The organism is Dechloromonas sp. A34 (genome assembly GCF_026261605.1).
Taxonomy (GTDB): domain Bacteria; phylum Pseudomonadota; class Gammaproteobacteria; order Burkholderiales; family Rhodocyclaceae; genus Azonexus.
On record NZ_CP102486.1, the window covers coordinates 3,441,430 to 3,494,903 of the forward strand.

The window sequence follows — 53,474 nt, forward strand, 5'->3', positions numbered from 1 at the left end:
CGTCTTGACCAACGACCATCCCTGCTCAGCCAAAGAGTCCAGCAAAATCTATTTTGTTCAATGCGTTGCATGAACAAAGCGACAAGTATTTTTCAGGAAACGACGGGCATTTTCCTGAAAAAAAAGCCGTCGAGCGCAGCATTTTTCCGGCCCCTGCCCGAAGCGGCGGCCCAGCTCCCGAGGGCATCCATGCCGCCGCGCAGGGCATCGCAGGACGCCCAGAGACGAGAATAAAGCTCGGATTTCTTGATGGTCATTGTTCTGGTGTCGCCGTAAACGGCTTGCTTACATGATTTTGTTGTGAGGGCTCGGCCGCGCTGTTGTCGTACTCCGCCGATGCCTGCGCTTTTCGGCCCCTGCCGAAATTGGGCGGCGCCCGCCCGCCCGCCAAGCCAAGCCAAGCCAAGCCAAGCCAAGCCAAGCCAAGCCAAGCCAAGCGTCGAATGCTAACGCAAAGTCAGGCTCATTCCTTGGCCGGCCTGCCGGATTCTCCTGACAAGCCGGCGGCCCCTCGGGCAAAATGCGGCCATGAAGATCCTCATCGTCGAAGACGAGCCGAAAACCGGCGACTACCTGAAACAGGGGCTGGGCGAAGCCGGCTTCACGGCCGACCTGGTGCGCAACGGCCTGGACGGCATGCACGAAGGACTGGCCGGCGACTACGATCTGCTGATCCTCGATGTCAATCTGCCCGGCCTCGACGGCTGGCAGGTGCTGAAAGCCTTGCGCGCCGCCGGGCGCGACCTGCCGGTGCTCTTCCTGACCGCGCGCGACCAGGTCGAGGACCGGGTCAAGGGCCTGGACCTGGGGGCCGACGATTATCTGGTCAAACCTTTTGCCTTCTCCGAACTGCTGGCCCGCGTCCGCACCTTGCTGCGCCGGGGGCGAAGCAAGGAGACGGAAAACCTCAGCCTCGCCGATCTCGAACTTGACGTTCTGAAACGCCGGGCCCATCGCGCCGGGCGCCGGATCGACCTGACCGCCAAGGAATTTTCCCTGCTCGAACTTTTCCTGCGCCGCCAGGGCGAGGTGCTGTCGCGCAGCTTCATCGCCTCGCAGGTCTGGGACATGAATTTCGACTCCGACACCAACGTCGTCGAGGTCGCCATCCGCCGCCTGCGCGCCAAGGTCGACGACGAGTTCACGCCAAAGCTGATCCACACCCTGCGCGGCATGGGTTATGTCATGGAAATCCGCTGATGCTCCCGCCCTGGCACAACTCGATCACGGTTCGCCTGTCGCTGGCCTTCGCGCTGCTGGCAACGCTGGTTTTCGCGGCGCTGGGCGTCTACCTGGGGGGCTCGGCCGATGCCCACATGACCGAACTGGATGCCCACGAACTGCATGGCAAGCTGACCCTGGTCCGCCATGTCGGCACGCAGGAAACGACCCCGCAGAGCATGGGCCAGCGCCTGGGCGATGCCCTGGTCGGCGAGCACGGGCTGATTGTCGCGGTCGATGGCGACAGCGGCAGCATTTTCCGCTGGCCGGCCGACGGCTTGGCCGGAGAACTTGCGGCGATACCCAATATCGGCGAAACACCGGTCCGCCTGAACATCAACGGCCGTGATTTCCGGATCGTAGCCGGGACGCTGACCACGGCCTGGGGCCAGACGGCGCGCATCGTGGTTGCCCGCGACATCCGCCATCACACGGCTTTTCTCGATCAGCTGCAACGCGATTTCTGGCTGGCCTTGCTGGCCGCCGCCCTGCTCACGGTGGCGGTCGGCATCCTGATCGCCCGCCGGGGCATGGCACCGGTCCGCGACATCGCCCATGCCGCCGGTCGCATCTCAGCCGGCCAACTGTCCGAGCGCATCCCGGAGAACGATGTGCCGCTGGAACTGGCCGAACTGGTCACCGCCTTCAACGCCATGCTCGGGCGCCTGGAGGAGTCGTTCAATCGCCTGTCGGACTTCTCGGGCAACCTGGCACATGAGCTGCGCACGCCGCTGCATACCCTGCGCATGCAGACCGAGGTGTCGCTGGGCAAACTGCGCAGCGTCGATGAATACCGCGACCTGCTGGCCTCCAACCTCGAGGAATACGAGCGGCTGTCGCGAATCATCGCCGACATGCTGTTCCTGGCCAAGGCCGACAACGGCCTGGTCATGCCACAGAAGGAGTCGGTCGAACTGCGCGAGCTGTGCCGGCACCTGCTTGAGTATTACGGCATCCTCGCCGAGCACCTGAGCCTGAAGCTGGACGGCGAAAACCTCAGCGTCCAGGGTGACCGCCTGATGCTGCAGCGCGCCATCGGCAACCTGCTGGTCAATGCCATCGGCCACACCCCGCCGAATGGACGCGTCACCCTGGTCATCGGCCAGCAGGACGGCATGGCCGTGGTCAGCATCAGCAACACCGGCGCACCGATTCCGGCCGACGCCCTGCTCCGGATCTTCGACCGTTTTGTCCGCCTCGACCCGGGGGGCGAGGGCAGCGGCCTGGGGCTGGCCATCACCCGATCGATCGTGCTGGCGCACGGCGGCAACATTGCCGCCAGCAGTTCGGAGCGGGCCACCGTGTTCACCATCCGCCTGCCGCTCAATCCGGCAACCGTCGCCGTTTAAGCGCGCCTTAAGTTTCAACTAATCTCGCCTTAAGACTCGCTCTCTACACTCCTTCTCCATGAACTACTCAAGGAGAACGATGATGAGAGCCCTTCCCGCCCTGTGTCTGTTGCTGGCCAGCACCGCCGGCTACGCCGAAACGCCGCAGCAGATTCGTCAGACCTATGTCGCCGAGGCCACCGCCCAGCAGGCTGGCTTCGCCCCTTCCGCCAAGCGCGGCGAGGCATTTTTCCGGCAGCGTTTCACGATCAGCGACAAGATGCCGGGCTGTACCAGCTGCCATACCGACAACCCGATGCAGGCCGGCCAGCACGCGGTGACAGGGAAATCCATCCGCCCCCTGGCCGTGGCCGCCAATACCGAACGGATCAGCGATCCGGCCAAGGTCGAAAAATGGTTCGGCCGCAACTGCAAGGAAGTCGTCGGTCGCGCCTGTACGCCGGGCGAAAAGGCCGACTTCGTCGCTTTCGTCAGCGAGGTGCGCTGAGATGAAACGCCCTGTTCTGACCACACTCCTGACCCTGCTCCTGGCTACCGCCCTGCCCGCCCTGGCCGACCGCATGCCGCTGCCGGCCAATACACCAACCAGTTTCAAGGACGAATGCGGCAGTTGCCATATGGCCTTCCAGCCGGCTCTGCTTTCGGCCACCGACTGGCAGCGCACGATGGCCTCCCTGAAGGATCACTTCGGCACCGATGCCACGCTCGACCCCAAGACCGAGCAGGAAATCGGCGCCTTTCTCCAGCGTAACGCCGGCAATGCCTGGAAGCTCGGCGCCGGCGGCGAGCCGCCGCGCATCACCCGGACCGAGCGCTTCATCCGCAAGCACCGCGAGGTCGCCCCCCGCTACTGGAGCGATCCGCGAATCAAGACTGCAGCCAACTGCGAGTCCTGCCACAAGGGCGCCGCCCAGGGCAATTTCAGCGAACACGACATCGCCATTCGCGAACTGCGGAGATAGACCATGAAAAAGATACTCGTCTGGGACTGGCCGGTACGCCTCGGCCACTGGCTAATGGTCGGCGGTTTCTGCATCGCCTGGCTGACCGGCGACAGCGAAACCTTCCGCCTGGTTCACGTTGCGGCCGGCGCCACCGTGCTCGGCGTCGCCACCTTCCGCCTGCCCTGGGGCTTCATCGGCACGCGCTATGCCCGCTTCGTCGATTTCGTCCGCGGTCCGACCGCCGTCAAGGACTACCTCGGCAGCCTGCTCAAGCTGGAGCCGACGCCTCACGTCGGCCACAACCCGGCCGGCGGCTGGGCCATCGTGCTGCTGCTCGGCCTCGGCATCCTGACCGGCTTCGCCGGCTGGGCCATCTATAACGACATTGGAGGCCATACGCTCGAAGAACTGCATGAAGGACTGGCAGCCGCGATGCTGACGGTGGTTTTTGTGCACCTCGCCGGCGTCTTGTCCGGCAGCCTGCTGCATGGCGAGAACCTGGTGCGCGCCATGCTCACCGGGCGTAAGCAAGGCAGTGTCGAAAGTGCCATCCCCTCGGCCCGGCCGCTGGCCGCCGTGCTTCTGCTGGCCTGGGTCGCCGCCGCCGGCTGGTTCATCGCAAGCTGATAGAATCAGACCATGCGCATTCTGCTTGTCGAAGACGATCCCGAACTGGGCGACGGCCTGACCGTCGGCCTTCGCCTGTCCGGCTTCGCGGTCGACTGGGTCCGTGACGGCAACGCGGCCGATCAGGCCCTGCAGTCGGAGACCTTCGATCTGCTGGTGCTCGATCTCGGTCTGCCCCGCCTGTCCGGCATGGAAGTCCTGAAGCGCGCCCGCGGCCGCGGCCAGACCGTGCCGATCCTCATCCTGACCGCGCGCGATGCGCTCGGCGACAAGGTTTCCGGGCTCGACGCCGGGGCCGACGACTATCTGGTCAAGCCGATCGATCTCGACGAGCTGACCGCCCGCATCCGCGCCCTGACCCGGCGCAGTGCCGGCCGCGCCGCGCCGCTGCTGACCCACGGCGAGGTCGTGCTCGACCCGGCCGCCCACAGCGTGACCCTGGCCGGCCAGCCGGTCGAGCTCTCCAGCCGCGAGTTCTCGCTGCTCCAGATGCTGCTCGAAAGTGCCGGCCGGGTACTGACCCGCAGCCAGCTCGAGCAGTCGATGTACGGCTGGCGCGACGAGCCGGACAGCAACGCCCTCGAAGTCCATATCCACCACCTGCGCAAGAAGCTGGGCAGCGACCTGATCCGCACGCTGCGCGGCGTTGGCTACACGATCGCCAAGTGACGACCGTCTGGTTCTCGCTGCGCCGCCGCCTGCTTGCTCTCTTGCTCGGCGGGGTAGCCGCAGCCTGGCTGGTGACCATGGTCTTCAGCTACATCGATGCCCACCATGAGGTCGATGAACTGTTCGACGCCCAGCTCGGCCAGGCGGCGCAAACCCTGCTCGCCCTGTCCAGCCACGAAGAAGGCGACGACATCGAGGATCTCGGCGACGTCACCCACAAGTACCAGCGCCGGCTGCGCTTCCAGATCTGGCACGCCGACGGCAAGCTGCTGCTACGCTCGAAGAATGCCCCCGAAACCCCGCTGACGACAACCGCCGGTTTCTCCGAAACGCGCGACCGCGAGGGTCGCTGGCGGCATTTCAGCCAGTGGAACGAGGACCGCAGCCTGCAGGTCCAGGTCAGCGAAAACCACCACATCCGCGACGATCTGATCGGCCACATCGCCTGGCGCCTGCTCTTGCCGGCCCTCTTCGGCCTGCCGCTGATCGGCCTCTGGGTCTGGCTGGCCACCCGCCAGGGTCAGGCCTCGCTCGATGGCATTGCGCGCCAGATCGCCAGCCGTGCCCCGCAACAGTTGCAGCCGCTGACCCCGGCTTCCGCCCCTGAGGAAATCCGGACCATGCTCGAAGCGCTGAATGGTCTATTTCAGCGGGTCGATACGGCTCTCGAAGCCGAACGCCGGTTTACCGCCGATGCCGCCCACGAACTGCGCACCCCGCTCGCCGCTCTCCAGGCTCAGTTGCAGGTCGCCCAGCGCGCCCGTGACAACGACGAGCGCGACCGTTCGCTGAACCAGCTGCAGAGCGGCCTGACCCGGGCCTCCCACCTGGTCGACCAGATGCTGCAACTGGCCCGCCTCGACCCCGAGTCCGGCCTGCCCGACCCGCAGCCGGTCGACCTGGCCGGCCAGGCGGAAGCGGTCTGCGCCGATCTCGGCCCGCAGATCCTCGGCAAAAACATCGATTTTGACCTTGAAGCCAACAGCGGCAGCACAGTGATTGGCCAGACCGAATGGCTGCGGGTCCTGATCCGCAATCTGGTCGACAATGCCGTCCGCTATACGCCGGAGGGCGGCCAGGTCCGCGTCCAGCTTACGCGCAGCGATGGCCGCTGCCAGCTGACGGTCAGCGACAGCGGCTCGGGCATCCCGGCCGCGGAGCGGGAGACGGTTCTGCGCCGCTTTCACCGGCTCGACCAGGGCGGGCAGCCGGGCAGCGGCCTTGGCCTGGCCATCGTCGCCCGGATCGCCGAACTCCATGGCGCCCAACTTGAACTCGGCCAGCCGGCAACCGGCTCCGGCCTACTGGTGACCGTGCGTTGGCCGGCGGGTCCGCGCAGCTGATCCGCCAGGTGCCCCATTCCCGGGCATCGCGCACCACGAAGGGTCGTCGCCGGCGATGCGCCCCCCGACAAGCGACCAAAACCGGCGAATAATCAACAAACTGGCAATCAGGCAAGCAAGCGCACGACTTTTGCTTCAGACTATCCTGTCGCCTACAAGCAAAGATGTTGTCCATGAATACTGTGTATCGCCTGGACCGGGCCGCCAGCAACGACGCAAGCCCGCCAGAGGGCACCCGCCGGCTGATCGATGGCCAGGAACGCGTGCTCTACGATGGTTACTGGATCAAGACCTACCCGGTTCCTGCCGATTCGCTGGACGCCAAGAAACGGCTGATCGAGGCCCTGACCCGCCGCCTGTTCAATCACACCGAACACGGCCTGAATATTCCCGGCACCCGGCTCGCCGAAGCCCGTCAGACCTACGAGGCGGAGAACGATCCCGGCCGCCGCCGCGTCAAGGCCGCGATGCTGGCCGGCACGCTGTTCAACCGGGCAACCGACATCTTCCGCAAACTGGTCGAACTGCAGGGCGACGGCATTGAGATCCGCAGCGACGACGCGCTGATGCGCGAATGCGGCCAATGCCTGCTCGAAGCCATGGAGCTCGGCCATTTTGTCCTGCATCGCAGCGGCGAGGAAGGAATCGACGAATTGTGGGGCGAACCCTTCCGCGCCTTCTCGATACCGGTCGAGGATTTCTACGAAAGCCGCTACATCAAGATCGGCCAGAGCATGCGCGACATCGACCGAATCGCCGATGCGATGGTTGCCACCTTCGCCCAGATTCCGCCGTTTGCGGATATCGAAAAGCCGATCCGCGAATTCGCCCTGGCCGCCAAGATCAAGACCGAAACCCTGCGCACCGATCCCGACATTTTCGAGGTCTGGCCGCAACTGGTCACCGCGGCCGAGCGTCTGGCCAACCACGCCCCGAATCCAACCCTGGTCGATGGTGGCGAGGGACCGGTGCACAACATTTCCGATGGCCTGCTACTGATCCGCAACGGTCGCGACCTGGTCTTCTACATAACTCGCGCCCGGACGCCGATGCCGAAAAGTACGCGCGAATACATCGAACGCTGCGCAACCTACCTGGGCACCGGCTTCGTGCCGCTGATGCCGTCACCGCTGCCGGCCTGAACCGACGCTGAAGCTCAGCGCCCTTCCCGCAGCCGGCGCAAGACGTCGGCTTCGAGAACCTGGGTATCGGTCCCGAAGCAGCCGAAGGCCTGAATTTCCTCGATCTCGGGCACCACCTCGCTGCCCTCCAACCCACCGGCGAGCGAATGCCCGTCAGCCAGCGCCTTCAACTGGGCCAGCTGAATTTCCGGCTCGGACAGCCCGCAATTGATGTCGGCGGGGAGTTCTGCACCCAACTCGATCAGAGCCCGCACCACTTCAGTCCGTCCGCCACGCATCGCCATGCTCAGCGGCGAGGTCGGTAGCCGGTTATCCGGCAGATTGACCGCCGCGCCGCGCCCAACCAGTTCGCGCACGATATCGACAAAGCCCATGAAGCAGGCAATGCCCATCGGCAGGCCCGGGTCACCCTGACCGTCCGCCAGTTCAACCTCCGCCCCGGCATCCAACGCCGCCCGGACCTCGGTCAGCTTGCCGGAACGAATCGCCTTGATCAAAACCGGCTGCGAACTCATCGCATGCTCCTGAAATTATCTGTATTCGTCTCTGTCATGACCCCATGTTAGCGAGTCGCGATCTCGATGTCAGGCCATCCCGATCAAATCCTGTGAACCACTGCACAGTCGCCCAATAATTTCGGGCTACCGGCACCGGCCTAAGTCAGGTTTTCTTGATCTGTCTCGACCTTTGCCAGCCGCTGCCTTCGTATAATCGAACGCTTATGGCGGACAATATCTCACTTGCTCATCACTTGCGCCAAGCGGCAAGCGCCCACCCGAACTCGCCCGCCCTGATCAGCGGTGGCAATCGTTGGTCCTTTGCAGAGCTGTTCGCCGATGGACTCGGCCTGGCCGAGCAACTCGGCGAGCCTGACGCTCCCCTGCTCAAAACTGGCGACAGCCTCGCCCTGGCCCGCCACGCCTACGCCTGCAGCGTGAACCGACAAGCCTTCTGGCCGCTCGCGCCGAACCAGCCGCGGCCGGAAACGACAAGGCTGCACTCCGCGGCGGCGCTGATCATCTCGACCAGCGGTAGCGAAGGCCAGCCACGCCCCGTCCTGCTCGGCAATGGCCAACTCGATGCCGCGGCGGCCGCCGCCAATGCGCTGCTCGCGCTCGGCCCAGGCGACCTGTGGCTCAATTGCCTGCCGCTTTACCATATCGGCGGCCAGTCCATCCTCTGGCGCTGCGCCCGGAGTGCGGCCGGCGTGCTGCTCCATGACGGCTTCGCCGCCGAAGCCGTCGCCGACGATCTGGCCCACCAGCCGGTAACGCACATTTCGCTGGTCCCGGCGATGCTCGCCCGCTTGCTTGAACTCGGCATCCAGCCGCCCCCTGGTCTGCGCGTCGCGCTGATCGGCGGCGCTGCCCTGGCGCTGCCGCTCCACGAAAAAGCCCGGGCTGCCGGCTGGCCGCTTTACCCGAGCTACGGCATGACCGAAAGCGCAGCCTTGGTCGCCGTCCACACGCCGAGCGATGGCGCCTGGCATCAGGGTCTGGTCGGCAAGCCGCTGCCCGGCCACGAAATCCGGCTCGACAGGGATGGTCGCATTGCCCTGCGCGGCCCGCAGATCATGCTCGGTTATCTCGACGGCAGCGGGGTCGATGCCAACGGCTGGCTGACCACCAGCGACCTCGGCGCGATCGATGCCGACGGCCGGCTCACTATCACCGGCCGGGCCGACGACATGCTGATCAGCGGCGGCCGCAACGTCCATCCGCTCGAAGTCGAATCCTGCCTCGCCGCCTGCCCGGGGTGCGCGATGTCGCCGTCACCGGCCAGCCCGATCCGGTCTGGGGCGATCTGGTGGTCGCCCTGGTGGTCGGCGAGGCGACCCCGCCGACCTGCTCGCCCACGCCCGGCAGCGCCTGCCGAGCGCCGCATTGCCGCGCAAGCTGCTCTTTCTCGAGCGCCTGCCGCGCAACGCCGCCGGCAAGCTGGAACGCGCCGCATTGCGCCGGATCGCCGCCGGAGGCGCGGCTTGATCTCGACCCTGCGCCGCCTGCTGGCCGCGCCCAGCCTGAGCGAAAGGCTCGACCGCCTGGCCGGCGACGCCCCGGCGTCCGCCCCACTCAGCCTGCGCCTCGATCTCGGCCGGCACGATTGCGACTGGCTGCACGCAGTGCCGGCTGATGCCCCGTTCTGGTATCGCGCCCGTCCGGCCCGACAGAAATACAGCCTCGGCATCGGTCATGCCCTGCAGCTCGCCAGCGCCGGCCCGCACCGCTTCGCCGCCCTCGACAACGCCTTTGCCGGCTTTTGCCGGAACTGGCGATACGAAGGGGCGCCGCTGGTCTTCGCCGGTTTCGCCTTCGCTCCAACCAGCCCTGGCCCCCTGCCCAATGCGCTGCTGGCCATCCCGGCCATCCTGCTTGAAAACCGGGGCGGTCATTGCTCGGCGACCTTGACCGTCACCGCCGGCCGCCGTCGGCAGGCCGCCGCGGAGTGGACGCAACTGCTTGCCCGTCCGCTCCGCCAGGACGGCGCACCGCTCTGCCCGGCCCATCCGGAAACGCTCGCCGAGCAGGCCTGGATCGCCCGCGTCAATGCCGCCCTGCGCCACATCGGTAACGGCCAGCTCGACAAGCTGGTGCTCAGCCGCAGCCGGAAATTCGAATCCCGGCGCTCCTTCTCGCCGGCACATGTCCTGGGCCAACTGGTCGTGCAACAGCCGGACAGCCTGATCTACGCCCATGGCAACGGATCGCAGAGCTTTCTCGGCGCCACGCCGGAACGTCTGGTCCGCCTGGACGGCGGCCAGATCGCAGCCGATGCGCTAGCCGGCACCGCCTGGCCGGGATCTACCGGGCTGCGCGACGAGAAGAACTGCCAGGAACAATCGCTGGTCGTCCGCGCCGTCTGCGCCGCCCTCGCACCGCTGTGCCTGGCACCGCCCGAAATCGGCCCAATCGGCGAACATCCGGCCGGCCGGCTGCGTCACCTGCGGAGCCGGATCTCGGCCAGCGCCCGACCCGGCACCACCTTGTTCGACCTGGTGCGCGCACTGCATCCGACCCCGGCGGTCGGCGGCTTCCCGGTCGGCCCGGCCGTAGGCTGGCTGGCCGAGCATGGCGAACAACGCGCCGGCTGGTACAGCGGCGGCTTCGGCATCTTGAGCCCGGACGGCGACGGCGAATTTTCGGTGGCCCTGCGCTCGGCGCTACTCGATGGCCGCAGCGCCGAACTGCAAGCCGGCGCCGGCATCGTCGCCGCTTCCGAGCCGCACCAGGAGCTGGCCGAAACCGAGGCCAAGCTGGGTACCCTGCTCGCCGCCCTGAGCGCGGTCGACGAGCCCGCCCGCAGCGGCACCCGCTAGCACCTTTCGCTACCCGACTCGACCGCCCGCCGGTTGGAGAGATAGACGTTGTCCGCCGCCAAGGGCTCGGCATTGGCCAGTGCCAGCAGCCACTTCTCGGTCGACACCACGGCCGCAAAGCCGGTATGCATCACGACGCTGAACACCCGGTGGATTTCGTCGGCGCTGGCCGCCCCGCGGCATTGGCGTAGGGCAGCGCGCCGGCGGCGTCGTGCAGAAATTCGACTTTCCAGCCTTCGTGGGCCGCTTGGCGCACCGTCGAGTCGTCGCAGTTGTGAGTCATGTAGCCGACCACCGTCAGCGTGTCGATTTCCTGCTGGCGCAACCACGCCCCCAGGTCGGTACCGACGAAGGCGCTGGCCATCGCCTTTTCGACCAGGTGATCGCGTTGCCGCCCGGCCACCGTCGGGTGCAGAGCCGCGCCCTCACTGCCCGGGCAAAGACCGGCGCCCCTCCGGCAGCAGATGCTGGACGACGACGACCGGGATGCCGGCAGCGCTGGCGGCATCCATCGCCCGGCAGATGTTGGCCAGCGAATCCCGGACATCCGGATACTCGATGCGCAGCTTGCCGGTGAAATACTCGTTCTGGACATCGATGACGATCAGGGCGCGTTTGAGTGAGGACATTTTCGGTTCCTTGGCTGATTGAAGATGAGCCGATTATTCGCCGGGAGCGGCCGGCCAGCGAGTGGCCCGATTGACAAATTGCGATAAGATCGGGCCAATCGATTATGCCGGGACGAAACCCAAAATGCCCAAGCAAGTGATCACCGTCGTCGCTTTTGACCGCATCTGTCCCTTCCACCTCTCGGCGCCCTGCGTCGTTTTCGCCGAGTCTTACCCAGGCGAGCCGGAGTTCCAGCTGCTGGTCTGCGCCGCCGAAGAAGGCCCGTTGTCCACGACGGCCGGCTTCAGCGTGAGCGTCCGCCACGGCCTGGAAGCCATCGCCGCGGCCGATACCGTCATCGTGCCAAGCTGGCGCGATGCTGAGGAGCGGCCGCCCGAGGCCCTGCTCGCGGCGCTGGTCGCCGCCCATCGCCGCGGCGCCCAGGTCGTCGGACTTTGTCTGGGAGCCTACGTGCTGGCTGCGGCCGGTCTGCTGGACGGACGGCGGGCAACGACGCACTGGGCCTTCGCCGCCGATTTTGCCCGGCGCTATCCGGCGGTCCGCGTCGATGCCGACGTGCTCTACATCGACGAGGGCAATGTCCTGACTTCGGCCGGTACGGCAGCCGCCATCGATTGTTGTCTCTACATGCTGCGCCAGCGCTACGGCGCCCGGGCGGCCAACCGCGTCGCCCGCCGGCTGGTCGTGCCGCCCACCGCCAGGGTGGTCAGGCGCAGTTCATCGAGCAACCGCTACCGGCCACCGCGCACGACTCCCGCCTCGCCGACCTGATCGACTGGGTGCGGGCCAACCTGCACCTGCCGCACAGTCTCGACAGCCTGGCCGCCAAATCGCTGATGAGCCGGCGCACCTTCACCCGCCACTTCCGCTTGCTGACCGGGTCTACCGTCGGCGACTGGCTGCTCGCCGAACGTCTGGCCCTGACCCAGCGCCTGCTGGAAAGCACCGAGCAGAGCATCGACAGCATCGCCACTCTCGCCGGCTTCGGCTCGCCGGTCTCGCTGCGTCATCATTTCCGCCAGAGCCTGGGCGTTTCGCCCAGTGCCTGGCGGAAAACCTTCAAGGGCGAATGATCAGCGGTTGACGTCGACCACGATGCGGCCGCGCACTTTGCCTTCGAGCAGTTCGGCGCCGACGGCCAGCGCCTCGCCGAGGCTGATTTCGCGGACAATCGCATCGAGCTTTGCGATCTCGAGGTCGCTCCCCAGACGCTGCCAAGCCTCCAGACGCACCGGCATCGGCGCCATCACGCTGTCGATGCCGTAGAGCGTCACGCCGCGCAGTATGAAGGGCGCGACACTGGACGGGAAATCCATGCCCTGGGCCAGGCCGCAGGCCGCCACCGCACCGCGGTATTTGGTCGTGGCGCAGGCGTTGGCCAGCGTATGGCTGCCGACGGCATCGACGACACCAGCCCAGCGTTCCTTGCCGAGCGGCTTGCCGGGCACCGACAGTTCGTTGCGATCGATGATCGCCGAAGCGCCGAGCGCCTTCAGGTGGCCTTCTTCCGCGGCGCGTCCGGTCGAGGCGACGACCGTGTAGCCGAGCCGGGATAGCAGTGCGATCGCCACGCCGCCCACCCCGCCGTTGGCCCCGGTGACCAGGATTTCACCGTCGGCCGGCTTGATGCCATGTTTTTCCAGGGCCAGCACGCAGAGCATCGCGGTGTAGCCGGCGGTGCCGATCGCCATCGCCTGGCGGGCGCTGAAGGCCTTGGGTTGTGGCACCAGCCAGTCGCCGCGTACACGGGCCACCTGCGCCAGCCCGCCCCAATGGGTTTCGCCGACGCCCCAGCCGTTGAGGACGACCCGGTCGCCAACCTGCCATTTCGGGTGCTGGCTGGCAGTTACCGTCCCGGCGAAGTCGATCCCCGGCACCATCGGAAAGCGGCGAACGACCGGCGACTTGCCGGTAATCGCCAGGCCGTCCTTGTAATTGAGGGTCGACCACCCGACCCTGACCGTGACATCGCCCTCCGGCAACTGGGCCTCGTCGATTTCCTGCACGGCGGCGCGATAGCCGGCCTCGTCCTTGTTGATCAGTATTCCCTTGAACATGTTCTCTCTCCTTTGATGATGCGGTAATGACGACTATAAAGCAGGGCGCCGAAATGTGGCCGGTTCGGCCGGCGAACCTGGACTTCATTCCGCTGCCAGTAACACTTAAAAGCACGCGACAGCTGTCACGCCGCTGCAACATTAATGCAACAAAATGATGGTCTTAAGGCCTATACTTGAGAGATCACATGGAGTGCGCGCGATGACCCATACCCCCCTGAAGCCTCGCTTCCCGACCGAAAATTATCTCAATCGCGAGCTCGGCCTGCTCGCCTTCAACCGCCGGGTGCTGGCCCAGGCCGAAGACGAGCGGATGCCGCTGCTCGAGCGCCTGCGCTTCCTGTGCATCGTCTCCAGCAACATGGACGAGTTCTTCGAAATCCGCATGGCCGGCCTCAAGGAGCAGGTGCGGGCCAATGCCCCGATCATCACCGCCGACGGCAAGACGCCGCAAGAGGCCTTCCGCCTGGTTTCGGCCGAAGCCCATGCCATCGTCACCGAACAGTATCAGCACCTCAACGACATCATCCTGCCGGCCCTGGCCAAAGAGGGTATCTGCTTCCTGCGTCGTTCGACCTGGAACGAGGCGCAGCGCGAGTGGATCCGCAACTATTTCCTCCGCGAAATGGTGCCGGTACTGACCCCGATCGGACTCGATCCCTCGCACCCCTTCCCCAAGGTGCTCAACAAGAGCCTGAACTTTGCCGTCGAACTCGAGGGCAAGGACGCCTTCGGCCGCAGCTCCAACGCCGCCATCGTCCAGGCGCCGCGCGTCCTGCCCCGCGTCATCCGCCTGCCGGAAGAACTGGCCGGCTGCGAATACGGCTTCGTCTTCCTCTCCTCTATCCTCCATGAATTCGTCGGCGAACTGTTCACCGGCATGACGGTGCTCGGCTGCTACCAGTTCCGCGCCACCCGCAATTCCGATCTCTTCGTCGACGAGGAAGAAGTCACCAACCTGCGCACCAAGCTCCAAGGCGAATTGCCGCACCGCCACTTCGGTGACGCCGTGCGCCTTGAGATCGCCGACAACTGCTCGCCGGCGATGACCGAATTTCTGCTCGCCCAGTTCGCGCTGCGCGAAGTCGATCTCTACCGCGTCCATGGCCCGGTCAACCTGGTGCGCCTGATGCAGGTCCCGGACTGGGTCGACCGCCCGGACATGAAATTCGCCCCCTTCGTCCCCGGCATCCCGAAGGCAGTCGGCAAGGGCATCAACATTTTCGACAGCATTCGCCGCAACGACATCCTGCTCCACCATCCCTACCAGTCCTTCGCACCGGTCATCGAACTGCTCAATCAGGCGGCCAACGATCCGCAGGTGGTCGCCATCAAGATGACCGTCTACCGGACCGGCACCGACTCGGTGCTGATGCAGTCGCTGATCCGCGCTGCCCAGAACGGCAAGGAAGTCACCGTTGTCGTCGAATTGATGGCGCGCTTCGACGAGGAAGCCAACATCAGCTGGGCAACCAAGCTCGAGGAAGTCGGCGCCCATGTCGTCTATGGCGTGGTCGGCTACAAGACCCACGCCAAGGCCTTGCTGATAGTGCGTCGTGAGGAAAGCGGCCTCAAGCGCTATGCCCACCTCGGTACCGGCAATTACCACCCACGTACCGCCCGTCTCTATTCCGACTTCGGCCTGATGACAGCCAACGAAGAAATCACCCATGACGTCAGCGAAGTCTTCAAGCAACTGACTGGCCTGGGCAAGGCGCGCACCCTGCAGCACCTGTGGCAGGCCCCGTTCACGCTGCAACCGAACGTCGTCGCCGGGATCCGTGCCGAAGCGGAAATCGCCCGCGCCGGCGGCAAGGCCCGCGTCGTCGCCAAGATGAATTCGCTGGTCGAACCGGAGGTCATCGATGCCCTGTACGATGCCTCGAAGGCCGGCGTCGAGATCGACCTCATCGTGCGCGGTGTGTGCACGCTGCGCCCTGGCGTTCCCGGGTTGTCCGACAACATCCGCGTCCGTTCGATCATCGGCCGCTTCCTCGAACACCACCGCGTCTTCTACTTTTACGCCAGCGGCGAGGAAAAGGTTTATCTGTCCAGTGCTGACTGGATGGAGCGCAACTTCTTCAAGCGCATTGAACTGGCCTTCCCGATCCTCGATCCCAAGCTGAAGAAACGGGTGATCACCGAAGGTCTGAAGTTCTACCTGGCCGACAATCAGCAGTGCTGGGACATGAATACCCAGGGTGTATTTCACCGCCGGCGTGCGGCGCGGGCCAAACCGCACAATGCCCAGGGCGAACTGATGGCGACGCTGGGTGGCAGCTGAGATCTTCGAGGCTAAGGTTGGCGCCCCGGGAAATCAAGCGCCGGCGGCAGCTAGTCGGGCGACTTCCGGTTGCCGTCGCTAGGCGTGAAGAACAGCGCGATTCCCAGCCCGATCAGGGCCAGCGGCCACCACTTGCGCAACAGCTGAACCAGGTCGATTTCCAGCAGATCAAGATTGACCGCCAGCGCCAGGGCACCGATCACCAGCAGTGCGACGGCAGCGAAGTTACCTTTCATCGTGCCCCCTTGCCGATCAGGCGCGGCGCACGCCGACCACGCCGTCGACGTCGTGGATCAACGTCAAGGTGCGCTGCATCTGCTGCAGATTGGTGACTTCAACGGTAAAGCTCATGTGTGCCTTGCCCTGCTTGGACTGGGTATTGACGCCGATGACATTGAGTTTCTCGCGGGTGAAGATTTCCGAGATGTCGCGCAGCAGGCCCTGACGGTCGTGGGCATCGACCACAATGTCGGTGGCGAAGACGCCGGTGGTCTGCACGCCCCAGTCGGTCTCGATGACCCGCTCCGGATGCAACGCCGCGAGGTGGGTGAAATTGGTGCAATCCATCCGGTGAATGGAAATCCCCTTGCCACGCGTGATGAAGCCCTGGATCTCGTCGGGCGGTGCCGGCTTGCAGCAGCGCGCCAACTGGGTCAGCAGCTTGTCCACACCGACGATCAGGATGCCCTGGTTGCCTTCGACCGGCTTGCTCGGCTTGGCGATGACCTCGTCCGGCAATTGCGTTTCGGCGAGCAAGTCGCCGCCGCGCGCCACCGACTGGAACTGACGCTGCTGAAGTTCGCCACGCGCCGCGGCAATATAGAGGTCGTCGGCCCGCGAGAAGCCCAGCTTGTGGGCCAGTTCCTCGATGTTGGCGCCGGTCTGGCCGGCCCGCTGCAATTCCTTGCCGATCAGCGTGCGGCCTTCGGACAAGGTTTCTTCCAGCGCCAGGTTCGAGAACCAGGCCCGGACCTTGACCCGGGCGCTCTTGGTGTGGATGTAGCCGAGCGTCGGATTCAGCCAATCGCGTGACGGTCCGCCGTGCTTGGCGGTGATGATCTCGACCTGCTGGCCGGTTTCGAGCGGCGTGTTGAGCGGCACCAGCTGACCGCCGACGCGGGCGCCGCGGCAACGATGGCCGAGGTCGGTATGGACCCGGTAGGCGAAATCGACCGGGGTCGAACCCTGCGGCAGATCGACCACCTTGCCCTGCGGCGTGATGACGTAGAGCGTCTCGTCGAGCGCGGCCTGCTTGTAGTGGGTAACCCAGTCCGAACTGTCGGCGACCTCGTCCTTCCAGGTCAGCAGCTGGCGCAGCCAGGCGATCTTCTCGTCGTAATCGTCCTCGTGCGAACGCTTGCTGCCTTCCTTGTAGCGCCAGTGGGCGGCGACGCCGAGTTCGGCGTGCTTGTGCATTTCCCAGGTACGGATCTGAATTTCCAGGCTGCGCCCGTCAGGGCACTGCACGGCGGTATGCAGCGAGCGGTAGTAATTGCCCTTGGGGTTCGAGATGTAGTCGTCGAACTCGCGGGAAATCGGCGACCAAAGGTTATGGACGATACCGAGCGCGGTGTAGCAGTCCTTGAGGTCGTCGACGATGATGCGCAGGGCGCGCACGTCGTAGACCTCGGAGAACTCGACACCCTTCTTCCGCATCTTGTTCCAGATGCTGTAGATGTGTTTCGGCCGCCCGTAGATCTCGGCTTTTTTGACGCCCGCGGCCTCGAGTTCCTCGCGCACCTTCGCCACGGCGTCGGTGATAAAGCGCTCGCGCTCGCTGCGCTTCTCGTCGAGCATCTTGGCGATTTTCTTGTAGATCTCGGGATGCAGGAAACGGAAGGACAAATCCTCCAGTTCCCACTTCAGTTCCCAGACCCCGAGCCGGTTGGCGAGCGGCGAATAGAGTTCCAGCGTTTCGCGCGCGACCTGGACGCGCAGTTCGTCCGGGTTGGCGGCGTAGTAGCGCAGCGTCTGTGTCCGGCTGGCCAGGCGCAGCAACACGACGCGGATGTCCTCGACCATGGCGAGCAGCATCTTGCGCAGGACTTCGATCTGCGCCTTGACCTCCGCCGGATTGGCCTCGCCGGCCTCGATATTGGCGGCGACGAAACCCTTGGTGATCGGCCGCAGCTTGTTGAGCCGCGAAATGCCATTGACCAGATGCGCCGCCGGTTTGCCGAAGCGCTCCTCGATGCGGGCGATGGCGTGCTCGTCCTGAGCCGGCATCGCGAACAGCACTGCCGCCATGCGCGATTCGGCATCGAGCTTGAGCCCGGCGATGATGACCGCCATGCCCAGCGCGTGCGACCAGATGCGCTCGCCGCTGCCCAGCGCCTTGTTGCCGTAGGCCTCCCAAGCGTACTCCACCGAACCTCTGAGACGCGCTGCCTCATCGGCGGCAAGCCCCTCGGAAAGGGTAACCATGAACTGATCGAAGTCGCTCTGCGCGGCGACCGAATGGACGACTGAAACCATTCGCCAATTATACCGTCCGAGTCCATTCCCGCTGCTCAGGCATAATTCACGGCATGACCGAAAAACAGCAAAATTTCTTCACCAACCCCTATCTCCTGCTCACCCTGACCGCCCTCTTCTGGTCGGGCAACATGGTCCTCGGGCGAGGCATTCGCGCCGACGTCCCACCGCTGGCGTTGGCCTTCTGGCGCTGGGCGATCGCCTTCGTGCTCGTCCTGCCGTTGGCGCTGCCCCACCTCAAAAGCCAATGGCCGTTGCTCAAGGCAGGCTGGAAGCCGGTGCTGACCCTCGGCCTGATCGGTGTCGGCGGCTACAACACCTTCGCCTACCTGGCGTTGCAGCACACCTCGGCGACCAACGCCGTGCTGCTCAACTCCTTCATTCCGATCGTCACCATCGCCATTTCCTGGGCCTTTCTCGGTAAGCACCTGCGCCCACCGCAAGCCCTTGGCGTCGTCATCTCGCTATGCGGAGCGATGACCATCGTCGCCCGCGGCGAGTTCGAGGTGCTGGCCCATCTCAACCTGAACATCGGCGATGCCTGGATGCTGCTCGCCGTGCTGGTCTGGGCGGTCTACACCGTCGGCCTGGCCTGGCGGCCGGCCGGCGTGCACCCAATGCTGATGCTTGGCGCGATGACCGCCGTCGGCCTCGCTGCGCTGTTCCCCGCCTATCTCTGGGAAATGGCGCAGGGCCGGCGGATCAACGTCCATCTCGGCTCGCTGGCTTCGCTCGCCTACGTCGGCATTTTCCCGAGCTTCATCGGCTACATCTTCTACAACCGGGGCGTTGCCGAGGTCGGCGCCAACAAGGCCAGCCTCTTCATCCACCTGATGCCGGTCTTCGGCACCCTTCTGTCCTTCGTCTTTCTCGGCGAAGTGCCGCTCTGGTATCACTACCTCGGCATCGGCCTGATCTTCAGCGGCATCTGGCTGACCATGAAGAAGTGATGTGCCTGTTCGACTGGTTCCGGCGCGGCAAGGTCAGCGCCATTCCTGACCCGCTGTGGGCGAGCACGATCGCCGCCCTGCCCTTCCTGGCCAAACTAACCGACGACGAGCAGCGACGCCTGAAAGCGCTGGCCGAGAGCTTCTTGGCCGAAAAGGAATTCACCACCGCCGGCGGCCTGCAACTGAGCGACGAAATCTGCGTCGCCATCGCCGCCCAGGGCTGCCTGCCCATCCTCAATCTCGGCCTGGCCGCCTACCGTGATTGGGTGGGCATCGTCGTCTATCCCAATGAATTCGTCGTTCCCCGCCAACTCGCGGACGACAGCGGCGTCGTCCACGAATACGACGACGTGCTCGCCGGCGAAGCCTGGCAAGGCGGCCCGCTGCTCGTTTCCTGGCACGACGTGCAGATGGCCGGCGCCGGCTACAACGTCGTAATCCACGAGTTCGCCCACAAACTGGACATGCTGAACGGCGAGGCCGACGGCATGCCGGCCCTGCACTCCGGGATCGGCGAGGCGGAATGGCAGGACGTCTTCACCGCTGCCTACGACGATTTCTGCCGGCGCGTCGATCGCGACGAGGAAACCATCATCGACCCCTACGCCAGCGAAGAGCCAGCCGAGTTTTTCGCAGTGCTCTCGGAAAGCTTTTTCGAGTTGCCCGACGTGATCCACGACGAATACCCGGCGCTCTACGATCTGCTCCGCCGCTACTACCGGCAAGACCCGCTAGCGCGACGCTAGTGCCAGCCTTTGCCTTTGTGGTACTAGCTGCCGCTGCCGGCGGTTTTCGGCGTCAGCAGATAGACTTTCTGTTCGACGCGCACCCGCTCGCTGACTGCCGGATCGGGGTCCGCCTCGAAGATGCTTTCGACGTGGCTGAGCCGGATGTCGAAGGCGGCGGTGTAGAGGCTGGCGATTTCATCGGCGACGGCGAACGGCTGGCCCTGCGTCTCACCATCGTCAGGTTCCTCGGTGGTGAGCAGCAGCATCTTGCAGGCGGCGGGCAGAATTTTGCTGAGGTGCTCGAGGTAAGCGCTGCGCAGGTCGTCGGGCAAGGCGGTCAGCGAGGCGCGGTCGAAGACCGCCGCGATGTCGCCGAGATCGGCCGCGCTCAGCGCGAAGAAATCGCCGCACAGAATGCCGATCCGGCCGTGCTCCCACAGGGTGAATGGGCCGACCGGCCGGCGCGTCGGCTGGATTTTGTTTTCGCGGAAGAAGGCGCGCACTGCCAGCGGGCTAAGCTCGACGCCGATCACGGTATGGCCCTGCCCGGCCAGCCAAATCATATCGAGGCTCTTGCCACAGAGCGGGACGAAGACCCGGTCGCCTGCAGCCAAGCCGAGGCTGGACCAGAATCTGACAAGATGCGGATTGACCGCCTTCTGGTGAAAGTCGATATTTTTGTCGCGCCAGGACTGTTGCCAAAGTTCGTTGTCGCGTCCGGTCATGGTGGAGTTTTCCCGGCAGGTGGAGCGTTGTGAATCAGGAAAATGTTCTGATCGAAAAACACAACGCTTCGCGGGAAGAGCCATGCCGGCCGAAAAGGCACTCGCGTGGAATGGGCAGTCAAGGACGGGCCATCGCGGTCGACGATATCACCGAATCGGCCGCGGCCAGCGGCATCGGCAAATTGTCGCAATCGCTACATTCAACCCACATCACATGCAGCACAAAAATTATTTCCCTTATATTTCATTGAATTAGCGTCTGGCACCACCCTTGCTAGAAAGACTGCGAGGAGAATTCCATGACCGACCTGCCTTTCGTCACCATCAACGACACCACCCTGCGCGACGGCGAACAGTCGGCCGGCGTGGCGTTCTCGCTGGACGAAAAACTGGGCATCGCCAGCCAGCTTGCCGCCATCGGCGTCCCCGAGCTGGAAGTCGGCATCCCGGCGATGGGCCCGGAGGAATGCGACTCCATCCGCGCCGTCGCCGCCCTGAATCTTCCCTCGCGGCTGATGGTGTGGAGCCGCATGCACCCGGCCGACATTGCCGCCTGCGCCGGCCTCGGCGCCCACCTGATCGACATCTCGGTGCCTGCCTCCGACCAGCACCTGGCCTACAAGCTGAAGCAGGACCGCGCCTGGCTGCTGCGCGAACTGCCCAAATTCATCGGTGCCGCCCTCAACCTCGGGCTGGAAGTCGGCCTCGGTTGCGAGGATGCCTCGCGCGCCGACATGAACTTCCTCTGCGCCCTGGCCGAAACCGCCGAACGCGCCGGCGCCCGCCGCCTGCGCTTCGCCGACACCCTGGGCATCCTCGAACCCTTCGGCACCTTCGACAAGATCAGCACCCTGCGTCGCAACACCGGCCTCGAAATCGAAATGCACGCCCACGACGACATGGGGCTGGCCACCGCCAACACGCTGGCCGCCTGCAAGGCCGGGGCGACGCATGTGAACACCACGGTCAACGGCCTCGGCGAACGGGCCGGCAATGCCCCGCTCGAAGAAGTCGTGCTTGGCCTGACCAAGCTTTATGGCATCGCCACTGGCGTCGGCCTCAAAGGCTTCCCCTCGCTATCGAGCCGCGTCGCCAGCGCCTCGGGTCGCGCCGTGCCCTGGCAGAAGAGTGTCGTCGGCGCCGGCGCCTTCACGCACGAAGCCGGCATCCACGTCGATGGCCTCTTGAAGCACCCGGACAACTACCAGGGTTTCGACCCGCAGGAAGTCGGCCAGTCGCACCGCATCGTGCTCGGCAAGCACTCCGGCTCGCGCGCCGTGCAGGTCGTTTATGGCGGCCTCGGCCTGACCGTCACCGACAGCGAGGTCAATGCCCTGCTCGCCTCCGTCCGCAATTTTGTCGCAGCCCACAAGCATCCGCCGGAAACGTCCGATCTGCGTGACCTTCTGGCCTCCGTCAGGAGCCACCTCCATGTCTGAAGCGATGACAATGACCGCCATTCTCCCCGCCGCACCGAGCCTCTGGGCCACCCTCAAGGAAGATCTGGACTGCGTTTTCGAGCGCGACCCGGCGGCCCGTTCGACCCTGGAGGTGCTCACCACCTACCCCGGTGTGCACGCCCTGCTCACCCACCGCCTGTCGCACCGCCTGTGGCAAGCCGGCTGGCGCTTTCCGGCGCGCTTCCTGTCCTTTATCGGGCGCACGCTGACCAATGTCGACATCCACCCCGGCGCCACCATCGGCCGCCGCTTCTTCATCGACCACGGCGCCTGCGTCGTGATCGGTGAAACCGCCGAAGTCGGCGACGACGTCACGCTCTATCACGGCGTCACCCTGGGCGGCACCTCGTGGAACAAGGGCAAGCGCCACCCCACCCTGGCCAACGGCGTCGTCATCGGCGCCGGCGCCAAAATTTTAGGACCGATCACCCTTGGCGAGCGCGTCCGCGTCGGCGCCAATTCGGTGGTTGTCAAAGACGTGCCGGCCGACCGCACGGTCGTCGGCGTACCCGGCCGGATCGTCGACACCCGGGTCGGCTCGGCACGCCCCAGCCATGGCATCGCCCTCGACCACAACGAGCTGCCCGACCCGGTGGCCAAGTCGATCGCCTGCCTGATCGAGCGTATCGAGACCATGGAAAAGGAACTCGCGGAGCTCCGCCACGAAGCGCCACCGGCCACGCACGAAGGCGAATGCCGAACCTGCAGCGCCGGCGACCTGTGCTGCGAACACGAGGCGATGCACTGACATGGACCTGCTCGACTTCTCCGACTGCAAACTGTATTTCGAGGATGCCCTCCCAGCCGAGGCCGAGCGCCTGATCGCCCAGGCCTCCAGCGAATACGGCGAGGATACTGCCGAGCTGGCGCTGCTCCGCGCCCACCTGATGGCCCCGGACAACCTCACGGTGCTGGTCGGCCTGTATCGCTACTATTTCTATCAACATCGCCTCGACGATGCGCTGATGGTCGCCGAGCGCGCCATGCAGCTTTCCGGCCGCCTGCTCGGCCTGCCTCCCGACTGGCGCACGCTTGACGAAACGCGCCTAGGCAGCGCCGCCGCCAACTCCTTCGGCATGCTGCGCTTCTACCTGCTGGCCTTGAAGGCGGCGAGCGTCGTGCTGCTCCGACTGGGCCAGATCGAAGCCTCGCGCGACCGTCTGATCAAGCTGGCCGGTCTCGACTGCCATGACCACCTGGGCGCCGCCAAATTGCTCGAAGTTGTCGATGCCTTTCATCACCCCGAAGAACCCGAAATTCAATTAGCAGCAGCCTGAGGAGTACTACCATGGACGACACACTCACCCTTGCCGAAGCCCTCGAAGACCTGGTATCTGCCGAGGACTTTCTCGATTATTTCGAGGTTCCCTACGAACCCAGCGTGGTCCATGTGAATCGTCTGCACATCCTGCAACGCTTCCACGACTACCTGGCCCGCCAGGCGCCCAACCTGCCGCCCGAAGAAGACCAGCAGCGCGGCATCTACCGCCTCTGGCTGGAACGCGCCTACCAGGACTTCGTGGCCTCCAACGCCCTCAACGAAAAGGTCTTCGCCGTCTTCCAGCACGTCGACAAGCCGGGTGGCGGTTCGAGCTCCTTCGTTTCGCTCGACAAGATTTTCCGCTCATGAACGGCTCGCGCTGGGAACAGGGCGAAGCCGTCCGCCTGATCCGCAACGTCCGCAACGACGGCACCTATCCGGGCATGGATCCGGGCATGCCCCTGGTCCGCCGGGGCAGCATCGGCTATGTCATGGATGTCGGGACCTTCCTCCAGGACCAGGTCATCTACTCGGTCAATTTCCTAGACGAAGACCGGGTGGTCGGTTGCCGCGAAGAAGAGCTGATCGGCGCCGACGATCCGTGGATCCCCTCGCGTTTCGAATTCCGCGAGAAGGTCCGTTCGGCCAAGGGCCTGTCGGTCGGCGGCGAAGTGCTGGTGCCACCGGGCGCGATCGGCGAAGTCATCAAGGTGGTGCGCAACGCCCCGGGCGGCGCCGCCTATCACATTCACTTCGACTGCCTGCTCGGCCGCGTCTTGCAGATCCCCGAAGACGCGCTGGAAGCGGTCGAAGCACAGGAGTAAGTCATGCAGCTGGGCTACCTCGAACTCAAACTGGCCTGGGAACTCTTCCAGAAAGCCCCGGACACCCTTTCCGAGCCGGAGCGCGACCGATTGTCCGAGATTGCCCGCAAGCAGGACAGCATCGAGCACCGCATTCTCGCCAGCGCCCAGGCCGCCACCGTCATCGTTCCGGAAACAACGCTGAAATCGCGGATCGCCGAGATCCGCAAGCGCTACCCGACGACAGAGGAATTCGCCCAGGACATGGAGCGCTCCGGCCTGACCGAGGCGACCCTGGGCGAAGCCGTCGAGCGCGATCTGCGGGTCGAAAGCATCCTCGAAAAAGTCGCCTCGGCCACGCCGGCGGTCAGCGCCGTCGATGCGGAAATCTACTATCGCCTGCACCCGGAAGCCTTCGACCGCCCCGAAGCCCGCCATCTGCGCCACATCCTGATCACCTTCGACAACGAGAAGGAAAAGGGCAAGGCGACCAGCCTGCTCGAATCCCTGCGCTCGACACTGAAAACCGCCCAGAAATTCGGCGAAGCGGCGCTGCGCCATTCGCAATGCCCGACCGCCATGGAAGGCGGCAAGCTCGGCATCGTCAAACGTCAGCAACTCTATGCCGAACTGGAACCGGCCGCCTTCGCGCTCGGCGCAGGGGAAATCAGCGCCGTGCTCGAATCGCCGATGGGCCTGCACATCGTGCGCTGCGACGAAATCCTGCCAAGCGGCATGCTGTCCTTCGAAGAAGCCCGCACCCACATCATCGAGCGCCTGACCGACAAGCGCCGGCGTGAGGCGCAGCGCGACTGGATCAAGGGCCTGACGCCCGGCCGTTGATGCCGCGAAGGCCAGCCGCCGGCTGGCCTGGGCCATTTCCGACCATCCCCCGAGCGGGGCCGGGAGGCTTCAGAAAGCCTTAAGCTTTGCTGTTTACCGTAATCGCCTTATTCTTTGAGAAATTGGCAGACGGCTAAGCGATGAGCACACTACCGATCCGAGATGACCGCACCGGAAAAGACCGGCGCAAGGAAGATGTCGGGCCACCGTTTGGCCTTGACGAGCGGCGCCTGATCCCCGAGCGCCGCCTGCCCGAAGTCGAACATGTCGAGTTCGACGCCCACATCGAACTCTCGCCAGCAGCACCTGAACCGCGGGCCTTATAAAACCAAGGCGGGCATCGGTTTTTTCGATTCTCGGGTTCTGATTTATGCGGGATCGTATTTCTTCTGCATTCGACAAGAGTGGTTCTGGCAGTGCTAGTCTCAACCTGCACTGATTATTGAATTCCAAGCACACAAACCATGGCCGATATCCAGGCGACACTTTCTCGAACATTCAGTAATTTTTTTGACTCGGAAAAATCGAGCGGGATTTTTCTGATCCTGTGCACAGTTCTATCGCTGCTCATAGCCAATTCGGGCCTTGGTGCCAGCTACCTGGACTTCTGGCATACAGAAATAGCCGGCATGAGCATCGAGCACTGGGTGAACGATGCGTTAATGGCCATATTTTTCTTGTTTGTCGGCCTGGAGCTCGAGCGCGAACTCTACAACGGCGAACTTTCCAACATCAAAAATGCGCTGTTGCCGATCATGGCCGCCATTGGCGGCATCGCCGTGCCAGCGTTGATCCACTACACATTAAATGCCGGCACCCCAACCCAGCCGGGAAGCGGCATCCCGATGGCAACCGATATCGCCTTCGCGCTCGGCGTACTGGCATTGCTCGGCACGCGGATTCCATCCTCGCTCAAGGTATTCCTGACCGCGCTGGCCGTGATGGACGACCTCGGGGCAATTATCGTGATTGCCTTGTTTTATACGGCCCACCTAGCGCTGGGCTATTTGCTCGCTGCACTCGGCGTTTTTGCATTACTGATCGTCCTCAATCGCGGGTTCCGGGTAATGTCGCTGGCGCCCTATTTGTTGGGCGGTGCCGTGATGTGGTTTCTCATGTTCAAGTCCGGCGTTCACGCCACCATTGCCGGCGTGCTGCTGGCCTTCGCAATCCCCTTCTCCGCCAAGGCTGACGATGACGAATCGCCATCTCATCGGCTGGAGCACTTCCTGCACAAGCCTGTTGCATTTCTCATCTTGCCGATATTCGCCTTGGCGAACACCGGAATCGTAATCGGATCGGGATGGCAGGACGACCTGATAAGTGCCAACAGCGCAGGCATCATTGGCGGCTTGGTCATTGGAAAACCACTGGGGATTACGTTGGTGACCTTTCTTGCCGTGGCTATCGGCCTCTGCCGGCTTCCGGGTGATCTTCGATGGGGTCATGTTTTCGGAGCGGGACTATTGGGCGGGATCGGTTTTACGATGTCCATCTTCATCACAAACCTCGCGTTTGCCGGCAGCGCCGAGATAATCAATGCCTCAAAAATGGCAATTTTGATCGCCTCACTGTCAGCCGGCGTGTCCGGATTTCTCTGGTTGCGTTATTTCAGTCCACTGGAGAAATGAGCAGTCAGGGCATTGATGCAATTGCCAGGGTAGGCCAAGACGCGAATAGCGGGGACAAAAAAAGCCCCGGAATTTCTTCCGGGGCCGAACCGAGGTACTACAGAGAGAGCTCGTTGGCCGTCAGGCGTAAGTCGGGGCGAAGGCGGCTTCGGGATTGGCCGCCGGGCCCTTGTCACTCCAGTACGGGGAAAGTTTGCGCAGCTGGGCGATGATCGGCGGTACGGCCTCGATCACCCGATCCACTTCCGCTTCGGTGTTGTAACGCGACAGCGAGAAACGGATCGTGCCGTGGGCGGCGGTGTAGGGAATGCCCATCGCCCGCATCACGTGCGAGGGTTCGAGCGAGCCCGAGGTGCAGGCCGAGCCCGAGCTGCCGGCGATGCCCATCTTGTTCAACAAGAGCAGGATGGCCTCGCCCTCGATGTATTCGAAGGCGATGTTGCAGGTATTGGGCAGCCGGTTGCTGACGTCGCCGGTCGGGAAGCAATGGGTGATCTGGCTGAGCAATCCGGCTTCCAGCTTGTCGCGCAGACGCTTGACCGTGGTGTTTTCCTCGGCCATGTGCTGCATGGCCAGTTCGCAGGCAACGCCGAGGCCGACGATGGACGCCGAGTTCTCGGTGCCGGCCCGCCGCCCGCGCTCCTGGTGACCGCCACGCAGCAGCGGACGGAAGCGGCAGCCGCGACGCAGGTAGAGGACGCCGATGCCCTTCGGGGCATGCAGCTTGTGGCCGGACAGCGAGAGCATGTCGATCTTGGTGTTCTTCAAGTCGATGGGAATCTTGCCGACGGCCTGCACGGCATCGGTATGGAACATGATGCCCTTGGCGCTGGCCAGTTCGGCCATTTCCTCGACCGGGAAAATCGTGCCGGTCTCGTTGTTGGCCCACATCACCGAAACGATGGCGACATTGTCCTGGAGCATCGACTTGTATTCGTCCATGTCGATGCGGCCCTTCTTGTCCACTTTCAGCTTGTGGACGATGTAGCCTTCCTTCTCCAGCCACTCGCACAGCGTCAGGATGGCCGGGTGCTCGACATTGGTGGTGATCACCGTGTTGCGTTCCGGCTGCGCCTTGAGCGCCGAGAGGATGGCGGTCGAATCGGATTCGGTGCCGCAGGAGGTGAAGATGATTTCCGAGTCGTGCTCGGCGCCGAGCAGCGCCTGCACCTGACCGCGGGCCTTCTTCAGCGCCTTGCCCACTTCACTGCCGAAGGCGTGAATGGACGACGCATTGCCGAAATGCTCGGTGAAGAAGGGAAGCATGGCCTGGACCACGGCCGGGTCGCAGCGCGTGGTGGCATTGTTGTCCAGATAGATCGGTTCCATGGCGCAGTCCTTTGGGGTCTCTGTCGGGATTGGGGGATTCTTACGCTTCGGCCGGCATATAGGACGACGGCAGCACCTGGACCAGTTCGCCCAGCGCTTCGATCATCTTCTGCTGGATGCCGCCCAGGGTGGCCGCTTCCATCATGCAGCCGGAGCAGGCGCCCTTCAGATGCACGTAGATCTTCTTGCCCTGGACGTCGGCCAGTTCGACGTCGCCGTGGTCGCGCTGCAGCATCGGACGGACCGACTCCAGCACTTCCTCGATCTTCTTGATCTTCTGCACCAACGACAGCTTGGCGGCCGGCGGCTTGGGGGCTTCCGGGGTCGCCGGGCAAGCGGGCGGCGGCGAGGTTTCGCCGGGGCCGGCGCGCGAGGCCTTGACCTTGGCGAGGATTTCCTCAATGCCTTCGTGGCAGGAGGCGCAACCGCCGCCGGCCTTGGTGTAGAAAGTGACTTCCTCGACCGTGTTGAGGTTGTTGGCGGAGACCACGTCCTCGATCATCACGGCATCGATGGCGAAGCACTTGCAGATCAGGGCACCTTCTTCATGGTCGTCGGACCATTCCTCGCCGCGGTAGTTGGCGATGGCGGCCTGCAGGGCTTCGCGACCCATGACCGAGCAGTGCATCTTTTCCGGCGGCAGGCCGTCGAGGAAGTCGGCGATGTCCTGGTTCGAGATCTTCAGCGCTTCATCGAGCGTCTTGCCCTTGGCCATCTCGGTCAGCGCCGAAGAAGAAGCGATCGCCGAGCCACAGCCGAAGGTCTGGAAATGGGCGTCGAGGATGATTTCGGTTTCCGGCTCGACCTTGAGCATCAGGCGCAGCGCATCGCCGCACTGGATGGAACCGACGTCGCCGATGCCGTTCGCTTCCTCGAGCGGGCCGGAGTTGCGCGGGTTGAAGAAGTGTTCGCGGACCTTGTCTGAGTATTCCCACATGGCGTGCGCTCCTTAGACCGAGAAAGAAGAGCCGCAGGAACACTGCGAGCTGGCGTTGGGATTGTCGAACTTGAAGCCGGTGTGGGTCAGCGTATCGATGAAGTCGACGGTAACGTTGTCGATCATTGGCATGGTCATCGCATCGACCAGCACTTTGACGCCTTCGACTTCGAGTTCCCAGTCGTCCTCGGCCTTCTCGGTTTCGAGCTTCATGCCGTATTGCAGACCGGAGCAACCGCCCCCCGAAATGGTCAGGCGCAACCCGAGCACGGGCGTTTCGGCACCACGGATGAAGCGTTGGACAGCTTTGACTGCGGCGGGGGTCAGATTGATCATGGCGTTTCTCCCAGAGTAGATGGGCTATTCATTGCAAGCCCTGTGCCATGCCGGGAGAACGCTTTAAGCCGTTGAAACTATTGACTTGTATCAAGTCCTGGCGTTTGTCGGCTTTGCGACAATCAACCCAAAAGGTGTTCGTAAGCGCGCCGCAGGATGTCGCGTTCGATCGTCGGCAGGCGCCGCGCCTCGGTGATCGCGATGAACTTTCCACCGCGTTTTTCGGCCGCGGCAAACGGCGGATCGATGGTGGTACAGGCCGCGAGCAGCACGGCCTGGTCACCGGCCGGAGTATCCAGCCAGATGCAGAATTCCGGCACCGGCTCGAGCGCCCCCTCGGCCAGGTCGAGTTCCTTCTCGGCCGCGCGCAAGGCCGCCGTCGGATGAAACTGGACGGTGGGCGAATAGTCTTCGTCATGCAGGGCCGAGGTTTCCGGCACCGGCGAGAAGGCCAGCACGCTGTCGCCCAGGGACATGAAGCGGACCCGGGCGCTGGTGCTTTGTTTATGCAGGATGATCAGGCGTGGCGATTCGGTCATTGCAGACATCGGGCAGCTCCAGTTGTCTAAAAATCAGGCAGCGAAAGCGGCGATCACCGGATCACCTTTCAGCGCCCCGGCGCGCCCCATACCTGGACGGCCTCGACGTAGTACCCGGGCTGAGCCGGATGCGGCAGCAGCACCTGGTACTCGGCATAGACCCGGCCGTCCGCGAACAGCGTCACCGTGCCGTAGCGGGCCTTGCCGCGCCAGGTGCCGACCAGGCTGCGCTCTCCCGAATAGGGATCGACCTCGTCGGCAAAGCGGGCCTCGGCCCAGACCGGCTCGGCGCCGATCGTCAGGCCGAGTTTTTCCACCTGCCGGCGGATAGCCGCGCAGACTTCGAGACCGAGGACCGGGTCCGGAGCAGCCGGACCGCTGGCGTTCGGCATCGGCCCGGACTCAGGTGGCGAGCGGCGCGTAGCTGTAGCAGGTCTTCGGGCAGACGCGACCACAGGCACCGCAGCCAATGCAGTCGTTGATGTCCTTGATGGTCATCTTGGCAGCGGCGCTTTCGTCCTCGTCGTCATCGGCATCGGAATCGATCAGGTCGAGCACGTCGCGCGGACAGACCTTGAAGCAGCGGCCGCAGCCGATGCATTTTTCCTGATTGATCGCGGTGACGAACTCGGGAACCCAGGTGGCGCCGCCACGGGTAAGTGCAGTGTAGGAACTCATGATTCAACCTTTCTGAATGGCTGCCAGCTTGGCATTGGCTTCCGCCCAGGCCTTGCAGGCGTCGTACGTGGATTGGGCAAGGCCCGGGATTTCGAGATAGCCGGCGGGCAAACGATCCTCGACCAGATCGTGCATTTGCGATGCCCACTCGGACGAGATGCGTTTGAGCTTTTTCACTTCCTTGTCCAAGTTTTTGATTTCTTCCTCGGTCAAGTTAACCTCCTGTTGCGACAAAGTTCGACGATGAAAACCTGGTTCAGAGTCCGGCGACTTCGGGGTATTGCCCGATGCGCTCGAGGGCGATGCCAAGCAGCTTGTCGGCCTCGTCCTTCATCTTGGAGAGGCTGGCAAAACCGAAGCGATGCACGTCGCGCAGCGTCTTCTCGACGGCGACCAGCTTGCCGACGGTGATGATCGAGCGGCCGAAACCTTCGTGGGTCAGATGGACCAGCGGCACGGCGAGCAGCTTGCATTCCTTCTCGATCAGCACGGCGATGGCGTTGTAGAAGGCCTTGACGCGGGAAATCGTTTCGTCGTCCGGATCGCCGATCAGCGGGATGGTCGCCTTGCGCTCCTTGGTCATGATGTAGGGATCGAGGATCTTTTCGACCGTCCAGCCGGTGTAGGTGCCGTAGGTGTCCAGGGCGCGCATCTGGCGAGCCATTTCCTTGACGAAGTCGGTTTCGAAGATGGGATCAGCGCTCATGGTGAAACTCCTGTTGTGAAACATGTGATTGGTTTGATACGGGAATCAGTTGCGGGGCCGGCATTAGGCCGGGAATGAGGCCGATGGCGACGCGGACGATGGCCAGGGCGCTAAGGAAGCCGGCGATGGCACCGAGCGCCGTGGCGCCGTCGCTGCCATCTAGCAGCGAGCCGAGCCAGGCGCCGAAGATCATGGCGAAAGCCGGGAAGAGGTAGCCGAGCACGGCAGATAAACTCAGACGGTTGGCCGGTAGAGCGATCATCACCGTGTCGCCGGCCATGATGTCGCCGCTGACCGGCAGCGTGAGCAGGGTCGCCGGGCGGCCATTCGCCATCTTGCCGATGCCGCAACTGCCGCCCTGCCCGCAGGACGAGCAGCCGGCGGTTTCCATGGCGACAATGGCCTGGCCACCCTCCACCCGCTGGACGATGCCGCGGTGTTCGATCATTGATGTACTCATCCCTGCCACCCTTCCTCTTCCATGTTGGCGAAACGGTCCTCGGCCTTGGCCTTGGTCTGCGCCGCGATCGCCCGGTCGATCCAGGCGACGCCGCCGTCGGTCATGGCTTTCGAGATTTCGGCGAGCAGATCGTCGACGGCATCGACCTCGTTGATGCGGATCGGCTGGATGCCCTTGGCCATCAGCTTCTTGATCGCCGAGGCGCCGATCGCCATGACATAGACGGCGGCACAGCCTTCGAGGAAATCGACCTTGGCGATCAGCTTGTCCTCGTTGCCATCCATGGCCTCTTCGGCGAACTCTCCAACACCGACCAGGGTCGCCTTGTCCGGCGTCACTTCGTAGATGGCGAAGCCCTCGGCGGCGCCGAAGTGCTGATTGACGCGCAGGCGGTCGGTGGAAGCGAAGGCAACCTTGATCACGGCAGCGGGCTCCTGCTTAATGGACCAGACCAACTGCAGACGACGAGATGACATGTTGTTCACCGGGGCGAGTGTCTGCCCAGTAGCTTGATCGATAGGGTTCGGGTTCATGGTGTTGCCCCAGCATCAGGTTGGCGAGATCGAAAAGGGCTTGCCGCGTGCCGCGGTAGCCCACCCAGGTGCGGGCATAACCGCCCACGTGGTCGTACTGCGGAAAGCCGGCGCGCAGCAGCGGCAGGCCGAGACGGTGCGCCGTGTCGACGGCGTGGGAATTGGCGATGACCAGTTGGGCACCGGCCGCCCGCGCCTCTTTTTCCATGTCCTCGAGATCGCCGACGATGACCTTCTCGATCGGCAGCGTCGCCAGGCTTTCGTGCTTGGCTGGACTGACCGCGCTGACGATCTCGGCGCCCATGCTGGTCAGGAAACGGACTTGCATGCCGAGCAGGTCGGGATCAGCGGCCAGCGCGATGCGGGCGAAGCCGATCATGAAATGGCTGTCGACCATGGCGTCCTGCAACTGGGCGCGGTGACGTTCGATCTTTTCCGGTACCGGCTTGGCGGAAATCTCGGCCAGGGCCTGGGTGAAGGCGTCGCAGTCGTCGAGGCCCATGAGGCCGTCGAAACGGTAGTCGGGCACGCCGGTGCGCGCTTTCAGAATATTGGCCGCCTTGGCCAGCGAGGGGCCGACGACCAGCGTCGCAACCGACTCGCCCATGCTTTCGATTTCGACGCGCGGCGTGCCGCCGATGGTCAGCGAAGATGTCTCGGCCTCGACCAGGTGGCCGTCCAGCGAATCGCCGATGTCGGGCACGACGACCGGGCGCAGGCCGAAAGCCTCGATCCAGTCCTTGATCGCCTCGATGTCGCCCGGCGTCAGCATCGCCGAGGCCAGCACATTGACCTGCTTCGGCCGCTTGCCGACGCAGGCGCTTTCCGGCACCAGCGTCTGGATCAGCGACTCGATGGCCAGGGCGTAGCCGCTTTCCAGACAGCCGACGTAATCCGGCGTATTGACCGGGACCACGGCGACATGCTCGAACTCGGGATGGGCGGCGCGGAATTCCTTGACCGCGCGCAGGATGTCGGTGCCCTGCGTTTCCGAGAGCCCGGTGGTGACCAGGCCGATGATCTCCGGCTTGCTCTTGTCGGACAGCGTGCGCAGCGCCTCGATGATGTTCTCGTCGGCGCCCATGATGGTCGATACCTGATCCATGGCCGTCGTCTGCAGCGGGATCGGCTCGCGGAAATGGCGCACGAAGAAGACCTTGCCGAAGGCCGTGCAGCCCTGCGAGCCGTGCATCAGCGGCAGGCTGCGGTTGAGGCCGAGAAAGGCCAGCGAGGCGCCAATCGGCTGGCTGACCTTCAGCGGATTGACCGCCAGCGCCTTCTTGGATTGGATGATTTCAGCCATTTGGACATCGCCCCGTTGAGATTGGGTATCTCTTAGCAAGGAGCGCGCCAATAAACTACTTATTTAAAAACAATGGCTTGTAATAATTATCCGATGTAGGAAACGCAACAAATACGTTTCAAAGACGCCGCAGCCGGCGATCAGGATATTTCTGAACCCGGGTGCTTACGCCCGGCGGTCGACATCGAGCCGCGTCTTCTGTCGCCGGTCATGGTGCGAAGGATCGCGCAGTTTGTGCCCACCGATGATCAGTACGGGCACCATCAACAACAGCAGAAAGATGACGGCGCCGAGTAACAGACGGTTATCGAGGATGGCATCGAGCACGGGTTTCTCCTGTCGTCCGAGGACTGTTGCCAACGGCCGTTGGACAGGAGGCGGAGGCATTCGGTTCTGCCCCCATCAGCGTTGGCCGCGTAGACCTTCTCAATGGCCCTTGGGCTCGGCGAGGCGATGAAAGGCTTCGTGTACGTCGAAAAATGCAGCATCAATGTCCGTCGGGCTCGCCTGGCATTGCTTCTTCAGGGCAGCCATGGCCTGCAGCAGCGACTTCGGATCGCCGCTGCGGATGTCGCCAGCCAGACGTTCCAGTTCGTTCGTTTTAGCGCAGACGTTCTGCGAGCGCTCCTTGCCTGGCCGGGCGTGCCACAGCGGGGCGAGCACAGCATGCAAGGCATCGACATCCTTGGCAAAAGCGTGGTGGTGCCGATGATTGTCGTGCTGTTCGGCGGCGAGCGCACCGCCTGCCAACAGTGCGGCAACGATCAGGGAGATCGAGTTCGTGATTTTCCGGGGCATTTGAGTTCCTTGTCGTTAGCGTGTCTCCTGATCGGTCGGAGACTTCAGGCCGCCATTCTAGTGGCTATTTTTTTGCCGATGCCAGGTAGGCCGAACGGATGCTTTCCATCCGCTGCCGGTTAACCCCGAAATCCTCACGCCCGAGGCGGCTGGCACTACGCACCTCGATCACCCCGGCCGCCGGATTGACCCAGAATTCGAGGTCATCGACAAAGCGCAGCCATGGCGTCCGGGCCTCGGCGTAGAGGTAATCGGGCTGCTGCCTGACCAGACTGATCCCGGGCATCGTCGACAGAACCTTGACCAAGGCCTGCATCGAGGCCGTTGCGTTGCCATCGAGGAATTCCAGTGGAGCGATCTGCGCGTAGTCAAGCTGCGGGTGCGCGGGGTAAAGCATGGCCTGACTGCTGACGCTGTTGCGCGAGTTCGCCGGCGCCTTCAGGCGGCCTCCGCTCACGCCGAGATCGTTCGGCGACCGCCCGGCGAATAAGCCGACCTGGGCGCCGACCAGGGCGATCGCGATCAGGCCGAGAACGGCATAGATGATGATCTTGATGAGACCAGCAATATTTATATTACTCACTCAGTGGGTGCTCGCGGTGAATGCCTGGTCATGCACCTGCCCGGGAGGTAGCGGCAACAGCCCGGCGACTAATGACGATGCCGCCAATGCCGATGCCCGCCCCGGTGATGACCACGGTCATAACCGTAATAATAGCCTGCTGAGCGGTACGGACGGACGAAGGGCGGCGGTGCGTAAACCACCGGCGGCGGTGCGTAGTAGGCCGGCGGCCCGTAGCGGACGGGTGGCGCGTAGTAGACGGGTGGCGGCGCAACGTAGGCCGGGTAGCCGAACTGGACGTTCACGCCGACGCGCGGCTCGTGGGCATGGGCACCGGAAACCAGGCCGGCGGAGAGCACCAGGCCAAGCAGAGCGATGCGAAGAGTTTTCATGACTGCCTCCTTGACGATAAACCCAACCCAGGCGGATTGCGTATACCGATAAGAACGCATGAAGCGGCAGCAGGTTTCGCCCTGAAACATATCGAAACAAAACGCCGGCGCCAGCGCGCCTCTACCCTGCCCCTTGCATCAAGACTAAAACGTGCCCGCCAAGATCACGCCGTCAGCACGGCCCCCGAAATCGCCGCGGTCGCCCACGGCGCCGGCTTCCTGACTGCCGCCCAGACCGGGCTTTCCATCGACAGGGCGAGCTGGCGTGCCAGTTCGACCATGCCGCTGTAACCTGCATAGCCGAATTCGCGTTCCTGGTTGATGTCGAGGAAGGGAATCCGTGCCTTGAGCGCCGTGTAGAGATTGCGCCCGCCGGCGATCAGGATGTCGGCCTTGTACTCGTGATAGGTCGACAACAGTGCCTTCGGGCTGCCGTCGTCGATCATCTTGGTGTCCTCGCCCATCAGTTCGCGGATACGCGCCTTGTCTTCCTCGGTCGACTTCTTGGTGCCGGTGGCAACCACCTTCATGCCCAGATCCTGCAGCGCCGAGACAATGGACCACGACTTGACGCCACCGGTGTAGAGCAGCACGCGCTTGTCCTTGAGGCGAAGGCGCCAGGCATCAAGCTCTGCATTCGACTTGGCCTCCTCGCGGGCGATCACCACCTCGGTGCGCGCCATCAGGTCCGGATCGCCGATCAGTTTGGCGAAATCGCGCAGCGCATTGGAAACGTCGGCGACGCCGTAGAAGCTGCCTTCGAAGAACGGGATACCGAAATCATCCTGCATCTTGCGCGCCACGTTGAGCAGCGCCTTGGCGCAAACCACCATGTTCACCTTGGCGCGGTGCATGGTCTGCACTTCGTGGAAACGCGAGTCGCCGGACAGCGTGCACAGGATGCGCAGGCCGAGTTCATCGAACAGCGGCGCAACATTCCAGAATTCGCCGGCGATGTTGTATTCGCCGATCAGATTGACATCGTAGGTCGGCAGACCGTCGGCGCGCGGTGTCGCGGGTGCCGGTTCGGCGGTGCCGATGACGTGCTTGAACATCGCCTCGCCGGCCAGCCGGTTGCCGAGATTCTTGGTGCCGTAGAAGCCGGCGGCATCGACCGGCACTACCGGCACACCCCAGCGTTGGGCAGCGTCCCGGCAGACCGCTTCGATGTCGTCGCCGATCAGCGCGGTGACGCAGGTGTTGTAAATGAAGACTGCCTTCGGCGCATAGCTGTCGATGGCCTGCTTGATCGCATGGAACAGTCGCTTTTCGCTGCGCCCCATGACGACATCGGTTTCCGAGAGGTCGGTGGTCATGCCGATCTTGTACAGCGTGACGCCGGACGAGCGCGTGCCGCGATTGTCCCAGGAGGAACCGGCACAGGCGATCGGGCCGTGCACGATGTGTGCGACATCGGCAATCGGCAGCAAGGCGATCTGCGCGCCGTCAAAAGAGCAGCCGCCGGCGGTCGCCCCCGGCTTGGGCTTGGCGCACCCGGATTTTTCCTTGGTATTGTGGCTACAGGCCGGCTCGTCGAGCAGAGCCTGGATTTCGCTGGCTTTCATGCTGTTCTCCAGAGGTCTGGGTAACAGATAGCAAGACGGGTGCCATATCTAACAATATGTTTTATAAGCACTAATTTTTTATAACCTTGTCGCCAATGCGACAAGGCGATGGCTCTGCGACAAATCTCGAGGTGTGGTGCCGCCGTTTCGATCGGCCTACCGCAAGCCCCGGCCAGGCACTACAGTGAAAGAGGGGATTGCTCCCCGCTTGCCCATCATCGCAAGGAGGCTGAAATGTGCAACATACTGCTACCGGTCGATGGTTCCCGCCATGCCTTTGCCGCGGCGCTCTACGTGATCGAATTCGCCAAACGGCACGGCGCGCTGGAAGTGCATGTCATCAACATCGAGCCGGAGTCGGCGCAATGGCCGCACCGCAGTCAGGAGCCCACGGCCGACCTGGACCAGCTGACGGCGCGGGCACACATTGCGATGAAGGCGGTGCTGCATGCCTTCAACGAGGCCGGCATCCGCCACCAGGCACACGTCAGACAGGGCGATGTGGCGGAGACCATTGTCGCCCTGGCCGGGGAATTGGGCTGCGATACGATCGTGATGGGTACCCGCGGCCTGGGCGGCCTGGCCGCCGTGACCCTGGGTTCGGTAACGCGCAAAGTCCTGCTCCTGGCCACACTACCGGTGATCTGCGTCAAGGCCAATTAGCCCCCCGGCTCACCGCGCCAGCCCTAAAGCACCAGCTGATCGCGCAGCTTGGCCAGCGACTTCGGCCCCATACCCTTGGCGCGGCACAGGTCATCGAGCGAAGCGTAGGGACGACCGGCGATGATCGCTTTCGCCACGGCGGCACTGAGACCTTTGACGGCAAGCAGTTCGGCCTCGCTGGCCGAATTCACTGCCGTTCCCTTGGCGGCTGGCACCTTGCCGGCCTTGCTCGGTGCTTTGACAGCCTTGGCTGCCGGCTTGACGGCTGCCTTGGTCGCCGGCTGTTTGGCCGTTGGTGCGGGCTGGGCGACGACCGGCGCGTCCAGCACCAGATTACAGAAATCGCGCGTCACGTAACCGCCCGCGCCCCACTCGCGCAACATCACGGTCAGCACGCCGGGGCCTTCGGGGACAGCGGCCGGCACCACGAAATGGCAGGCAGACCAGGCGTTGCCGCCGCCCAGCACACCGAGGATCACGCTGGCCACCGGGATGCCCTGCCAGCTGCCGCCGGCATACGGCGCGGTCAGCGCCCAGACTTCGAGAGCCAGGGTACCGCTCAGGTTATCGTCGGCCCGCGGATTGTCGATGCTATCGACGCTCAGCGTCGCCATGCCATCGGCCAGGGCGCAGGTCACGTTACCGGACAGGCGCGGCTGGACGAAGCTCTCGGCCACCGGGTAAATCGCCAGATCGGCCACCACCGGCAAGCCGTCGGCACCCCAGCCGACGAGCGCCAGCGCCATGTTCTGTTCGGCCGATCCTGCCGGCGGCATCGCCGCCACGGTCGCCACGACATGCTGCCCGCCGGCCGCTGGATAGACCGCCACTTCGGCAACCTTGACGCCAGTCAGCTGCTTTCCGTGGAAAGCCTCGGCGCTACTCCACAATTGCAGTGCCCAGTGCGTTGCCGCCCCCAGTGCCGCGTCGGAAAAGTTCAGTTCGGCGTTGATCTGGACGGAGTCGCCGTCAAAGCGGTAACCATGCGTCGCGCCGATGCGCGCCAGGACATTTCCGGAAATTTCTGCTGTCATCATCAGGCCTGTTTTCAGTGTCGAACGGCCGCGCATTATAGGATCTGATTTCCGTTCCTTATCATCGGCTTAGGAAATATTTTCAGGGCACCGTCATGGTGCATTTCCAGCCAGGAACTTTGTCGCAAAGACCACAAAAAAGGGGCTCCGTGGAGCCCCTTGCTTTACCGGTAAGCGAAAGCTCAGTGGGCGGCAGCCTGGCTGGCGACAGCCGGGGTCGGCACCGTCTTCTTGTGGCCGGTATCCGGATGCCAACCCATGACCGCAAGCATCACGGCAAAACCGACGACGTAGGCGAGCATGACGTGCCAGCCGTGTTTGACCCACTGGACGGCCGACTTGGCTTCCGGATACATGTTGGACAGCGCGACACCGGCCGACGAACCGAACCACAGCATCGAGCCGCCAAAGCCGACGGCGTAGGCCAGGAAGCCCCAGTCGTAGCCGCCCTGGCGCAGCGCCAATGCGGTCAGCGGAATGTTATCGAAGATGGCGGACACGAAGCCCAGGGCCAGGGCCGACTGCCAGGAGGCCTTCGGCAGTTCTTCCACCGGCATCATCGAGGCGCAGAGCACCAGGGAGAGCAGGAAGATCGAGCCCTTGACGGTTTCCGGCAGCAGTTCCCAGTCGTGACGACGGACCGGGATGGTCAGGATGATTGCCACCCAGACGGCGACGCCGATGAAGGGGAAGTGTTCGGCCAGTTCCGGGAACTTGACGTTGATCGTGATGTTGGTCGCCACGGCGAAGACCAGCATGGTGGCGACGATGAAGATCCGCCCCCAATCGACATGGGTGTGGCCGTGGGCATGCTTGATGATCGGCGAGTAGGCGTGCTGCTGCTTGGCACCGAAGTAGCCGATGATCAGCAGCGCGATACCGGCCGCGACGTAGGCATCGAAAACCTGCACCGGGCTGATGCCGTCGATCCACATCATGGTCGTCGTCGTGTCGCCGACCACCGAACCGGAACCGCCGGCGTTCGAGGCGGCGACGATGGCAGCCAGGAAGCCGATATGCACCTTGCCCTTGAACAACTGGTGGGCCATGGCGCCGCCAATCAAGGCGGCGGCGATGTTGTCGAGGAAGCTGGAGATCACGAAAACCATGACCAGCATCACGAAGCCGCCCTTCCAGTCGTCCGGCAGGAACTTGGGCAGGATGACCGGCACATGGCTCTTCTCGAAATGCCGGGCGAGCAGCGCGAAGCCGGTCAGCAGGCAGAACAGGTTGCCGATGGTCACCCACTCATGGCCGAGGTGACCGACGAAGCCGGCGACGCCGACCCCGGTCTTGAAACCGGTGAAGATGATCTTGTAGAGGCTGATCGTGAACAGGCCGGTCAGCGCGACATAGAGCGTGTAGTGATGGAATAGCGCGACGCCGAGCAGGGTCAGCGCGAAGAGGATGAAATCGACGGGGATTCCCCCCACCGTCGGCAAGTCACCGGCGGCGAAAGCGGAAACCGGCAATAGGCATAGCAGTGCTAACAATCGATACATGGCTGTTCTCTTGATGATTAATATAATTGGCGAGACTTCCCGTTTCCGCCGGAAAGTGCGGATTGACGGGCATTGTCGGTGCTGCGGGCAAGCTTTTCAATCCCGGATATTCCCGAATCCCTACGGGTCTCCGGCACGCAATCAGTCTTCGTCCATGTCCCGGCGCGGCACTGTTTCCGGGTCGGCAATGATGCCGCGATAAATCTCGACCCGATCCCCCGGCTTCAACATGGCATCGAGCTTGACCAATCGACCGAAGACGCCGACTTTCTGGGCGCCCAAGTCGATATGCGGGAACTGCTTGAGAATGCCCGAACGTTCGATACCTTGAGCCACCGTCGACTCGTCCGGAACCTCGATATTCAGCCAGATTTGTTGTCCTGGCTCGGAATAAGCGACGCCGATTTGCATGTTTTTCTCCCTATGCCACGACCGGTGCTGCACCACCGGTCTTTCCCCTGGATTTTTCTTCCTGACGCATTTCCATCACCCGCTTGCCGGCGAGCAGGAAACCGAGCACCGCGAAGGCGCCTGGCGGCAGGATCATCAGCAAGGCCCCGCCGTAGCCAGGCAACTTCATTTCCAGGAAGGCGAAGGATGGCCCGAGCAGGTTGGAGGCCTGCGCAAACAGCGTACCGGACCCGAGAAACTCGCGAATCAGGCCGATCACGGTCAATGCCCCGGTAAAACCGAGGCCCATGGCGACGCCATCGACTGCCGAGGCAAAGACCCCGTTCTTCACGGCGAAGGCTTCGGCCCGACCGAGAATGGCGCAATTGACCACGATCAGCGCGATGAAGAGTCCGAGCACCTTGTAGAGATCATGCAGCCAGGCGTTCATCGCCATATCGACGACGGTGACCAGCGTGGCAATGAGCACCACGAAGACCGGAATACGCACCTGCGAACTGACGGTGTGGCGAATCATCGACACCAGGATATTGGAGACGACCAGCACCGCCGTGGTCGCCAGGCCCATGCCCAGGCCGTTGGTGCCGCTCGTCGTCACCGCCATGGTCGGGCACAGCGCCAGCATCTGGGAAAAGACGACGTTCTGTTCCCACATCCCGTCCTTGAACAACTTGCCGTAAGCATTGCTCATCGCAGCCCCCTAGCCCGTGATTTCAGATTTGTGGGCGGCGAAGAACTCCAGCCCGCCCTTGACCGCCTTGACCACGGCGCGCGGCGTGATGGTCGCGCCGGCGAACTGGTCGAAGATCCCGTTATCCTTCTTGACGCCCCACTTGTCCGGCGTCGGCTCGCCCAGGGACTTGCCGTCGAAACTCTTGATCCAGGCATCCTTCTTGACCTCGATCTTGTCACCCAGGCCGGGGGTCTCGACATGCTTGAGAACGCGCACCCCCAAGGTCCGGCCCTCGAGATCGACGGCCATCAGTACCTGGATATCGCCGGCGTACCCCCGTTCGGCCACTTTGAAGAGGGCCGCCTTGACCGTTTCACCCTGGCGAGCCCGGTAAATGGTCACGGTTTTGCCGTCTTTTTGCAGCTCGACCGTATCTTTGAGGAAATCGTTATCGGCCATGCCCTGCGGCAAGACCTCCGACAAGGAATCGCGCAAGTCCTTGGCCTCGGCCGCGGCGATGGCCTCGCTGGTAGCACTGGAAGCCAGGGCCAGCGCGCCACTGGCGAGCAAGGCAATGGTCCCTAGCAACACCGGCTGGTAGCCGATCTTTTCGCGGAAAGATTCAAAATTCATCTCAGGCTCCCTTGTTTTCCGGAATATCGAGTGGCTTGCCCTTGCGATCGCGGCCGAGGATGCGCGGCTTGACCAGGCGGTCGATGACCGGGGTCAGCGCATTCATCAGCAGTACGGCGAAGGCCATCCCCTCGGGATAAGCGCCGTAAGTCCGGATCACCCAGGTCAGGAAGCCGATGCCCAGCCCGAAGACGATCTGGCCGCTAGCGGTATTGGGCGAGGTGACGTAATCGGTGGCGATGAAGAAGGCGCCGAGCATGAGCGCGCCGGACAGCAGATGGGCCGAGACGCTCAAGTAGTGAGCCGGATCGACGGCATGGCCGATCGCCGCCGGAATCGCCACGCCGGCCAGCACCGCAACCGGGGTATGCCAGGTGATCACGCGGGTGATCAGCAGATACAGGCCACCGGCAAAGATCAGCATCGACGCCGATTCGCCGAAGCTGCCGGAACGGGCGCCGATCCAGGAAAGCGCCGGGGCATGCTCGCCGGCCAGCGAATGCAGCAGATCGATACCGCGCGACATCTCGGTCTTGGCATAGCCGAGCAGCGAGGCACTGGCCATGGCATCGGGCTGCGGCAGGCTGGTCAGAAAAATGCGCAGGCCATCGATGAAATCGGGGGCGGCCAATGTGGTCAGCGGCAGCGGATAGACCCATTGGGTCAGTGGCACCGGGAACGAGATCAGCAAGGCGACACGGGCCACCATGGCGGGATTGAAGACGTTCTGCCCGACGCCGCCGAACACCTGCTTGCCGATCACGATGGCGAGGAAGCCGCCGACCACGGCAACCCACCAGGGCGCCCAGGGCGGCAGGGTAAGCGCCAGCAGCCAGCCGGTGAGCAGGGCCGAACCGTCGAACAGCGTCCGCTTGATGCGGGTGACCCCCATCAGTTTCAGCGACAGCGCTTCGAAGCCGAGGCAGGACAGGATGGTCAACAACCAGAGGAAGAAGGATGGCCAGCCGAACAGCCAGAAGCCGTAGAGCGTGGCGGGGACGAGCGCCATCTGGACACGGAACATGGTGCGCGTCACCGAATTGCCACCATGAGCATGCGGCGAGGCAATAGGCTGGGCGGATAGGACAGTCGAAGTCATACGGTTTCTCCTTGTTTTGCTGCGTCGAGCGCAGCGGCCGCCTGCGCGGCGGCGCGTTCGGCTTTACGTCGGGCGGCCGCCTCGACCTTTTCCCGCGCCTCGCGCTCCAGACGCTCCTGGCGAGCCAGGGCAAGCTTCTTGGTCGATTCGGTACGCAACTGCGTACGCTGACGCGCCGAAAGATCACCCTTTGCGTGATAGAAGTACTGGACCAGCGGAATGTGCGACGGACAGACATAGGCACAGCAGCCGCAGGCGATGCAGTCGGTCAATCCGAGATCTGCGGCGCCGTCGAGGTCGTCGTTGCGGATGCGCGCACTCATCTCCAGCGGCAGCAGCCCCATCGGGCAAGCCTTGACGCAACTGCCGCAACGGATGCATGCCTCGGGCTCATAGCGGGCAGACTCCTCGGCATCGAGGAGCAGAATGCCACTCGTCCCCTTGATCACCGGCACCCTGGCATGGGGCAGAACGGAACCCATCATGGGCCCTCCCATGACCATCTTCGCCGCCGCGCCCTTGACGCCACCGGTGAAGGCAATCAGGTCGCTGACCAAGGTGCCGATCGGCACCTCGTAGTTGCCGGGCATTCCTGCAGCCTTGCCATTCAAGGTCATCAGACGGCTGACCAAGGGACGGTTCAGGCACACGGCGTCATGGACGGCATAGGCCGTGCCGACGTTATGGACGATCACGCCAACGTCGGCCGCACGCGCGTCGGAAGGCACTTCACGGCCGGCGAGCTCGACGATCAACTGACGATCCGAACCCATCGGATAACGCGCCGGAACCGGCACGATACGCACTTCGGCAAACCCCGACGATGCCTCGCGCATCGCGGCAATCGCCTCCGGTTTGTTGTCCTCGATACCGACCTTTGCCTGGCGCGCGCCGGTGGCAATCAACATCAGCCGGATGCCGGAAACGATCGCCGCGGCACGGTCGCGCATCAGGCGGTCATCGCAGGAAAGATAGGGTTCGCATTCGCTGCCGTTGATGATCAGCGTGTCGATGCTTGAACGCCGCCCAAGACTCAGTTTGACTGACGATGGGAAGGTCGCCCCGCCCAACCCGACCACCCCGGCGGCGGCGACAAGATCGGCGATCTCCGTCGGCGCCAGCGCAAAGGGGTTGGCCGGCCGCTCGTTGTCGAGCCAGCGGTCGTCGCCGTCGGCATCCAGGGAGATTGCTACGCCCGGCAGACCAGAGGCGTGCGGCGCGGTAATCTCGCCGATCGCGCTGACGATGCCGGAGGTCGGCGCGTGCAGCGGCGCCGAGATATTGCCTTGGGCGGCAGCAATCAACTCGCCTTTGAGAACCTTCTGACCAACCATGACCACCGGCCGGGCCGGCGAGCCGACATGCTGCGACAGCATCAGGTGCAGGCGCGGCGGGATCGGCAGGCGCCGGACGGGCTGATCGGCAGCCGGCCGCTTATGGTCGGCCGGATGCACCCCCAGCCGTTGCCGAGGAAGGATTGGAAAAGGTTCATGAAGCCCATGACACGCCCCTAGCTGACCGTACTCTGGTCCGCCTGCGCGGCGGCAGCGGCCGCAGCCGCAGCTCGCTCAGCCTTGCGTTTTGCAGCCGCCTCGACCTTCTCGCGATTTTCGCGGTCCAGGCGTTCCTGGCGCTGCAAGGCCATTTTTTTGGTCGCATCGTTGCGCAGCTTGGCGCGATCCTGCGACGCCATCTCGCCCTTGGCGTGGACAAAAAACTGGACCAGCGGAATCTTCGACGGGCAGACGTAGGCGCAGCAGCCGCAGGCGATACAGTCCTTGAGACCGAGGTCGATTGCTTCACCATAGACTTCGTTGCGGATGCGCGAGCTCATTTCGAGCGGCAGCAGGCCCATCGGACAAGCCTTGACGCAGCTGCCGCAGCGGATGCACGGATTCGGCTCCTGCTCGGCGACCTCGGCCGTATCGAAAGCCAGGATGCCGCTCGTGCCCTTGACCACCGGCACCCGCCAGTGCGGAATCTGCATGCCCATCATCGGCCCGCCCATGATCCGCCGCGCCAGGCCGAGACCATCGCCCTTCAGACCGCCGGCGAAGGCGATGACTTCTTCGGCCAGAGTGCCGATGCGGACTTCGATGTTGCCGGGCTGGCTGGCGCATTGACCGTTCAGGGTCACCAGCCGCGAAATCAGCGGCTTGCCTTCGCGCACGGCGGCGCGCACGGCGAGCGCCGTGCCGACGTTATGGACGATCACGCCGATGTCGGCCGGCCGGCCGTCAGCCGGCACTTCGATGCCGGTCAGTTCCTGGATCAGCTGTTTTTCCGAGCCCATCGGGTAGCGTGCCGGTATCGGCCGGATCTGCACATTGGCGAAGGGGCTGGCCGATGCCTGCATGGCGGCAATGGCTTCCGGCTTGTTGTCCTCGACGCCGACCAGCGCGACGCCGGCACCGGTGGCATGGAGCATGATGCGGATGCCATCGACGATGCCGGCCGCCTGGTCGCGCATCAGGCGGTCGTCACAGGAGAGATAGGGCTCGCACTCGCCGCCATTCATGACCAGCGTCGTCACCTTGGCGCGCGAGGCGCCGATCAGCTTGACCGCCGACGGGAATGCCGCGCCGCCGAGGCCGACGACACCGGCCGCCGCGACGCGCGGGCCGATTTCGGCTGCACTCAGTGCAAACGGGTCGGCGCAGCCGTGCAGTTCGACCCACTCGTCGGCACCGTCGGCTTCGAGAATGATCGCCGGCAGGCTCAAGCCGGAAGGATGCGGCGCCGTGATCTCGGTTACCGCCACCACCGTCCCGGAAGTCGGGGCATGAATCGGCGCCGAGACCATGCCTTGGGCATCGGCCAGCAGTTCGCCCTTTTTGACGTGCTGGCCAACCAGCACCACCGGCCGGGCCGGGCCGCCGAGGTGCTGCTGCAGCGGCAGATAGAGCTTGGCCGGAACCGGCATGACGCGCACCGGCTGGTCGGCTGCCGGACGCTTGCGGTCGTCCGGATGAACGCCCCAGTCGTCGCCGAGGAAATGCTGGAAGAGGTTCATCAATCCCATGGTGTTCTCACGCAGCCAAAGGCTTGGGCATGACCCAGTGTTGCAGGGTCACCGGCACCGGCTTCATGGCGAGCGCCTCGGTCGGGCATTTTTCGATGCAGCTGCTGCAGCCGGTGCAGGCTTCGCGCAGCACGTTGTGGATCTGCTTGGCGGCGCCGAGAATGGCGTCGGTCGGGCAAACCTTGATGCAGCGACAGCAGCCGATGCACAGCTCTTCGGCGACGACGGCGATCTTCGGACCGTCGTCGGACATCGCCGAGAGATCGACAGTCAAGCCCAGCTTGGCGGCGATCGAGGTCGCCAGAGCCTTGCCGCCCGGCGGGCAGCAGGTCGGGGCGGCGGTGCCGTCGACAATCGCCGTCGCGGCCCCGGAGCAACCGGGGAACCCGCACTGCCCGCAATTCGAACCGGGCATCATGGCGATCAGTTCATCGACCACCGGGTTGCCCTCGACCTGCAGGAACTTGTTGGCGATGCCGAGGATGATGCCGAGTGCGGCACCGAGGATGGTCAGGCTGAGAATGGCGGCGATCATGTCAAGCCTCCCGATGGGCCGCCCCGAGGGAGGCGGCGCCCCCTTGGGGGGGCAGCGAACAAGGTGAGCGTGGGGGTCATTTTCTATCTCCCTTAGACGTTCAGGCCCGAGAAGCCCATGAAAGCAAGGGCGAGCAGGCTGATGGTGACGAACGCAATCGGCGCGCCGGCAAAGGCGCCCGGGACACGGGCCAGGGCGACGCGCTCGCGCAGGCCGGCAAAGATGAGCAAAACGATGGTGAAGCCAAGCGCCGAACCGAAGCCGTAGAGCAGGCTCTTGAACAGGCTGAACTTCTGCTCGACGTTGAGCAGCGCGACGCCGAGCACGGCGCAGTTGGTGGTGATCAGCGGCAGGTAGATGCCGAGAGACTGGTAGAGGCCGGGGCTGGCCTTCTTGATGAACATCTCGGTAAATTGCACGACCGCCGCAATAACCAGGATGAAGGTCAGGATGCGCAGGTAGCCCAGGCCGAAGGGCTGCAGCATCCAGTTATCGAGCATCCAGGAGGCACCGGCGGCCAGCGTGATGACGAAGGTGGTCGCCAGCCCCATGCCGAGAGCGCTGTCCACACTCTTGGAAACGCCCATCACCGGGCAGAGGCCAAGGAACTTGATCAGCACCACGTTATTGACCAGGGCGGTGGATAGCAGCAGTAAGAGAAATTCGCTCATGGTTGTGAGATTCCAGGTTTTTCCCCTGCCCTCACTGCATAAGGCATGCCAAGCAGCGCCCGGACAACAAAACCCCACAGCGATGCGGCCTTCTGAAGCATGCGCACCAAAACAGGGCGTTTTTGCGGGAAACAAATGTCACAAAGCCGACAGACATTTCGTCGCATTTCCCCCGAAAGCCTGACGACAGGCCGCCATCGGCCTTGCCCAGGCAAAGCGGCACGGATTCTGCTAATCAGTAAAAAACGATCTATCGAGGAGCCCGTTCATGTCGGTCACACCGCTTGCCCAAGCCTGTACAGATACCAAGCAGGAATTGACACTGCCTTCCGAAGCCTATCGCCAGGCGGTGGATCAGGCCGACCTGGCGATTTCGATCACCGACCAGAAAGCCAAGATCCTTTTCGCCAACGAAGCCTTCTCCCGGGTCACCGGCTATGGCCGCGACGAAATCGTCGGCCAGAACGAATCGGTGCTCTCCAACCACACGACCTCAGGCGAAATCTACCAGGCGATGTGGGGTGAGCTATCGGCCCAGAAGCCCTGGTCCGGCAAGCTGCTCAACCGCAGAAAGAACGGCGACCTCTACCTGGCCGAACTGACCATCTCGCCGGTCGTCGATAGCACGGGAATCACCACGCACTACCTCGGCATGCACCGCGACATCACGGAACTGCACCAACTAGAGCGGGCGGTGCAAAACCAGAAGCACCTGATCGAATCGGTGGTCGATGCGGCGCCGATCGCGATCGCCCTGCTCGACCCGAGCGCCCGCGTGCTGCTCGACAACCTGGAATACAAGAAGCTGGTCACCGATCTCGGGGTCAAGGAGCCGGCGCACATGCTGCTCGACAGCCTGGCCCCGATGTGGCGCGAATCGCTGGCCGGCAACCCCAAAGGTTGCAGCTTCTTCAACCGCGAAGTGCGCATCGACCGTCCGGCCGGGCGCGCCCGCTGGCTGTCGGTGACCACCTCGGTGATCGACATGCAAAGCAACTGCGCCGACAGCTACTTCTGCGCCACCGGCCAGCCCGGACTGCTGCTCGCCATTGCCGACGTCACCAACCTGCGCGACGAACAGGAACGCACCCGCGCCGCCGTCCTGCAGGCCGTGCTGGCCGAGGAAGAACGCACCGCGGCGATCCGCGAGGGCCTGTCGGCGGCGATCTTCCGGCTCGAGGAACCGATGAACGTCATGGCCTCGGCCATTTCGGTGCTCCAGCGCCGCGACCCGGCCGCCGCCGAGATGTTGCAACAGGCGCTGAGCAGCAGCCGCGAGCACCTCGAGTCGCTGCGCAAGGTCATCCCGCAGAGCCCGCAGGAGATCGTGGTTCGCGTCAATGTCAATGAAATCCTGCGCGACGTGCTCGAAGTCAGCACGCCGCGCCTGCTCGGTGCCGGTGTCACCGTCGACTGGCAGCCGGCGGCGACGCTGCCGCCGATCCTCGGCCGCCCGCTGCAACTGCGCATGTTGTTCAAAGCCCTGGTCGACAACGCCATCGAGGCGATGAACGTCAAGGGCTGGAAACACCGCGAGCTGAGCCTGACCAGCGCCGTCGACCACGAGTGCATCATCGTCTCGGTTCTCGACAGCGGCCCCGGCATCCCGGAAGACTGGCGGCACAAGGCCTTCGAGCCCTTCTTCACGGCCAAGGGCGGCAGTGGCCGCCACATCGGCACCGGGCTGTCGCGCGTCCAGCAGGTGGTGGCCGATCACGGCGGCATCATCGATCTCGACGAAAGCCCGAGCGGCGGTTGTGCCGCCATCGTCGAGTTCCGCATCGATGGCGACCCGATCTAATAACAATAAATAACGAGAACAGCATATGCACGAACACATCATTCACAGCGCCAACGCCGATGCCGAGTGCCCGCCGCCCGGTGGCTTCTGCCGAACGCACGAGCTGAACATCCTGTTGCTTTCGGCGCTCTACGCCGTTAGCCAGGTGCTCAGCCGTTCGCTGGCCTTCAAGGATTCATTGCGCGACGTGCTGCGCGTCCTGCACGACGAAGCCGGCCTGGCGCGCGGCCTGATCAGCGTCGTCGATCCGGAGACCGGCAATCTGAACATCCATACCATCTACAACCCGGACGGCCCGGATTCCGACGCTGCCCAGTACGGACCGGGCGAAGGCATGATCGGCCTGGTCCTCGAAAAGCCGCGCACCATCAAGCTGGTACGCGTCGCCGACGAGCCGCGCTTCCTGAACCGGGAGAAGGTCTATCTGCCGGAACTGCCCTTCATCGCCGTGCCGATCAAGGTCGGCGGCAACCTCCAGGGCGTTCTCGCCGTCCAGCCCGAAGCCGAGGACGACGGCCTGCTTGAGGAACGAGCCCAGTTCGTCGAGATGGTCGCCAACCTGATCGGCCAGAGCCTGCGCCTGTCGCTCGAAGTCGCCCAGGAAAAATCGACCCTGCTCGAAGAACGCGACCTGCTGCGACGCACCGTCCGCCACCAGTTCGGTTTCGACAGCATGGTCGGCCGTTCGGCGGTGATGCGCCGGGTTTTCGACCAGGCGCGGATGGTCGCCAAATGGAACACCACAGTGCTGATCCGCGGTGAAACCGGGACCGGCAAGGAACTGATCGCCAACGCCATTCACTACAACTCGCCGCGCGCCCGCAATGCCATGGTCCGCCTGAACTGCGCGGCGCTACCCGAGAACCTGCTTGAATCCGAACTTTTCGGCCATGAGCGTGGCGCCTTCACCGGTGCCGTCGAATCACGCAAGGGACGCTTCGAACAGGCCCACGGCGGCACCCTCTTCCTCGATGAAATCGGCGAAGTCTCACCACCCTTCCAGGCCAAGCTGCTGCGCATCCTGCAGGAAGGCGAGTTCGAACGGGTCGGCGGCAGCAAGACGATCAAGGTCGATGTGCGGATCATCGCCGCCACCCACCGCGATCTCGAAACTGCAGTCGACATGGGTGACTTCCGCGAAGACTTGTTCTACCGGCTGAACGTCATGCCGCTGTTCCTGCCGCCGCTGCGCGAGCGGATCGAGGACATCCCTGAAATCGCCCGCCATCTGCTGACCAAGATCGGCAACGACCAAAAGCGCAAGCTCAGCCTGACCGACATGGCGCAGCGCCGGCTGGCCAGCCATGAGTGGCCGGGCAATGTCCGTGAACTGGAAAACTGCCTGGAACGCGCCGCCGTGCTCTCCGAGGACGGCCACATCGATGTCGACCTGATCCGCTTCCCGAGCGCCCGCGAACGCACGCCGCCCCGGCCGCAACGCAGCATGGCGCCGGCCACGGCCAGCCCGGCCGCCGAAGTCGATATCGACGACCCGAACCTGTCGGAAAAGGAGCGCGTCATTGCCGCCCTCGAGCAGGCCGGCTGGGTCCAGGCCAAGGCGGCCCGCATCCTGGGCATGACGCCGCGCCAGATCGCCTACCGCATCCAGACCCTGAACATCGAGGTCAAGCAGTTCTAAACCACCATCCGGCGCACCTTTTCAGCGACTGACCCGGCGCCGTAACAAGGCGCCGGGATAATATAAGTATCTTTTTATCTTCCGGATTGCCCATGCAGCGTTCGCCCTTCCTCTCCAACGCCGTCGTCGAAGTCATTTTCCTGAACATCCTGCTGCTGATCGCCGGTCTCGTCGGCATGGCGACGCATGGCTGGCAAGTGCTCGACGCCGTCTGGGTCGTGCTGTTGCTGGGCTTCGGTATCGGCAGCGGCCTGCTCTACCTGCGCAAGCTGTCGGTCGCCCTGACCCCGTTGCAGCAGATCAGCCGTGTCGCCGAGGAAGTCGCCAACGGCGTTATCGGCGCCCGCATCCCGCCAACCGGACGGCGCGACGAACTGGGCAGCGTCTGCACCAACGTCAATGCCATGCTCGAGCAGATGGAAACCTGCTTCCAGCAACAACGGGAAGCGCTGGCCGCGGCGAGCAGCAACCAGTTCCAGCGCCACATGGAAAGCAGCAGCCTGCGCGGTGTTTTCCGCGAGGCCGTCGACCGCGGCAACCAGTCGCTCGACATCCTGATGGCCAATTACCACAAGGAAATGCGCAACAACCTGCTGTCCCGCCTCGGCCAGCTGAATGCCGAAAATCTGCTGAAGAACATGCGGACCAGCCAGAAGGACATGCTCGGCATCGTCGCCTCGACCGATGAACTGGCCGAACTGTCGACCGCCAATGTCAGCGCCGCCGAGGAAAGCAGTGCCGCCATCTCGCATCTGGTCGCCGCGATGGACCATCTGGTCGACAAGATCGAGGGTACCGGCCGGGCGATTACCGAATTCAACGGCCATCGCGAAGAAATCGCCCGTTCGGTTGCCCTGATTGCGACGATCGCCGACCAGACCAACCTGCTCGCCCTCAATGCCGCCATCGAAGCCGCCCGTGCCGGCGAGCACGGACGCGGCTTTGCCGTCGTCGCCGACGAAGTGCGCAAACTGGCCGAGCATTCCAAGGATGCCTCTTCGGCCATATCCGGCGTCATGCAGACACTGCAGGGCGATGCCGAAAAGATGCTGGTCAATTCGGAAGAGATGCGCGGCATTGCCTCGGAATCCCGCCACACCATCGGCGATTTCGATCGCCGATTCGCCACCGTCGCCGAATCGTCAGCCACCGCCATGGCGCAGATCCGCTACGTCCATGATGTCAGCTTTGCCTCGCTGGCCAAGATCGACCACTTCATCTACAAGCAGAACGGCTACATGGCGATCAGCCGCGGCGCGGAATCCGAGAACGCCCAGGCGATCAAGGTCAACGAGACCGGCTGCCGCCTCGGCAAATGGTTGGCCAACGACGCCACGACGGCCACCTTCGGCCAGCTCGGCGCCTTCAAACGGGTCGCCGCACCGCACCGCGACGTGCATCAGAATATGCATCGGGCACTGGAGTTCATGGGCCAGGGCTGGGAAACCGATTTCGACGTCCAGGCCAGGCTGTTCTCCGCCTTCGAGGACGTGGAACGCGGCAGCGACGGCGTAATCGATGCCCTGGACGACATGGTGCGCGAAAAGAACGGCAATCGCGGCGCCGCCTGAGCGCATGCGGCGTCCGGCCGGACGCCTCAATAGACCCGAAAGGGCAGGAAGCGGGTGTTGATCCGGTCGTAGACGCCATTGCGGCGGATGGTATCGAGCGCCTTGTCGAGCTTGTCCTTGAGTTCGGCGTGGCGCGGGCTGATGCCGAAGCAGGCATCGCCGTCGAGTTCCGCCGCCCCCAACGGGGTTACCTGCAGCCCCATTTCAAGGAACCGGGGATTCTTCTGCAGGCTGAAGCTGGTCATCAAGGGCACGAGGATTGCCTGCGCGACACCGGCCGACAATTGATCGAGCATTTCGTCGCTGGTCTGGGCACCGATGCTCGGCCAGGCCTTGGTCCTCACATAATTTTCCTGCACCGAGCCGCGAAAGGTCGAGACGCGAACATTGGACTGACCAGGCCGGAATTTCGGGGCCGACAGCCAGAGCGTGATCGAGCGGTAGATTGGCTGGCTGAAAAGAATCCGCTCGCGGCGCGCCGGCGTGTTGAGCAGGCCCAGCGCCGCAACGTCGTAGCGACCGGCGGCCAGATCGTCGACCAGCCGATCGAGGTGGGTGACCTGGAAGTCGCAGCTCCGCTTCATTTCCTCGCACAGCGCCTGGGCTATGGCGTAGCTGAAGCCGGTCAGATTACCTGCGGCGTCGCGGTAGGCCATCGGCGGCGCGTCATCGAGCACGGCCACGCGCAAGGCGTTGGCCGCGGCGAACGCCGGGCACGGCAGCAAGGCCAGCACAGACAGCAGACTTGCGCTTGCCACGACAGGAAAAGACCCGAACTTCATCGATTGACGACAACCCGTTTGAGGAGGCCGCATGCTAACACCGCCGGCAACGCCCAATAAACTCGGCAATCACCCTGGTTACGCCGCGTTTATTCGTTATAATGCGCGCCCACGCGTTCTTAGCTCAGTTGGTAGAGCGTCTGCCTTACACGCAGAATGTCGGCGGTTCGAGCCCGTCAGGACGCACCAGAATTTGATCTATTGTGATACACAATAGTCCGAAGAACCCCGCAAATGCGGGGTTTTTTATTGCCGGTTCGTCCAGTGTCGTCTAAAGTGGTTTGAAGAAATACCATCGTTTTTGTTGGTATCTTTGTTGGTATTTCAAAGGGCTGTTGGTATACGCCCAAAAACCAACCAATTTAGAGGTGTTGCATGGCACTGACTGATCTTGCAATCCGGACAGCGAAACCGGATGAAAAACCAAGAAAACTGGTTGACGAAAAGGGGATGTACCTCCTCATCCAGACGACCGGAGCCAAGCTTTGGCGGATGAACTACCGCTTCGATGGCAAGCAGAAAACACTTGCGCTTGGCTCTTACCCGGAAACCAGCCTCGGCCAAGCCAGAGATAAACGGGACGAAGCCCGGAAAAAACTCGCACAAGACATCGACCCTGGCGAACAGCGCAAGCTGGAAAAACAGGAACGGCGTACATCGCTCGCAAACACTTTTGAGGTCATTGCACGCGATTGGATGAAGGTTCGTGGCAAAGAATGGAGTGAAGAATACGCAGGAAAGACCCGCGCATGCATGGAGCGCCATGCCTTCCCATCGATTGGAAGCAAGCCGATCAAGGACATTAGCGCTCCTGAACTCCTTGCCATGCTTCGTGCCATTGA

63 protein-coding genes and 1 tRNA gene (1 of these 64 running past the window's edge) are annotated in these 53,474 nt (G+C 63.7%); 29 read left to right on the forward strand and 35 right to left on the reverse strand.

The annotated features are described in order from the left end of the window. Positions 1-53: 53 nt before the first annotated feature. The 9 genes from NQE15_RS17135 (at position 54) to NQE15_RS17175 (ending at position 7,295) form a co-directional block, all read left to right on the forward strand. Positions 54-293, forward strand: a complete 240-nt coding sequence (locus NQE15_RS17135) for a hypothetical protein (protein ID WP_265943016.1) — start codon at positions 54-56, stop codon at positions 291-293. A gap of 235 nt (positions 294-528) precedes the next feature. Continuing rightward, positions 529-1,200: a heavy metal response regulator transcription factor gene (locus NQE15_RS17140; RefSeq protein WP_265943018.1), complete on the forward strand. Its 672-nt coding sequence runs from the start codon at positions 529-531 to the stop codon at positions 1,198-1,200. Further along, positions 1,200-2,570 (forward strand): heavy metal sensor histidine kinase, encoded by a 1,371-nt coding sequence (locus NQE15_RS17145; RefSeq protein ID WP_265943020.1) that lies wholly within the window; start codon positions 1,200-1,202, stop codon positions 2,568-2,570. Before NQE15_RS17140 ends, NQE15_RS17145 begins: the two co-directional genes overlap by 1 nt. An 82-nt stretch (positions 2,571-2,652) precedes the next feature. Further along, complete coding sequence (locus NQE15_RS17150; RefSeq protein WP_265943022.1) at positions 2,653-3,057, forward strand: DUF1924 domain-containing protein; 405 nt, start codon at positions 2,653-2,655, stop codon at positions 3,055-3,057. 1 nt (position 3,058) lies between these two features. Continuing rightward, positions 3,059-3,532, forward strand: coding sequence for a diheme cytochrome c (locus NQE15_RS17155; RefSeq protein ID WP_265943024.1), 474 nt, complete (start codon positions 3,059-3,061; stop codon positions 3,530-3,532). Positions 3,533-3,535: 3 nt separating this feature from the next. Beyond that, positions 3,536-4,141 (forward strand): cytochrome b/b6 domain-containing protein, encoded by a 606-nt coding sequence (locus tag NQE15_RS17160; RefSeq protein WP_265943026.1) that lies wholly within the window; start codon positions 3,536-3,538, stop codon positions 4,139-4,141. Positions 4,142-4,153: 12 nt separating this feature from the next. Then, complete coding sequence (locus NQE15_RS17165; protein ID WP_265943028.1) at positions 4,154-4,810, forward strand: response regulator; 657 nt, start codon at positions 4,154-4,156, stop codon at positions 4,808-4,810. After that, on the forward strand, positions 4,807-6,153 hold the full coding sequence (locus tag NQE15_RS17170) for an ATP-binding protein (RefSeq protein ID WP_265943030.1): 1,347 nt from the start codon (positions 4,807-4,809) through the stop codon (positions 6,151-6,153). The genes NQE15_RS17165 and NQE15_RS17170 overlap by 4 nt, the downstream gene beginning before the upstream one ends. Before the next feature lie 173 nt (positions 6,154-6,326). Then, positions 6,327-7,295, forward strand: coding sequence for a hypothetical protein (locus NQE15_RS17175; RefSeq protein WP_265943032.1), 969 nt, complete (start codon positions 6,327-6,329; stop codon positions 7,293-7,295). A gap of 14 nt (positions 7,296-7,309) precedes the next feature. On the opposite strand, the gene NQE15_RS17180 is transcribed toward NQE15_RS17175, so the two are convergent. Further along, positions 7,310-7,810 carry an ankyrin repeat domain-containing protein gene (locus tag NQE15_RS17180; protein WP_265943034.1) on the reverse strand — a complete coding sequence of 167 codons (501 nt, stop codon included), beginning with the start codon at positions 7,808-7,810 and terminating at the stop codon, positions 7,310-7,312. A gap of 206 nt (positions 7,811-8,016) precedes the next feature. On the opposite strand from NQE15_RS17180, the gene NQE15_RS17185 reads away from it, so the two are divergent. Next, positions 8,017-10,611, forward strand: coding sequence for an isochorismate synthase (locus NQE15_RS17185; protein WP_265943036.1), 2,595 nt, complete (start codon positions 8,017-8,019; stop codon positions 10,609-10,611). Here NQE15_RS17185 and NQE15_RS17190 read toward each other — a convergent pair. The 3 genes from NQE15_RS17190 to NQE15_RS17200 are packed head-to-tail and all read right to left on the reverse strand — an operon-like array spanning position 10,608 to position 11,240. Then, a complete protein-coding gene (locus NQE15_RS17190; RefSeq protein ID WP_265943038.1) occupies positions 10,608-10,757 on the reverse strand; it encodes a hypothetical protein in 150 nt (49 codons plus the stop codon). The two genes, NQE15_RS17185 and NQE15_RS17190, sit on opposite strands and share 4 nt — an antisense overlap. After that, positions 10,742-11,014 carry an isochorismatase family protein gene (locus NQE15_RS17195; RefSeq protein ID WP_265943040.1) on the reverse strand — a complete coding sequence of 91 codons (273 nt, stop codon included), beginning with the start codon at positions 11,012-11,014 and terminating at the stop codon, positions 10,742-10,744. The genes NQE15_RS17190 and NQE15_RS17195 overlap by 16 nt, the downstream gene beginning before the upstream one ends. A gap of 22 nt (positions 11,015-11,036) precedes the next feature. Next, a complete protein-coding gene (locus NQE15_RS17200; RefSeq protein ID WP_265943042.1) occupies positions 11,037-11,240 on the reverse strand; it encodes an isochorismatase family protein in 204 nt (67 codons plus the stop codon). Between the two features lie 124 nt (positions 11,241-11,364). On the opposite strand from NQE15_RS17200, the gene NQE15_RS17205 reads away from it, so the two are divergent. Next, positions 11,365-12,012, forward strand: a complete 648-nt coding sequence (locus NQE15_RS17205; RefSeq protein WP_265943044.1) for an AraC family transcriptional regulator — start codon at positions 11,365-11,367, stop codon at positions 12,010-12,012. A gap of 8 nt (positions 12,013-12,020) precedes the next feature. Beyond that, positions 12,021-12,314: a helix-turn-helix domain-containing protein gene (locus tag NQE15_RS17210; protein WP_265943046.1), complete on the forward strand. Its 294-nt coding sequence runs from the start codon at positions 12,021-12,023 to the stop codon at positions 12,312-12,314. On the opposite strand, the gene NQE15_RS17215 is transcribed toward NQE15_RS17210, so the two are convergent. Next, positions 12,315-13,298 (reverse strand): MDR family oxidoreductase, encoded by a 984-nt coding sequence (locus NQE15_RS17215; RefSeq protein WP_265943048.1) that lies wholly within the window; start codon positions 13,296-13,298, stop codon positions 12,315-12,317. Between the two features lie 202 nt (positions 13,299-13,500). Between NQE15_RS17215 and ppk1 the strand changes: the two genes are divergently transcribed. Next, on the forward strand, positions 13,501-15,582 hold the full coding sequence (ppk1, locus tag NQE15_RS17220) for a polyphosphate kinase 1 (protein WP_265943050.1): 2,082 nt from the start codon (positions 13,501-13,503) through the stop codon (positions 15,580-15,582). 50 nt (positions 15,583-15,632) lie between these two features. On the opposite strand, the gene NQE15_RS17225 is transcribed toward ppk1, so the two are convergent. Further along, on the reverse strand, positions 15,633-15,818 hold the full coding sequence (locus NQE15_RS17225) for a LiaI-LiaF-like domain-containing protein (RefSeq protein WP_265943052.1): 186 nt from the start codon (positions 15,816-15,818) through the stop codon (positions 15,633-15,635). 16 nt (positions 15,819-15,834) lie between these two features. Then, positions 15,835-18,057 carry a RelA/SpoT family protein gene (locus tag NQE15_RS17230; protein ID WP_265943054.1) on the reverse strand — a complete coding sequence of 741 codons (2,223 nt, stop codon included), beginning with the start codon at positions 18,055-18,057 and terminating at the stop codon, positions 15,835-15,837. Positions 18,058-18,110: 53 nt separating this feature from the next. Here NQE15_RS17230 and NQE15_RS17235 point away from each other — a divergent pair, with 53 nt between their 5' ends. Both NQE15_RS17235 and NQE15_RS17240 read left to right on the forward strand, forming a co-directional pair. Next, positions 18,111-19,007 (forward strand): DMT family transporter, encoded by an 897-nt coding sequence (locus NQE15_RS17235; protein WP_265943056.1) that lies wholly within the window; start codon positions 18,111-18,113, stop codon positions 19,005-19,007. Next, positions 19,007-19,753: a zinc-dependent peptidase gene (locus tag NQE15_RS17240; RefSeq protein ID WP_265943058.1), complete on the forward strand. Its 747-nt coding sequence runs from the start codon at positions 19,007-19,009 to the stop codon at positions 19,751-19,753. Before NQE15_RS17235 ends, NQE15_RS17240 begins: the two co-directional genes overlap by 1 nt. Positions 19,754-19,776: 23 nt before the next feature. On the opposite strand, the gene NQE15_RS17245 is transcribed toward NQE15_RS17240, so the two are convergent. Continuing rightward, positions 19,777-20,460 (reverse strand): thiopurine S-methyltransferase, encoded by a 684-nt coding sequence (locus tag NQE15_RS17245; protein ID WP_265943060.1) that lies wholly within the window; start codon positions 20,458-20,460, stop codon positions 19,777-19,779. A gap of 299 nt (positions 20,461-20,759) precedes the next feature. Here NQE15_RS17245 and nifV point away from each other — a divergent pair, with 299 nt between their 5' ends. The 8 genes from nifV to nhaA all read left to right on the forward strand — a co-directional run bounded on the left by nifV (position 20,760) and on the right by nhaA (position 26,458). Continuing rightward, positions 20,760-21,899 carry a homocitrate synthase gene (nifV, locus tag NQE15_RS17250; protein WP_265943061.1) on the forward strand — a complete coding sequence of 380 codons (1,140 nt, stop codon included), beginning with the start codon at positions 20,760-20,762 and terminating at the stop codon, positions 21,897-21,899. Beyond that, positions 21,892-22,668, forward strand: a complete 777-nt coding sequence (cysE, locus tag NQE15_RS17255; RefSeq protein ID WP_265943064.1) for a serine O-acetyltransferase — start codon at positions 21,892-21,894, stop codon at positions 22,666-22,668. Before nifV ends, cysE begins: the two co-directional genes overlap by 8 nt. Position 22,669: 1 nt before the next feature. Next, on the forward strand, positions 22,670-23,197 hold the full coding sequence (locus tag NQE15_RS17260) for a hypothetical protein (RefSeq protein WP_265943066.1): 528 nt from the start codon (positions 22,670-22,672) through the stop codon (positions 23,195-23,197). An 11-nt stretch (positions 23,198-23,208) separates the two neighbouring features. Next, a complete protein-coding gene (gene nifW / locus NQE15_RS17265; protein WP_265943068.1) occupies positions 23,209-23,550 on the forward strand; it encodes a nitrogenase-stabilizing/protective protein NifW in 342 nt (113 codons plus the stop codon). Further along, entirely contained in the window at positions 23,547-24,005 is a 459-nt protein-coding gene (locus NQE15_RS17270) for a nitrogen fixation protein NifZ (RefSeq protein WP_265943070.1), read from the forward strand. Before nifW ends, NQE15_RS17270 begins: the two co-directional genes overlap by 4 nt. 3 nt (positions 24,006-24,008) lie before the next feature. After that, positions 24,009-24,827: a nitrogen fixation protein NifM gene (nifM, locus tag NQE15_RS17275; protein ID WP_265943072.1), complete on the forward strand. Its 819-nt coding sequence runs from the start codon at positions 24,009-24,011 to the stop codon at positions 24,825-24,827. Between the two features lie 140 nt (positions 24,828-24,967). Continuing rightward, positions 24,968-25,153, forward strand: coding sequence for a hypothetical protein (locus tag NQE15_RS17280; protein WP_265943074.1), 186 nt, complete (start codon positions 24,968-24,970; stop codon positions 25,151-25,153). Positions 25,154-25,291: 138 nt separating this feature from the next. Further along, positions 25,292-26,458 carry a Na+/H+ antiporter NhaA gene (gene nhaA / locus NQE15_RS17285; protein WP_265943076.1) on the forward strand — a complete coding sequence of 389 codons (1,167 nt, stop codon included), beginning with the start codon at positions 25,292-25,294 and terminating at the stop codon, positions 26,456-26,458. 120 nt (positions 26,459-26,578) lie between these two features. Here the strand turns inward: nhaA and nifS are convergent, their stop codons facing one another. The 16 genes from nifS to nifE all read right to left on the reverse strand — a co-directional run bounded on the left by nifS (position 26,579) and on the right by nifE (position 36,596). Then, a complete protein-coding gene (nifS, locus tag NQE15_RS17290; RefSeq protein WP_265943078.1) occupies positions 26,579-27,787 on the reverse strand; it encodes a cysteine desulfurase NifS in 1,209 nt (402 codons plus the stop codon). Between the two features lie 40 nt (positions 27,788-27,827). Next, complete coding sequence (nifU, locus tag NQE15_RS17295) at positions 27,828-28,724, reverse strand: Fe-S cluster assembly protein NifU (protein ID WP_265943080.1); 897 nt, start codon at positions 28,722-28,724, stop codon at positions 27,828-27,830. 12 nt (positions 28,725-28,736) lie between these two features. After that, positions 28,737-29,060, reverse strand: a complete 324-nt coding sequence (locus NQE15_RS17300; protein WP_265943082.1) for a HesB/IscA family protein — start codon at positions 29,058-29,060, stop codon at positions 28,737-28,739. Between the two features lie 122 nt (positions 29,061-29,182). Next, positions 29,183-29,608, reverse strand: a complete 426-nt coding sequence (locus NQE15_RS17305; RefSeq protein WP_265943084.1) for a hypothetical protein — start codon at positions 29,606-29,608, stop codon at positions 29,183-29,185. A gap of 59 nt (positions 29,609-29,667) precedes the next feature. Further along, a complete protein-coding gene (locus tag NQE15_RS17310; protein WP_265943086.1) occupies positions 29,668-30,054 on the reverse strand; it encodes a hypothetical protein in 387 nt (128 codons plus the stop codon). Continuing rightward, positions 30,002-30,277 (reverse strand): ferredoxin III, nif-specific, encoded by a 276-nt coding sequence (fdxB, locus tag NQE15_RS17315; RefSeq protein WP_265943088.1) that lies wholly within the window; start codon positions 30,275-30,277, stop codon positions 30,002-30,004. The genes NQE15_RS17310 and fdxB overlap by 53 nt, the downstream gene beginning before the upstream one ends. Before the next feature lie 3 nt (positions 30,278-30,280). Next, on the reverse strand, positions 30,281-30,490 hold the full coding sequence (locus NQE15_RS17320; protein WP_265943090.1) for a CCE_0567 family metalloprotein: 210 nt from the start codon (positions 30,488-30,490) through the stop codon (positions 30,281-30,283). A gap of 43 nt (positions 30,491-30,533) precedes the next feature. Continuing rightward, the gene (locus NQE15_RS17325; RefSeq protein WP_265943092.1) at positions 30,534-30,983 is read right to left on the reverse strand and encodes a NifX-associated nitrogen fixation protein; all 450 of its coding nucleotides are present in this window, start codon (positions 30,981-30,983) and stop codon (positions 30,534-30,536) included. After that, a complete protein-coding gene (locus tag NQE15_RS17330; RefSeq protein WP_265943094.1) occupies positions 30,973-31,431 on the reverse strand; it encodes a SoxR reducing system RseC family protein in 459 nt (152 codons plus the stop codon). The genes NQE15_RS17325 and NQE15_RS17330 overlap by 11 nt, the downstream gene beginning before the upstream one ends. An 8-nt stretch (positions 31,432-31,439) precedes the next feature. Continuing rightward, complete coding sequence (locus NQE15_RS17335; RefSeq protein ID WP_265943095.1) at positions 31,440-31,919, reverse strand: NifB/NifX family molybdenum-iron cluster-binding protein; 480 nt, start codon at positions 31,917-31,919, stop codon at positions 31,440-31,442. After that, positions 31,882-33,279 (reverse strand): nitrogenase iron-molybdenum cofactor biosynthesis protein NifN, encoded by a 1,398-nt coding sequence (gene nifN, locus NQE15_RS17340; protein ID WP_265943097.1) that lies wholly within the window; start codon positions 33,277-33,279, stop codon positions 31,882-31,884. The genes NQE15_RS17335 and nifN overlap by 38 nt, the downstream gene beginning before the upstream one ends. 165 nt (positions 33,280-33,444) lie before the next feature. Next, positions 33,445-33,606: a hypothetical protein gene (locus tag NQE15_RS17345; protein ID WP_265943098.1), complete on the reverse strand. Its 162-nt coding sequence runs from the start codon at positions 33,604-33,606 to the stop codon at positions 33,445-33,447. Positions 33,607-33,705: 99 nt separating this feature from the next. Continuing rightward, a complete protein-coding gene (locus NQE15_RS17350) occupies positions 33,706-34,077 on the reverse strand; it encodes a hypothetical protein (protein WP_265943099.1) in 372 nt (123 codons plus the stop codon). Between the two features lie 64 nt (positions 34,078-34,141). Then, a complete protein-coding gene (locus tag NQE15_RS17355; protein WP_265943100.1) occupies positions 34,142-34,660 on the reverse strand; it encodes a DUF1499 domain-containing protein in 519 nt (172 codons plus the stop codon). Between the two features lie 68 nt (positions 34,661-34,728). After that, a complete protein-coding gene (locus NQE15_RS17360) occupies positions 34,729-35,031 on the reverse strand; it encodes a hypothetical protein (RefSeq protein WP_265943102.1) in 303 nt (100 codons plus the stop codon). Between the two features lie 164 nt (positions 35,032-35,195). Beyond that, on the reverse strand, positions 35,196-36,596 hold the full coding sequence (nifE, locus tag NQE15_RS17365) for a nitrogenase iron-molybdenum cofactor biosynthesis protein NifE (protein ID WP_265943104.1): 1,401 nt from the start codon (positions 36,594-36,596) through the stop codon (positions 35,196-35,198). 234 nt (positions 36,597-36,830) lie between these two features. On the opposite strand from nifE, the gene NQE15_RS17370 reads away from it, so the two are divergent. After that, entirely contained in the window at positions 36,831-37,259 is a 429-nt protein-coding gene (locus NQE15_RS17370; protein WP_265943106.1) for a universal stress protein, read from the forward strand. 23 nt (positions 37,260-37,282) lie between these two features. On the opposite strand, the gene NQE15_RS17375 is transcribed toward NQE15_RS17370, so the two are convergent. The 10 genes from NQE15_RS17375 to rsxA all read right to left on the reverse strand — a co-directional run bounded on the left by NQE15_RS17375 (position 37,283) and on the right by rsxA (position 46,839). Continuing rightward, positions 37,283-38,296 (reverse strand): ComEA family DNA-binding protein, encoded by a 1,014-nt coding sequence (locus NQE15_RS17375; protein ID WP_265943108.1) that lies wholly within the window; start codon positions 38,294-38,296, stop codon positions 37,283-37,285. Positions 38,297-38,475: 179 nt separating this feature from the next. Continuing rightward, positions 38,476-39,795, reverse strand: coding sequence for a citrate transporter (locus NQE15_RS17380; RefSeq protein WP_265943110.1), 1,320 nt, complete (start codon positions 39,793-39,795; stop codon positions 38,476-38,478). Between the two features lie 141 nt (positions 39,796-39,936). Then, positions 39,937-40,206, reverse strand: a complete 270-nt coding sequence (locus tag NQE15_RS17385) for an RnfH family protein (protein WP_265943112.1) — start codon at positions 40,204-40,206, stop codon at positions 39,937-39,939. A gap of 10 nt (positions 40,207-40,216) precedes the next feature. Further along, complete coding sequence (locus NQE15_RS17390; RefSeq protein WP_265943113.1) at positions 40,217-40,897, reverse strand: electron transport complex subunit E; 681 nt, start codon at positions 40,895-40,897, stop codon at positions 40,217-40,219. Between the two features lie 9 nt (positions 40,898-40,906). Beyond that, positions 40,907-41,512 carry an electron transport complex subunit RsxG gene (rsxG, locus tag NQE15_RS17395; protein ID WP_265943114.1) on the reverse strand — a complete coding sequence of 202 codons (606 nt, stop codon included), beginning with the start codon at positions 41,510-41,512 and terminating at the stop codon, positions 40,907-40,909. A gap of 1 nt (position 41,513) precedes the next feature. Then, positions 41,514-42,611 (reverse strand): RnfABCDGE type electron transport complex subunit D, encoded by a 1,098-nt coding sequence (locus NQE15_RS17400; protein WP_265943115.1) that lies wholly within the window; start codon positions 42,609-42,611, stop codon positions 41,514-41,516. Then, positions 42,608-44,065 (reverse strand): electron transport complex subunit RsxC, encoded by a 1,458-nt coding sequence (gene rsxC / locus NQE15_RS17405; RefSeq protein ID WP_265943116.1) that lies wholly within the window; start codon positions 44,063-44,065, stop codon positions 42,608-42,610. The genes NQE15_RS17400 and rsxC (NQE15_RS17405) overlap by 4 nt, the downstream gene beginning before the upstream one ends. 56 nt (positions 44,066-44,121) lie before the next feature. Then, entirely contained in the window at positions 44,122-45,633 is a 1,512-nt protein-coding gene (rsxC, locus tag NQE15_RS17410) for an electron transport complex subunit RsxC (RefSeq protein ID WP_265943117.1), read from the reverse strand. Between the two features lie 7 nt (positions 45,634-45,640). Further along, positions 45,641-46,168 (reverse strand): RnfABCDGE type electron transport complex subunit B, encoded by a 528-nt coding sequence (locus NQE15_RS17415; RefSeq protein ID WP_265943119.1) that lies wholly within the window; start codon positions 46,166-46,168, stop codon positions 45,641-45,643. A 92-nt stretch (positions 46,169-46,260) separates the two neighbouring features. Next, the gene (gene rsxA, locus NQE15_RS17420; protein WP_265943121.1) at positions 46,261-46,839 is read right to left on the reverse strand and encodes an electron transport complex subunit RsxA; all 579 of its coding nucleotides are present in this window, start codon (positions 46,837-46,839) and stop codon (positions 46,261-46,263) included. A 268-nt stretch (positions 46,840-47,107) separates the two neighbouring features. Between rsxA and nifL the strand changes: the two genes are divergently transcribed. From nifL to NQE15_RS17435, 3 genes are all read left to right on the forward strand, one after another. Then, on the forward strand, positions 47,108-48,640 hold the full coding sequence (gene nifL, locus NQE15_RS17425; protein ID WP_265943123.1) for a nitrogen fixation negative regulator NifL: 1,533 nt from the start codon (positions 47,108-47,110) through the stop codon (positions 48,638-48,640). Positions 48,641-48,665: 25 nt separating this feature from the next. After that, entirely contained in the window at positions 48,666-50,279 is a 1,614-nt protein-coding gene (nifA, locus tag NQE15_RS17430) for a nif-specific transcriptional activator NifA (RefSeq protein ID WP_265943125.1), read from the forward strand. 92 nt (positions 50,280-50,371) lie between these two features. Then, a complete protein-coding gene (locus tag NQE15_RS17435) occupies positions 50,372-51,850 on the forward strand; it encodes a methyl-accepting chemotaxis protein (RefSeq protein ID WP_323054907.1) in 1,479 nt (492 codons plus the stop codon). 26 nt (positions 51,851-51,876) lie between these two features. Here NQE15_RS17435 and NQE15_RS17440 read toward each other — a convergent pair whose 3' ends face one another. Beyond that, positions 51,877-52,608 carry a substrate-binding periplasmic protein gene (locus NQE15_RS17440; RefSeq protein ID WP_265943127.1) on the reverse strand — a complete coding sequence of 244 codons (732 nt, stop codon included), beginning with the start codon at positions 52,606-52,608 and terminating at the stop codon, positions 51,877-51,879. A 137-nt stretch (positions 52,609-52,745) separates the two neighbouring features. On the opposite strand from NQE15_RS17440, the gene NQE15_RS17445 reads away from it, so the two are divergent. Both NQE15_RS17445 and NQE15_RS17450 read left to right on the forward strand, forming a co-directional pair. After that, positions 52,746-52,821 (forward strand) — tRNA-Val (locus NQE15_RS17445). Positions 52,822-53,007: 186 nt separating this feature from the next. Continuing rightward, on the forward strand, positions 53,008-53,474 hold the 5' portion of the coding sequence (locus tag NQE15_RS17450; protein WP_265943129.1) for a tyrosine-type recombinase/integrase. The gene runs 154 nt beyond the window's last position; 467 of the gene's 621 nt are visible here — the first part of the coding sequence; it begins with the start codon at positions 53,008-53,010; its stop codon lies beyond the right edge, outside the window.

What these genes read in the sequence shown, in the direction of transcription:
- NQE15_RS17400 (WP_265943115.1), bottom strand. Translation starts at nt 42,611, where the DNA reads ATGACTTCGACTGTCCTATCCGCCCAGCCTATTGCCTCGCCGCATGCT.
- NQE15_RS17380 (WP_265943110.1), bottom strand. Translation starts at nt 39,795, where the DNA reads ATGTATCGATTGTTAGCACTGCTATGCCTATTGCCGGTTTCCGCTTTC.
- NQE15_RS17390 (WP_265943113.1), bottom strand. Translation starts at nt 40,897, where the DNA reads ATGAGCAATGCTTACGGCAAGTTGTTCAAGGACGGGATGTGGGAACAG.
- nifV (WP_265943061.1), top strand. Translation starts at nt 20,760, where the DNA reads ATGACCGACCTGCCTTTCGTCACCATCAACGACACCACCCTGCGCGAC.
- fdxB (WP_265943088.1), bottom strand. Translation starts at nt 30,277, where the DNA reads ATGAGTTCCTACACTGCACTTACCCGTGGCGGCGCCACCTGGGTTCCC.
- NQE15_RS17205 (WP_265943044.1), top strand. Translation starts at nt 11,365, where the DNA reads ATGCCCAAGCAAGTGATCACCGTCGTCGCTTTTGACCGCATCTGTCCC.
- NQE15_RS17235 (WP_265943056.1), top strand. Translation starts at nt 18,111, where the DNA reads ATGACCGAAAAACAGCAAAATTTCTTCACCAACCCCTATCTCCTGCTC.
- ppk1 (WP_265943050.1), top strand. Translation starts at nt 13,501, where the DNA reads ATGACCCATACCCCCCTGAAGCCTCGCTTCCCGACCGAAAATTATCTC.
- rsxG (WP_265943114.1), bottom strand. Translation starts at nt 41,512, where the DNA reads ATGAATTTTGAATCTTTCCGCGAAAAGATCGGCTACCAGCCGGTGTTG.
- NQE15_RS17160 (WP_265943026.1), top strand. Translation starts at nt 3,536, where the DNA reads ATGAAAAAGATACTCGTCTGGGACTGGCCGGTACGCCTCGGCCACTGG.
- nifN (WP_265943097.1), bottom strand. Translation starts at nt 33,279, where the DNA reads ATGGCTGAAATCATCCAATCCAAGAAGGCGCTGGCGGTCAATCCGCTG.
- NQE15_RS17140 (WP_265943018.1), top strand. Translation starts at nt 529, where the DNA reads ATGAAGATCCTCATCGTCGAAGACGAGCCGAAAACCGGCGACTACCTG.
- NQE15_RS17180 (WP_265943034.1), bottom strand. Translation starts at nt 7,810, where the DNA reads ATGAGTTCGCAGCCGGTTTTGATCAAGGCGATTCGTTCCGGCAAGCTG.
- NQE15_RS17335 (WP_265943095.1), bottom strand. Translation starts at nt 31,919, where the DNA reads ATGTCATCTCGTCGTCTGCAGTTGGTCTGGTCCATTAAGCAGGAGCCC.
- NQE15_RS17370 (WP_265943106.1), top strand. Translation starts at nt 36,831, where the DNA reads ATGTGCAACATACTGCTACCGGTCGATGGTTCCCGCCATGCCTTTGCC.
- NQE15_RS17350 (WP_265943099.1), bottom strand. Translation starts at nt 34,077, where the DNA reads ATGCCCCGGAAAATCACGAACTCGATCTCCCTGATCGTTGCCGCACTG.
- NQE15_RS17305 (WP_265943084.1), bottom strand. Translation starts at nt 29,608, where the DNA reads ATGTCTGCAATGACCGAATCGCCACGCCTGATCATCCTGCATAAACAA.
- NQE15_RS17225 (WP_265943052.1), bottom strand. Translation starts at nt 15,818, where the DNA reads ATGAAAGGTAACTTCGCTGCCGTCGCACTGCTGGTGATCGGTGCCCTG.
- NQE15_RS17330 (WP_265943094.1), bottom strand. Translation starts at nt 31,431, where the DNA reads ATGATCGAACACCGCGGCATCGTCCAGCGGGTGGAGGGTGGCCAGGCC.
- nifU (WP_265943080.1), bottom strand. Translation starts at nt 28,724, where the DNA reads ATGTGGGAATACTCAGACAAGGTCCGCGAACACTTCTTCAACCCGCGC.
- NQE15_RS17165 (WP_265943028.1), top strand. Translation starts at nt 4,154, where the DNA reads ATGCGCATTCTGCTTGTCGAAGACGATCCCGAACTGGGCGACGGCCTG.
- nifW (WP_265943068.1), top strand. Translation starts at nt 23,209, where the DNA reads ATGGACGACACACTCACCCTTGCCGAAGCCCTCGAAGACCTGGTATCT.
- NQE15_RS17280 (WP_265943074.1), top strand. Translation starts at nt 24,968, where the DNA reads ATGAGCACACTACCGATCCGAGATGACCGCACCGGAAAAGACCGGCGC.
- NQE15_RS17150 (WP_265943022.1), top strand. Translation starts at nt 2,653, where the DNA reads ATGAGAGCCCTTCCCGCCCTGTGTCTGTTGCTGGCCAGCACCGCCGGC.
- NQE15_RS17200 (WP_265943042.1), bottom strand. Translation starts at nt 11,240, where the DNA reads ATGTCCTCACTCAAACGCGCCCTGATCGTCATCGATGTCCAGAACGAG.
- NQE15_RS17245 (WP_265943060.1), bottom strand. Translation starts at nt 20,460, where the DNA reads ATGACCGGACGCGACAACGAACTTTGGCAACAGTCCTGGCGCGACAAA.
- NQE15_RS17155 (WP_265943024.1), top strand. Translation starts at nt 3,059, where the DNA reads ATGAAACGCCCTGTTCTGACCACACTCCTGACCCTGCTCCTGGCTACC.
- cysE (WP_265943064.1), top strand. Translation starts at nt 21,892, where the DNA reads ATGTCTGAAGCGATGACAATGACCGCCATTCTCCCCGCCGCACCGAGC.
- rsxC (WP_265943117.1), bottom strand. Translation starts at nt 45,633, where the DNA reads ATGGGATTGATGAACCTCTTCCAGCATTTCCTCGGCGACGACTGGGGC.
- NQE15_RS17215 (WP_265943048.1), bottom strand. Translation starts at nt 13,298, where the DNA reads ATGTTCAAGGGAATACTGATCAACAAGGACGAGGCCGGCTATCGCGCC.
- NQE15_RS17230 (WP_265943054.1), bottom strand. Translation starts at nt 18,057, where the DNA reads ATGGTTTCAGTCGTCCATTCGGTCGCCGCGCAGAGCGACTTCGATCAG.
- NQE15_RS17240 (WP_265943058.1), top strand. Translation starts at nt 19,007, where the DNA reads ATGTGCCTGTTCGACTGGTTCCGGCGCGGCAAGGTCAGCGCCATTCCT.
- nifA (WP_265943125.1), top strand. Translation starts at nt 48,666, where the DNA reads ATGCACGAACACATCATTCACAGCGCCAACGCCGATGCCGAGTGCCCG.
- NQE15_RS17270 (WP_265943070.1), top strand. Translation starts at nt 23,547, where the DNA reads ATGAACGGCTCGCGCTGGGAACAGGGCGAAGCCGTCCGCCTGATCCGC.
- rsxA (WP_265943121.1), bottom strand. Translation starts at nt 46,839, where the DNA reads ATGAGCGAATTTCTCTTACTGCTGCTATCCACCGCCCTGGTCAATAAC.
- NQE15_RS17375 (WP_265943108.1), bottom strand. Translation starts at nt 38,296, where the DNA reads ATGATGACAGCAGAAATTTCCGGAAATGTCCTGGCGCGCATCGGCGCG.
- NQE15_RS17300 (WP_265943082.1), bottom strand. Translation starts at nt 29,060, where the DNA reads ATGATCAATCTGACCCCCGCCGCAGTCAAAGCTGTCCAACGCTTCATC.
- NQE15_RS17175 (WP_265943032.1), top strand. Translation starts at nt 6,327, where the DNA reads ATGAATACTGTGTATCGCCTGGACCGGGCCGCCAGCAACGACGCAAGC.
- NQE15_RS17385 (WP_265943112.1), bottom strand. Translation starts at nt 40,206, where the DNA reads ATGCAAATCGGCGTCGCTTATTCCGAGCCAGGACAACAAATCTGGCTG.
- nifS (WP_265943078.1), bottom strand. Translation starts at nt 27,787, where the DNA reads ATGGAACCGATCTATCTGGACAACAATGCCACCACGCGCTGCGACCCG.
- NQE15_RS17260 (WP_265943066.1), top strand. Translation starts at nt 22,670, where the DNA reads ATGGACCTGCTCGACTTCTCCGACTGCAAACTGTATTTCGAGGATGCC.
- nhaA (WP_265943076.1), top strand. Translation starts at nt 25,292, where the DNA reads ATGGCCGATATCCAGGCGACACTTTCTCGAACATTCAGTAATTTTTTT.
- NQE15_RS17185 (WP_265943036.1), top strand. Translation starts at nt 8,017, where the DNA reads ATGGCGGACAATATCTCACTTGCTCATCACTTGCGCCAAGCGGCAAGC.
- NQE15_RS17435 (WP_323054907.1), top strand. Translation starts at nt 50,372, where the DNA reads ATGCAGCGTTCGCCCTTCCTCTCCAACGCCGTCGTCGAAGTCATTTTC.
- NQE15_RS17145 (WP_265943020.1), top strand. Translation starts at nt 1,200, where the DNA reads ATGCTCCCGCCCTGGCACAACTCGATCACGGTTCGCCTGTCGCTGGCC.
- nifM (WP_265943072.1), top strand. Translation starts at nt 24,009, where the DNA reads ATGCAGCTGGGCTACCTCGAACTCAAACTGGCCTGGGAACTCTTCCAG.
- NQE15_RS17360 (WP_265943102.1), bottom strand. Translation starts at nt 35,031, where the DNA reads ATGAAAACTCTTCGCATCGCTCTGCTTGGCCTGGTGCTCTCCGCCGGC.
- nifL (WP_265943123.1), top strand. Translation starts at nt 47,108, where the DNA reads ATGTCGGTCACACCGCTTGCCCAAGCCTGTACAGATACCAAGCAGGAA.
- NQE15_RS17415 (WP_265943119.1), bottom strand. Translation starts at nt 46,168, where the DNA reads ATGATCGCCGCCATTCTCAGCCTGACCATCCTCGGTGCCGCACTCGGC.
- nifE (WP_265943104.1), bottom strand. Translation starts at nt 36,596, where the DNA reads ATGAAAGCCAGCGAAATCCAGGCTCTGCTCGACGAGCCGGCCTGTAGC.
- NQE15_RS17325 (WP_265943092.1), bottom strand. Translation starts at nt 30,983, where the DNA reads ATGAGCGCTGATCCCATCTTCGAAACCGACTTCGTCAAGGAAATGGCT.